48 protein-coding genes and 1 pseudogene are annotated in these 42,985 nt (G+C 71.6%); 25 read left to right on the top strand and 24 right to left on the bottom strand.

Going from position 1 to position 42,985, the window contains the following annotated elements:
• The first annotated feature begins 212 nt into the window (after positions 1–212).
• Positions 213–872: a DUF3387 domain-containing protein gene (locus tag IC63_RS08350; protein WP_232222554.1), complete on the top strand. Its 660-nt coding sequence runs from the start codon at positions 213–215 to the stop codon at positions 870–872.
• On the opposite strand, the gene IC63_RS08355 is transcribed toward IC63_RS08350, so the two are convergent.
• A complete protein-coding gene (locus tag IC63_RS08355) occupies positions 864–1,373 on the bottom strand; it encodes a hypothetical protein (protein ID WP_036719025.1) in 510 nt (169 codons plus the stop codon). The genes IC63_RS08350 and IC63_RS08355 overlap by 9 nt on opposite strands.
• A 571-nt stretch (positions 1,374–1,944) precedes the next feature.
• Here IC63_RS08355 and IC63_RS08360 point away from each other — a divergent pair.
• The 5 genes from IC63_RS08360 to IC63_RS08380 all read left to right on the top strand — a co-directional run bounded on the left by IC63_RS08360 (position 1,945) and on the right by IC63_RS08380 (position 7,231).
• Positions 1,945–2,451: a 2Fe-2S iron-sulfur cluster-binding protein gene (locus IC63_RS08360; protein ID WP_084115653.1), complete on the top strand. Its 507-nt coding sequence runs from the start codon at positions 1,945–1,947 to the stop codon at positions 2,449–2,451.
• A complete protein-coding gene (locus IC63_RS08365) occupies positions 2,448–3,419 on the top strand; it encodes an FAD binding domain-containing protein (RefSeq protein WP_036719028.1) in 972 nt (323 codons plus the stop codon). Before IC63_RS08360 ends, IC63_RS08365 begins: the two co-directional genes overlap by 4 nt.
• Entirely contained in the window at positions 3,416–5,629 is a 2,214-nt protein-coding gene (locus IC63_RS08370; protein ID WP_036719032.1) for a xanthine dehydrogenase family protein molybdopterin-binding subunit, read from the top strand. Before IC63_RS08365 ends, IC63_RS08370 begins: the two co-directional genes overlap by 4 nt.
• 121 nt (positions 5,630–5,750) lie before the next feature.
• Entirely contained in the window at positions 5,751–6,677 is a 927-nt protein-coding gene (locus IC63_RS08375; protein ID WP_052042015.1) for an XdhC family protein, read from the top strand.
• Positions 6,677–7,231, top strand: a complete 555-nt coding sequence (locus IC63_RS08380) for a nucleotidyltransferase family protein (RefSeq protein ID WP_052042017.1) — start codon at positions 6,677–6,679, stop codon at positions 7,229–7,231. Before IC63_RS08375 ends, IC63_RS08380 begins: the two co-directional genes overlap by 1 nt.
• Here the strand turns inward: IC63_RS08380 and IC63_RS08385 are convergent.
• A complete protein-coding gene (locus IC63_RS08385; protein WP_036719116.1) occupies positions 7,228–7,590 on the bottom strand; it encodes a winged helix-turn-helix domain-containing protein in 363 nt (120 codons plus the stop codon). The two genes, IC63_RS08380 and IC63_RS08385, sit on opposite strands and share 4 nt — an antisense overlap.
• A gap of 291 nt (positions 7,591–7,881) precedes the next feature.
• On the opposite strand from IC63_RS08385, the gene IC63_RS08390 reads away from it, so the two are divergent.
• Positions 7,882–8,856: a 5-bromo-4-chloroindolyl phosphate hydrolysis family protein gene (locus IC63_RS08390; protein WP_084115655.1), complete on the top strand. Its 975-nt coding sequence runs from the start codon at positions 7,882–7,884 to the stop codon at positions 8,854–8,856.
• Positions 8,857–9,708, top strand: a complete 852-nt coding sequence (gene truA / locus IC63_RS08395; RefSeq protein WP_052042019.1) for a tRNA pseudouridine(38-40) synthase TruA — start codon at positions 8,857–8,859, stop codon at positions 9,706–9,708.
• On the opposite strand, the gene IC63_RS08400 is transcribed toward truA, so the two are convergent.
• Positions 9,680–10,414, bottom strand: a complete 735-nt coding sequence (locus IC63_RS08400; RefSeq protein ID WP_084115657.1) for a sugar transferase — start codon at positions 10,412–10,414, stop codon at positions 9,680–9,682. The two genes, truA and IC63_RS08400, sit on opposite strands and share 29 nt — an antisense overlap.
• Positions 10,415–10,578: 164 nt before the next feature.
• Between IC63_RS08400 and IC63_RS08405 the strand changes: the two are divergent.
• The 4 genes and pseudogenes from IC63_RS08405 to IC63_RS08420 all read left to right on the top strand — a co-directional run bounded on the left by IC63_RS08405 (position 10,579) and on the right by IC63_RS08420 (position 12,700).
• Positions 10,579–11,030: pseudogene (locus IC63_RS08405) on the top strand (universal stress protein).
• 80 nt (positions 11,031–11,110) lie between these two features.
• Positions 11,111–11,677: a NifU family protein gene (locus IC63_RS08410; protein WP_036719035.1), complete on the top strand. Its 567-nt coding sequence runs from the start codon at positions 11,111–11,113 to the stop codon at positions 11,675–11,677.
• Complete coding sequence (gene tsaB / locus IC63_RS08415; protein ID WP_036719038.1) at positions 11,670–12,272, top strand: tRNA (adenosine(37)-N6)-threonylcarbamoyltransferase complex dimerization subunit type 1 TsaB; 603 nt, start codon at positions 11,670–11,672, stop codon at positions 12,270–12,272. Before IC63_RS08410 ends, tsaB begins: the two co-directional genes overlap by 8 nt.
• A complete protein-coding gene (locus tag IC63_RS08420) occupies positions 12,269–12,700 on the top strand; it encodes a GNAT family N-acetyltransferase (protein WP_036719041.1) in 432 nt (143 codons plus the stop codon). The genes tsaB and IC63_RS08420 overlap by 4 nt, the downstream gene beginning before the upstream one ends.
• 816 nt (positions 12,701–13,516) lie before the next feature.
• On the opposite strand, the gene IC63_RS08425 is transcribed toward IC63_RS08420, so the two are convergent.
• The 9 genes from IC63_RS08425 to IC63_RS08465 are packed head-to-tail and all read right to left on the bottom strand — an operon-like array spanning position 13,517 to position 20,278.
• Positions 13,517–13,897: a hypothetical protein gene (locus IC63_RS08425; RefSeq protein WP_036719044.1), complete on the bottom strand. Its 381-nt coding sequence runs from the start codon at positions 13,895–13,897 to the stop codon at positions 13,517–13,519.
• Complete coding sequence (flhB, locus tag IC63_RS08430; RefSeq protein WP_036719046.1) at positions 13,894–14,982, bottom strand: flagellar type III secretion system protein FlhB; 1,089 nt, start codon at positions 14,980–14,982, stop codon at positions 13,894–13,896. Before flhB ends, IC63_RS08425 begins: the two co-directional genes overlap by 4 nt.
• Positions 14,979–15,734: a flagellar biosynthetic protein FliR gene (locus IC63_RS08435; RefSeq protein ID WP_036719048.1), complete on the bottom strand. Its 756-nt coding sequence runs from the start codon at positions 15,732–15,734 to the stop codon at positions 14,979–14,981. The genes flhB and IC63_RS08435 overlap by 4 nt, the downstream gene beginning before the upstream one ends.
• Complete coding sequence (locus IC63_RS08440) at positions 15,731–17,809, bottom strand: flagellar biosynthesis protein FlhA (protein ID WP_052042021.1); 2,079 nt, start codon at positions 17,807–17,809, stop codon at positions 15,731–15,733. Before IC63_RS08440 ends, IC63_RS08435 begins: the two co-directional genes overlap by 4 nt.
• The gene (locus IC63_RS08445) at positions 17,806–18,063 is read right to left on the bottom strand and encodes a hypothetical protein (RefSeq protein ID WP_156965413.1); all 258 of its coding nucleotides are present in this window, start codon (positions 18,061–18,063) and stop codon (positions 17,806–17,808) included. Before IC63_RS08445 ends, IC63_RS08440 begins: the two co-directional genes overlap by 4 nt.
• Positions 18,060–18,926 carry a flagellar motor stator protein MotA gene (motA, locus tag IC63_RS08450; RefSeq protein WP_036719053.1) on the bottom strand — a complete coding sequence of 289 codons (867 nt, stop codon included), beginning with the start codon at positions 18,924–18,926 and terminating at the stop codon, positions 18,060–18,062. Before motA ends, IC63_RS08445 begins: the two co-directional genes overlap by 4 nt.
• Before the next feature lie 2 nt (positions 18,927–18,928).
• Entirely contained in the window at positions 18,929–19,468 is a 540-nt protein-coding gene (locus IC63_RS08455) for a MotE family protein (protein ID WP_036719056.1), read from the bottom strand.
• A complete protein-coding gene (locus IC63_RS16970) occupies positions 19,461–19,799 on the bottom strand; it encodes a hypothetical protein (protein ID WP_052042023.1) in 339 nt (112 codons plus the stop codon). The genes IC63_RS08455 and IC63_RS16970 overlap by 8 nt, the downstream gene beginning before the upstream one ends.
• Entirely contained in the window at positions 19,796–20,278 is a 483-nt protein-coding gene (locus IC63_RS08465; protein WP_036719060.1) for a flagellar basal body-associated FliL family protein, read from the bottom strand. The genes IC63_RS16970 and IC63_RS08465 overlap by 4 nt, the downstream gene beginning before the upstream one ends.
• Positions 20,279–20,395: 117 nt before the next feature.
• Between IC63_RS08465 and fliF the strand changes: the two genes are divergently transcribed.
• From fliF to IC63_RS08490, 5 genes are all read left to right on the top strand, one after another.
• Positions 20,396–22,000, top strand: coding sequence for a flagellar basal-body MS-ring/collar protein FliF (gene fliF, locus IC63_RS08470; RefSeq protein WP_052042031.1), 1,605 nt, complete (start codon positions 20,396–20,398; stop codon positions 21,998–22,000).
• Entirely contained in the window at positions 21,997–22,557 is a 561-nt protein-coding gene (locus tag IC63_RS08475; protein WP_156965415.1) for a hypothetical protein, read from the top strand. The genes fliF and IC63_RS08475 overlap by 4 nt, the downstream gene beginning before the upstream one ends.
• Position 22,558: 1 nt before the next feature.
• Positions 22,559–22,810, top strand: a complete 252-nt coding sequence (locus tag IC63_RS08480; RefSeq protein ID WP_036719069.1) for a FliM/FliN family flagellar motor C-terminal domain-containing protein — start codon at positions 22,559–22,561, stop codon at positions 22,808–22,810.
• The gene (fliP, locus tag IC63_RS08485) at positions 22,807–23,595 is read left to right on the top strand and encodes a flagellar type III secretion system pore protein FliP (protein ID WP_036719072.1); all 789 of its coding nucleotides are present in this window, start codon (positions 22,807–22,809) and stop codon (positions 23,593–23,595) included. Before IC63_RS08480 ends, fliP begins: the two co-directional genes overlap by 4 nt.
• Before the next feature lie 190 nt (positions 23,596–23,785).
• Positions 23,786–24,748: an acetyl-CoA carboxylase carboxyltransferase subunit alpha gene (locus IC63_RS08490; RefSeq protein ID WP_156965416.1), complete on the top strand. Its 963-nt coding sequence runs from the start codon at positions 23,786–23,788 to the stop codon at positions 24,746–24,748.
• Positions 24,749–25,806: 1,058 nt separating this feature from the next.
• On the opposite strand, the gene IC63_RS08495 is transcribed toward IC63_RS08490, so the two are convergent.
• The 5 genes from IC63_RS08495 to IC63_RS08515 form a co-directional block, all read right to left on the bottom strand.
• Positions 25,807–26,238 (bottom strand): molybdenum cofactor biosynthesis protein MoaE, encoded by a 432-nt coding sequence (locus IC63_RS08495; protein WP_036719076.1) that lies wholly within the window; start codon positions 26,236–26,238, stop codon positions 25,807–25,809.
• Complete coding sequence (gene moaD, locus IC63_RS08500; RefSeq protein ID WP_036719078.1) at positions 26,238–26,489, bottom strand: molybdopterin converting factor subunit 1; 252 nt, start codon at positions 26,487–26,489, stop codon at positions 26,238–26,240. The genes IC63_RS08495 and moaD overlap by 1 nt, the downstream gene beginning before the upstream one ends.
• Positions 26,486–27,109, bottom strand: coding sequence for a CDP-diacylglycerol--glycerol-3-phosphate 3-phosphatidyltransferase (gene pgsA / locus IC63_RS08505; RefSeq protein ID WP_036719080.1), 624 nt, complete (start codon positions 27,107–27,109; stop codon positions 26,486–26,488). Before pgsA ends, moaD begins: the two co-directional genes overlap by 4 nt.
• 127 nt (positions 27,110–27,236) lie before the next feature.
• Positions 27,237–28,388, bottom strand: coding sequence for a YcjF family protein (locus IC63_RS08510; protein WP_036719083.1), 1,152 nt, complete (start codon positions 28,386–28,388; stop codon positions 27,237–27,239).
• Positions 28,388–29,767: a YcjX family GTP-binding protein gene (locus IC63_RS08515; protein ID WP_036719085.1), complete on the bottom strand. Its 1,380-nt coding sequence runs from the start codon at positions 29,765–29,767 to the stop codon at positions 28,388–28,390. The genes IC63_RS08510 and IC63_RS08515 overlap by 1 nt, the downstream gene beginning before the upstream one ends.
• Positions 29,768–29,931: 164 nt before the next feature.
• Here IC63_RS08515 and hrpB point away from each other — a divergent pair, with 164 nt between their 5' ends.
• Complete coding sequence (gene hrpB / locus IC63_RS08520; RefSeq protein ID WP_036719132.1) at positions 29,932–32,334, top strand: ATP-dependent helicase HrpB; 2,403 nt, start codon at positions 29,932–29,934, stop codon at positions 32,332–32,334.
• 68 nt (positions 32,335–32,402) lie between these two features.
• On the opposite strand, the gene IC63_RS18450 is transcribed toward hrpB, so the two are convergent.
• Together IC63_RS18450 and IC63_RS08530 are read right to left on the bottom strand one after the other, a co-directional pair.
• A complete protein-coding gene (locus tag IC63_RS18450; RefSeq protein ID WP_036719087.1) occupies positions 32,403–33,011 on the bottom strand; it encodes a L,D-transpeptidase family protein in 609 nt (202 codons plus the stop codon).
• On the bottom strand, positions 33,008–34,192 hold the full coding sequence (locus IC63_RS08530; RefSeq protein ID WP_036719090.1) for a MalY/PatB family protein: 1,185 nt from the start codon (positions 34,190–34,192) through the stop codon (positions 33,008–33,010). Before IC63_RS08530 ends, IC63_RS18450 begins: the two co-directional genes overlap by 4 nt.
• Before the next feature lie 73 nt (positions 34,193–34,265).
• Between IC63_RS08530 and def (IC63_RS08535) the strand changes: the two genes are divergently transcribed.
• From def (IC63_RS08535) to IC63_RS08560, 6 genes are all read left to right on the top strand, one after another.
• Complete coding sequence (def, locus tag IC63_RS08535; RefSeq protein ID WP_036719092.1) at positions 34,266–34,784, top strand: peptide deformylase; 519 nt, start codon at positions 34,266–34,268, stop codon at positions 34,782–34,784.
• The gene (locus tag IC63_RS08540) at positions 34,777–35,403 is read left to right on the top strand and encodes a peptide deformylase (RefSeq protein ID WP_232222555.1); all 627 of its coding nucleotides are present in this window, start codon (positions 34,777–34,779) and stop codon (positions 35,401–35,403) included. Before def (IC63_RS08535) ends, IC63_RS08540 begins: the two co-directional genes overlap by 8 nt.
• Positions 35,400–35,897 carry a peptide deformylase gene (def, locus tag IC63_RS08545; RefSeq protein WP_036719093.1) on the top strand — a complete coding sequence of 166 codons (498 nt, stop codon included), beginning with the start codon at positions 35,400–35,402 and terminating at the stop codon, positions 35,895–35,897. Before IC63_RS08540 ends, def (IC63_RS08545) begins: the two co-directional genes overlap by 4 nt.
• Before the next feature lie 99 nt (positions 35,898–35,996).
• Entirely contained in the window at positions 35,997–36,887 is an 891-nt protein-coding gene (fmt, locus tag IC63_RS08550; protein ID WP_036719095.1) for a methionyl-tRNA formyltransferase, read from the top strand.
• Positions 36,888–36,972: 85 nt separating this feature from the next.
• On the top strand, positions 36,973–38,337 hold the full coding sequence (locus IC63_RS08555) for an MATE family efflux transporter (protein WP_036719098.1): 1,365 nt from the start codon (positions 36,973–36,975) through the stop codon (positions 38,335–38,337).
• Positions 38,338–38,398: 61 nt separating this feature from the next.
• On the top strand, positions 38,399–38,635 hold the full coding sequence (locus IC63_RS08560) for an Lrp/AsnC ligand binding domain-containing protein (RefSeq protein WP_036719101.1): 237 nt from the start codon (positions 38,399–38,401) through the stop codon (positions 38,633–38,635).
• Positions 38,636–38,649: 14 nt separating this feature from the next.
• Here the strand turns inward: IC63_RS08560 and IC63_RS19080 are convergent, their stop codons facing one another.
• The 5 genes from IC63_RS19080 to IC63_RS08580 all read right to left on the bottom strand — a co-directional run bounded on the left by IC63_RS19080 (position 38,650) and on the right by IC63_RS08580 (position 42,083).
• The gene (locus IC63_RS19080; protein WP_332257763.1) at positions 38,650–39,048 is read right to left on the bottom strand and encodes an inorganic phosphate transporter; all 399 of its coding nucleotides are present in this window, start codon (positions 39,046–39,048) and stop codon (positions 38,650–38,652) included.
• Positions 38,952–40,067, bottom strand: a complete 1,116-nt coding sequence (locus IC63_RS19085) for an inorganic phosphate transporter (RefSeq protein WP_052042027.1) — start codon at positions 40,065–40,067, stop codon at positions 38,952–38,954. Before IC63_RS19085 ends, IC63_RS19080 begins: the two co-directional genes overlap by 97 nt.
• Positions 40,068–40,083: 16 nt before the next feature.
• Positions 40,084–40,539, bottom strand: coding sequence for an NUDIX hydrolase (locus IC63_RS08570; RefSeq protein ID WP_036719103.1), 456 nt, complete (start codon positions 40,537–40,539; stop codon positions 40,084–40,086).
• Positions 40,536–40,967 carry an alternative ribosome rescue aminoacyl-tRNA hydrolase ArfB gene (gene arfB / locus IC63_RS08575; protein ID WP_036719138.1) on the bottom strand — a complete coding sequence of 144 codons (432 nt, stop codon included), beginning with the start codon at positions 40,965–40,967 and terminating at the stop codon, positions 40,536–40,538. The genes IC63_RS08570 and arfB overlap by 4 nt, the downstream gene beginning before the upstream one ends.
• Positions 40,968–41,294: 327 nt before the next feature.
• On the bottom strand, positions 41,295–42,083 hold the full coding sequence (locus tag IC63_RS08580; RefSeq protein ID WP_052042029.1) for a double zinc ribbon domain-containing protein: 789 nt from the start codon (positions 42,081–42,083) through the stop codon (positions 41,295–41,297).
• Between IC63_RS08580 and IC63_RS08585 the strand changes: the two genes are divergently transcribed.
• Complete coding sequence (locus IC63_RS08585) at positions 42,082–42,927, top strand: methyltransferase domain-containing protein (RefSeq protein ID WP_036719106.1); 846 nt, start codon at positions 42,082–42,084, stop codon at positions 42,925–42,927. The genes IC63_RS08580 and IC63_RS08585 overlap by 2 nt on opposite strands.
• Positions 42,928–42,985 lie beyond the last annotated feature (58 nt).

Genomic DNA, 42,985 nt, shown 5'->3' on the forward strand with positions numbered 1-42,985 from the left:
CCCGGCCCGGGCGCGCGATGCCGGGATGGGGCCGGCTGGTCTGGTTCCGGCCGAGTGACACGCGCCTGACGCGGCACGGCATCCTGACGCGACCGCAGTCCGCTGCGGTCGCGTCTTTCGTTAGTCACCACAACTTGCGGCCTGAGTTGTCCCGTTGTCGCTGACGATCATTCCGGGTTTTCCCGCGGCGCTCGATCCGCGCTTCGGTCAGGGTGGCACCGTCCTGGACGTGGGGGCGCAACGCTTGGAACCGGGACATTGCGACATCCCGCTCAGCCTCAGAGAAGTCCGCGAGGCGCTTCCACGACGCAGTTGCCGCGCTGATAAAGGGCTACAAACTCGCGTCCGGCAGCCCGCAGGCGACGGCCCATGTCGAGGAGGTGGTCTTTTTCGCCGCCGTCCGCTCGTCGCTCGCCAAGCTCGACGTGGGGCAGGGGCGGAACGATGGCGGCGCCGACTTCGCCATCCAGCAGCTGATCAACAGTGCCGTCGCCTCGACCGAGGTTGTCGATATCCTCGCCGCCTGCGGCTTCGACTGCCCCGACATCAGCGTGCTGTCAGACGAGTTCATGCTGGAACTGCAAAACATCCAGCACCGCAATCTGGCCGTGGAGGCGCTGAAGAAGTTGCTCAACAGTGAGATCGCGGCCCGCACCCGGACGAATGTCGGGCAGAAGGAAGCCTTCTCGTCCCGGCTGGAGCAGGCGATCGCCCGCTATCACAACCGCAGCGTGGACGCCCTGCAGATCCTGCAGGAGCTGATCGCGCTGGCCAAGGACCTGCAGAACGAGCCCGAAGATGGCCTGAATGCGGCAGAACTGGCGTTTTACGACGCGCTCGCTCGCAATGACAGCGCCGTGCAGTTATCGTGAGAAGAACGCGGCCTGCGTCGCCAGCAGGGTCAGGCCGGGCGCTTCATCGGTGCGAGTTTCCGGCAAGCTTGCCGCAAGCCGTTCGATGGCCGGCTGCAGCGCCCACACCCAAAGTGCCAGCGTGTCCCTGAGCTTGACCTCCACCTCATCACGCTGACGCCGTCCGCGAGTTAGTAATTCGATCGGAACGAGCGGCAGCACCGTAATCGCGTATCCCGCCTCGTCGAAACACCGGCGCTGCCAAAAATCCAGGATCTCATTCTTTCCCGGTCCGGCGGGTATCACGAGCGGTATCGGACGGCCCAGGATCCGCCCCCGTATCGGCTCCGGGACTTCGCGCAGGTCAACCGAGATGCGTTTCTGATCGACGATCAGGGCGACGGGAAGCAACTCGGCATAGGAGCGTGCCTCACGGCGATCACCGGGGGTCGACCGCGCCTCGAGGTCGGTGCGGATCGTCTCGATCAGTTCGCTCAGAGCTTCGTCAAGGGTCTTTTTCATGTGAATTCCTGGCGTTCATGTGCCACCCGTCGAACTCACACCGCGCCCATTTCATCACGCAGCCTGAGTGGTATCGACACCCAGACGATGGCAGGGGACCACAACCAGAAGTCAAGTGTTGGGGGGGACCTGCTTTGAGCGTCATCTACTGCGGATCCGTGCGCCGTCAGACTGCATGGTCCACTTCGAACCGATGCCATAGGGCTGGCCCGACACGGTTTTTATTTGCTGCACATTTTGCTGCACATCCACCACAGGCTTTTGTAATAAATGTTTGATAGATAGCACTTATTCATCGTCGGTTCAGTGCAATAGAGCACATCACCCGCTCCACCCGATCTTTCCGGCCGCAGCGTCGCGGGCCGCATCGCCCGCGGGGGTGACGCGGGGGCCCGCCTGCGCCGACACCGCATCCCACCGATAGCGCGGCAGACGCCGGTAGGTCTGCGCGCGGGGGCCGAAATGTGCGGGCCGGCCCGCCCTTCCCACCGACAAGACCAACATTTCTTGCAGGAACCCCGGCGTCCCGGCAGGTGTTCCGCTAGACCCCAACAGACCAGCGAGGCAGCCGATGGACATCACCCTCACGATCAATGGCGAACGTCGGACATTGCCGCTGGAGGATCCGCGGGTGACGCTGCTGGACGCGCTGCGCCAGCATCTCGACCTGCCGGGGACCAAGAAGGGCTGCGATCACGGCCAGTGCGGGGCCTGCACGGTGATGCTGAACGGGCGGCGCATCAATGCCTGCCTGACGCTGGCGGTCATGCACCAGGGCGACGAGATCACCACGATCGAGGGGCTGGGCACGCCCGAGGCGCTGTCGCCTCTGCAAGCGGCCTTCATCCGCCATGACGGGTTCCAGTGCGGCTATTGCACGCCCGGCCAGATCGTGTCGGCCACCGCGATGCTGGCCGAGTTCCGCGAGGGCTGGCCCAGCAACGTCTCGAACGACCTGTCCGCGCCGCGCCTGGACGACGAGGAAATCCGCGAGCGCATGTCGGGCAATCTCTGCCGCTGCTCGTGCTATCCCAACATCGTGGACGCGATCCGCGAGACGGCGGAGAGCGTGGCATGAGGCCGTTTACCTACACCCGCGCCGAGGATGCGGCCGCCGCGCTGGCGGCTGGCGGGCGGTTCATCGCCGGCGGCACGAACCTGCTGGACCTGATGAAGCTGCAGGTGGAAACCCCGGACGCGCTGGTCGACATCAACCATGTCGGGCTGGACGCCATCGCGCCCGAGGGCGAGGGCCTGCTGGTCGGCGCGCTGGTCCGCAACGCCGACCTGGCCGCCGATCCGCGGGTCCGCCGCGACTGGCCGCTGCTGTCCCGCGCCATCCTGGCCGGGGCCAGCGCCCAGATCCGCAACCGCGCGACCACCGGCGGCAACCTGCTGCAGCGGACCCGCTGCCCGTATTTCTATGACCTCGACACTCCCTGCAACAAGCGCCAGCCGGGCAGCGGCTGTTCAGCGCAGGGCGGCTTCAACCGCACGCTGGCGATCCTGGGCGCGTCCGAGGCGTGCATCGCGACCTTCCCCGGCGACATGCCGGTGGCGCTGGCGGCGCTGGACGCCGAGATCCGCATCGACGGCCCGAACGGCGCCCGCACCCTGCCCGCGGCGGGCTTTCACCGCCTGCCCGGCGACACGCCCGAACGCGACACCAACCTGGAACCGGGCGAGCTGATCACCAGCGTCGCCCTGCCGGCGCCGACCGGCGGGCGGCAGATCTATCGCAAGGTCCGCGACCGGCGGTCCTTCGCCTTTGCGCTGGTGTCGGTGGCGGCGGACGTGGTCATGGACGGCGGTACCATCCGGCAGGCCCGCGTGGCGCTGGGCGGGGTCGCGGCACGGCCGTGGATGCTGCCCGAGGCGCAGGCCCTGCTGGACGGCCAGCCGCCCTCGGCGGCGCTGTTCGGCCGGTTCGCCGACCGGCTGCTCGCGGGGGCGAAAGGACACGGCGAGAATGACTTCAAGATCCCCCTCGCGCGTCGGACGGTGATCGCCGTCCTGACCGAGGCCACCGGCGGAGACGCAGCATGAGCGAGCCCATCACCTTCAAGCGCCACCTGCGGATGAACACGCCGGAGAAGGCGGATTTCTTTGACCAGACCGCGCAGGGCGTGCTGTCGCAGCCGCTGGACCGGCCGGAAGGCAAGCTCAAGGTCACCGGCACGGCCAGCTATGCCGACGACGTCCACCCGCCGGAAACCGCCTATGGCTGGTTCGTCCGCGCGCCGATCGCCAAGGGCTGGGTGACCGGGCTGAACACGGCCGAGCTGCGGGCGATGCCCGGGGTGCTGGCGGTGATCCGCGACGACCGGATGATCATGCACCCGGCGCAGGGCCAGCAGGGAAAATCCCCGCCGCAGGGCCCTTCCGAAGTCTTCTATGCCGGCCAGCCCGTCGCGCTGGTGGTGGCCGAGACCTTCGAGCAGGCCCGCGACGCCGCCCAGGCCGCGCGGCCCGAGCTGATCGACCGCAGCGACAAGGCGGCGCTGAAGCTGCCGCTGGACGACTATGAGACGCCCAAGTCCAAGCAGGCCGCGCAGGGCGATCTGGACAAGGCCATGACCGAGGCCGCCTTTGCGGTGGACCAGGTCTATGAGACGCCCTCGATGAGCCATTCGGCGATGGAGCCTCATGCCGCCGTGGCGTGGTGGGACGACGGCAAGCTGACCGTGCGCGGCAGCTATCAGATGCTCAAGACTAACGTCGCCGAACTGGCCGACGCGCTGGGGATCAGCGCCAGGAAGGTGCGCATCCTCGCCCCTTATGTCGGCGGCGGCTTCGGCGGCAAGCTGGGGATCAGCCACGAGGCCGTGGGCGCCGCCATCGCCGCGCAGCGTCTGGGCCGCCCGGTCGCCATCGCGCTGCACCGCCGCAACGTCTATGAGGCCACGCATCGGCGGTCGGAAAGCCGCCAGCGCATCCGGCTGGCCGCCGGCGCGGACGGACGGCTGGCCGGGATCGGGCACGAGGCGTGGGTGTCTTCCATGTTCGGGGACAGCTTTTCCGAACCCGTCACCCAGGCCTCGCCCTTTACCTATGCCGGCGAAAACCGGGTGATCGGGCATCACGTGGCGCGGCTGAACCTGACCGCGCCCGGCTCGATGCGGGCGCCGGGCGAGGCGATCGGCGTGCCGATTGTCGAACTCGCGATGGACGAGCTGGCCCAGGCCGCCGGGCTGGACCCGGTCGAGCTGCGGCTGCGCAACATCCCCGACGAGGACCCCTCGACCGGCAAGCCGTTCAGCTCGAACCGGCTCGAGGACTGCCTGCGGCAGGGGGCCGAGCGCTTCGGCTGGGCGGATCGTCCCGAACCCGGCGCCCGGCGCGAGGGCGAATGGCTGATCGGCATGGGCATGGCCTCGGCCGTGCGCGTCAACACGCTCGAGCCGTCCGAGGCGGCGATCATCCTGCTGCCAGACGGCACGGCGCGGGTCGAAACCGACATGACCGACATCGGCACCGGCAGCTATGCGATCCTGACCCAGATCGCGGCCGAGGCGCTGGGCTTGCCGGTCGAGCGGGTCACGACGGTACTGGGCGACAGCGACCTGCCGCCCTCGTCGGGCTCGGGCGGGTCCTTCGGGGCGGCCTCGTCGGGCAGCTCGGTCCTGCTGGCCGCGCAGGCGCTGCGGGCGCAGCTTGCGGAACGCATGGGATGCGACGCGGACGAGATGACGCTGAAGGACGGGCAGGCCATCGCCGGCAACCGCACCCGCGCGCTGCCCGACCTGCTGGCCGGGGACACGCTGCGGGGCGAGGGCGCCATCGACCCCGGCGCGACCTCGCAGACGGTGCGGCAGGCGACGTGGGGGGCCCAGTTCGCCGAGGTCGCGGTCAGCACCGTGACCGGCGAGGTGCAGTTGCGCCGGCTGGCCGCGACCTTTGCCTGCGGCCGCATCCTGAACCCCAAGACGGCGCGGTCGCAATGCATCGGCGGGATGATCTTCGGCATCGGCTCGGCGCTGACCGAGCATGTCGCGCACGACCCGCGCGACGGGCATTTCGTCAATCGCGACCTGGCCGAATACCACGTCCCGGCCAATCTGGACGTGCCGAAGATCGACATCGCGTTCCTGCCCGACCGCGATGCCCACGCCAACCCGATGCAGGCCAAGGGCATCGGAGAGCTGGCCTGCTGCGGCACCGCCGGCGCCATCGTCAACGCCATCGCCAACGCCACCGGCAAGCGCTTCCGGGAGTTTCCGGTGACGCTGGACAAGGTGCTGGCGGCGCTGGGATGATGGGCGCGAGGTCGGGCAGGATGGTGGGCCGGGACCGGATCAGCGTCGGCGGGCGGCTGCCCGCCGGCCGAGGGCCGACTGGCCCGATCCCCGGTCCCGGTCCGCGATCGGGGCGACGCCCATGACCCTGGCCCGACCGATTCACCCCCAAGGCGACGCGGTGGCGACCCACGGCGCCGCGGTGATCTGCGAATCTGACCTGCCGCTGGCGGCGATCCCGGCGGCGGGGCGCTTTGCGCTCGCGGTCATTACCGGGGTCGAGGGCGCGTCGTACAGGCCGCTGGGCGCCATGATGGTCGTGGACGCCGAGGGCGAGGTGTCGGGGTCGTTGTCCTCGGGCTGCCTTGATCGCGACGTCGCGCTGCGGGCGCAGCAGAGCCTCGCCGACCGGCGTCCCGCCGCGCTGCGCTATGGCCGCGGCTCGGCGATGCTGGACATCACGCTGCCCTGCGGGGGCGGGCTGGACATCCGCATCCTGCCCGATCCGGACCGCGCCCTGCTGGCGGCCTGCCGGGCAGAGCTTGCCGCCCGCCGTCCTGCGCGGCTGGTCGTCGGGGCCGACGGGCTGGCCGCCCCCGGCGCGGCGGGGATGGCGCTGACCATCCTGCCCGCGATCCGCTTCGTGGTGATCGGCAAGGGGATCGAGACCACGGTGTTTGCAGCGCTTGCCCGCGGCGCCGGGTATCAGGTCGACCTGTTTTCCCCCGATCCCGACCCGCTGGCCCAGCCCCTGCCGGCCCGCGGGTGGCCGCAGGCAGCGGCGACCGACGACCGCACGGCGGTCACGCTGTTCTTCCACGATCACGACCTGGAACCGCCTTTGCTGCAAGCGGCGCTGGCCGGTCCGGCCTTCTATGTCGGCGCCCAGGGCAGCCTGAGGGCGCACCAGACCCGTTGCGCGGCGCTGCGGGCGCGGGGGGTGGACGAGGCCGCCATCGCGCGGCTCGCCTCGCCCTTCGGACTGATCCCCTCGGCCCGCGACCCGCGGACGCTGGCGGTGTCGGTGCTGGCCGACGTGCTGGCGCGGGCGCAGCAGCTGGTGGGCTGATGAGGGCCGCGCTGGTGCTGGCGGCGGGGCAGTCGCGCCGCTTCGGGACGGCGGACAAGCTGCGGGCGCCGGTGGAAGGCCGGCCGATGCTGACCCACGCGCTCGAGGCCGCCCGTCCCGCGGCAGGGCTGCGGCTGGCCACGGTGTCCTCGGAGCCGGTCGCGGCGCTGGTGCGCGCGCATGGCTTTCAGCCCGTCCCCGTGCCCGCCGGCGCGCTGCAATCGGCGAGCCTGCGGGCCGGGCTGGCCGCGGCCCGCCAGCACGGCGCCACGCAGCTGCTGGTCCTGCTGGGCGACATGCCCTTCGTGCAGGCCACGGACGTCGCGGCGCTGCTGGTGCTGGCCGGGACTGAGGCCGCCTGCACCACGGGCGGCACCACCCCGCTGCCCCCCGCCGTGTTCCCCGAGGAGATGTTCGCGGCGCTGGCCGGGGCCCAGGGGGACCGCGGCGCCGGCGCCCTGCTGCGCGAGATCCCCGCGGCCCGCCGCCTGACGCTGCCGCCCGACCGACTGCGGGACATCGACCGGCCCGAGGACCTGCGCGCCGGGCCCTAGGCTCGGCTGGCGATCAGCTCGCGCAGGCTGCGGATGGCGGGGGCGGCTGCGGCGGCGGCGTCGGCCTCGACCTGCCGATACAGCGCCAGCACCTGTCGCCCGGTGTCGGTCAGCGCCGCGCCGCCACCGCCGGGGCCGCCGCGGGCGCTTTCGACCAGCGGGGCGCGGAACATCGCGTTCATCGTCTCGACCAGCATCCAGGCACGCTTGTAGCTCATCCCCATCTCGCGCCCGGCGGCGGAAATCGAGCCGGTCTCGGCGATCCGCTGCAACAGCTGCGCCTTTCCCGGCCCCAGCATCGCGTCGGGGGACAGGAACAGGCGGATGAACAGCTCGGGGTGCAGGCGGGGGTCGGACATGGCCCGGATCATCGCCGCATCGGCGGGGTTAGGCAATCGCCGCCACCCGCGGCCCGCGCCCGCGGTTTCCGCCGCGCTTCGGCCGCCACCCTTCCCCCCGGCGGCCGGTTGCCCCATATTCGCCAGGGAACGCGACGCCCGCCCCGGCGGTTCTGGACGCGTCACCGCCCCCTCTGGCCAAGCGAAAAGGTCTTGCCGATGTCCCGCCATGCGATGCAGCGCCTGTCGTTCTTCCTGCTGATGGGCGTCACGCTGTACGCCTCGCTGGGCATGGGCTGAGGAGGCCGCGGCATGGCAAAGCGTTTCGGCGGCCGGTTTTCGCCCGATGCGGGGCCGCGCGGTCTGGCGCCCGCGCCGGCCGCCCGCCCCGCGCAACAGATCCGCCATCCCTACGAATCCCGCACCTCGTGGGTCACCGCGATGGCGACGCCGTTCCTGCTGACGGCGCCGTTTCACGACCCGGTCGGCATGGCCGCCAACCTCGCGGCCTTCGGCATCACCGCCGGGGCGATGTGGCTGACCCGCGAGGGGCTGCAGGCCGAGGCCGCCTATGACGCCCGCCGCGTCGCCCGCAAGCCGGCCATCCCGCGCAAGCTGTTCGGCGGCATCCTGACCGGGCTGGGGCTGGCCGTCGGCGTGGCCGAGCCGGGGTCCTTCACCGGGGCGGGGGTGCTGGGCTTCACCGCCTCGATCCTGCACTGGCTGTCCTTTGGCCCCGACCCCATGCGTGACAAGGGGATGGAGGGCGTGGACGCCTTTCAGCAGGACCGCGCCGCCCGCATGATCGAGGATGCCGAGGCGCATCTGCGCGGCATGACCGACGCGATCCTGCGCACCGGCGACCGGCGGCTCGAGGCGCGGGTCAGCATGTTCGCCGCCACCGCCCGCAACCTGTTCGACCGGGTCGAGCAGGACCCCGGCGGGCTGGCCGCCGCGCGGCGCTATCTGGGCGTCTACCTGCAGGGGGCGCGCGACGCGACGTTCAAGTTCGCCGATCTCTACGCCCAGACCCGCGACCCGCAGGCGCGCGCCGATTACGAGGCGCTGCTGGGCGACCTGGAAGCAAGCTTCGATGCCCTGACCCGGCGGCTGCACGAGGGCGGGCGCACCGACATGGACATCGAGATCGAGGTCCTGCGCGACCGCCTCGCCCGCGAGGGCGTGCGCCCGTCCGCCACCGCGGCGCTGGAGGACCGGCGCGAGCCGACCGCGGCCGAGACCTTCGGCCAGGCGCTGCGCGAGACCTTGAAGGACCGCAGCCGCTGAATGCCGCGCTTTGCGCTCAAGATCGAATATGACGGGGGGCCGTTCGCGGGCTGGCAGGCGCAAGCCGACCAGCCCTCGGTCCAGGGCGCGATCGAGGCCGCGCTGGCCCGGCTGGACCCCGGCTTTGCCGCCGGCGCGCGGGTCGCGGCGGCCGGGCGCACCGATGCCGGCGTTCACGCGACGGCACAGGTCGCACATGCCGATCTGGCCCGCGACTGGGACCCGTTCCGGCTGTCCGAGGCGCTGAACTGGCACCTGAAGCCCGCCCCCGTCGTGGTGCTGGCCGCCGCTGCGGTGGCGGACGACTTCCACGCCCGGTTTTCGGCCACTGGCCGGCGCTATATGTTCCGGCTGCTCGCCCGCCGCGCGCCCGCGACGCATGAGCGCGGCCGGGTCTGGCAGATCAATCAGGCGCTCGACGCGCAGGCGATGCGGCAGGGGGCGGCGCATCTGGTCGGGCGGCACGACTTCACCACCTTCCGGTCCACCATGTGCCAGGCCGACAGCCCTGTGAAGACGCTGGACCGGCTCGAGATCACCGAACATCCGGCCCCGCACGGCGTCGAATACCGCTTTCACCTGTCGGCGCGGTCGTTTCTGCACAACCAGGTGCGCTCGATCGTCGGCACGCTGGAACGGGTCGGGGCCGGGTCATGGGCGCCGGATCGGGTGGCCGAGGCGCTGGCCGCCCGCGACCGCGCCGCCTGCGGGCCGGTCTGCCCGCCGCAGGGGCTGTATCTGTGCGGAGTCGATTACCCGGCCGACCCCTTTGCCGCAGCCGGGGCCGCGGACGCGCGCCGAGCGGAGGGGCTAGCGGAGGGGCCTAGCGGCGGCGCACCCAGCCGGGAATGATCACCGTCATCATCGTGTTGGCGATGATCCACATGTCCAGCGCCACCGACCGACGCTGCTGATAGATGCGGTCCAGCCGCAGCTTGGTGGGCAGGCAGCGCCGGTAATAGACCGCCTCGGTCGCCTCGGCGGTGTGGCAGTCGGCCAACAGCCGGTCCTCGTGCGCGTGATAGATCAGCGTGGCAAGGCCGGTGACGCCGGGCCGGGTGCGCAGCACCTCGGCATAGCGGCGCGGAAAGCGGTCCACGTATTCGCGCAGCGGCGGGCGCGGGCCGACGAAGCTCATGTCCCCGCGCAGGATGTTGAACAGCTGCGGCAGCTCGTCGATGCGCGTGCGGCGCAGAAAATGCCCCAGCCGGGTGATCCTCCACGCCTTGTGCGCCCCGGTCGCGCCTGCATCCTCGTCGACCTGGGTCATGGTGCGGAACTTGATCAGGCTGAAGGCTTCCCCCGGCGCCCGCATCCGTTCCGAGACATACAGGATCGGCCGCCCCTCGGACAGCAGCAGCAGCCCGGCCACGACCAGCATCACCACCGACAGCGGCACCAGCAGGACCAGCGCCAGCACCACGTCGAACACGCGCTTGCCCAGGGTCATGCCGACATGCCGTTCGTCATCGGGGTGGTCGGTCGCGACGAAACCTGGCCGGGGGAGCGCCGGCAGCCCCACCGCTTCGGTCCGGTCCCAATCGTGCTCAATCGTCACGCGCCTACCAAACGTTAAGGGCCGGATACGACTTTTCCGTTGCGGTTCCGATAACATGGCCCTGGCGGGAAGAAAACGCACGACACGGCTTTTTGTTCGGGGTCTTGAGCGGGGTTGCGCATTTGCGACGCTGCGGGCCGGAGCATGGACCGGGTGGACGGACGATGCGCAAGTTCCTGGTAGTGCTGGACGACAGCAAGGAATGCCTGAACGCGACCCGCTTTGCGGCGCTGCGGGCGGCCTCGACCGGGGGGCGGTGCGGGTGCTGTCGGTGATCCCCGCCGACGAGATCCAGCACGGCTTCGGGGTGGCCGAGGTCATACGCGCCGAGGCCCGCGACCGGATCGGGGCGCAGTTCGAGGATCCATGCCAAGCGGATGCGCGACCGCCCCGGGATCAAGCCCGAGCTGGTCGTGCGCGAGGGCGATCCAGGGGCCGAGCTGCTGGCCCAGATCGCCGAGGACCTGGCATCGCAGTGCCGGTGCTGGCGGCCTCGGGCGGCGGCGGTCCGGGGCCGCTGATCTCGCGCCCGATGCGCGACCTGTCGGCGCTGCCCTGTCCGATGACGATCGTGCCCGGCGACATCTCGCGCGAGCGGCTGGAAAAGATCAGCTGAGCCTGCCCGCGGGGGCGCCGGGGCAGGCTTGACTTTAAGGGGGGTGCGCAACCATATCGGCAGGGCATGAGGAGCCGCCGATGTTCATCCAGACCGAAACCACACCGAACCCCGCGACGCTGAAATTCCTGCCCGGCGACACGGTGCTGGCCACCGGCACGGCCGATTTCCCGCAGGCCGAGGCCGCCGCAGACAGCCCGCTGGCGCGGCGCGTCTTTGCCGTGCCGGGGGTGACCGGGGTGTTCTTGGGGTCGGACTTCGTCACAGTGACCAAGGCCGACGCCGCGCATTGGGACCAGATCAAGCCGTCGATCCTGGGTGCGATCATGGACCACTACCAGTCGGGCGAACCGGCGCTGGCCCAGGGCCAGGCGGCGGCAGCCGGCGGTCACGCCGCGACAGGCGACGGCCCCGACGCGGAAATCGTCGGCCAGATCAAGGAGCTGCTGGACACCCGCGTGCGTCCCGCCGTGGCCCAGGATGGCGGCGACATCACCTTTCACGGCTTCGACCGCGGCGTCGTTTATCTGCACATGCAGGGCGCCTGCGCGGGCTGCCCGTCCTCGACCCTGACGCTGAAGATGGGGATCGAGAACCTCCTGCGCCATTACATCCCCGAGGTGGTCGAGGTCCGGCCCGTTGCCTGACACCTTTGCGTCGGGGCCCGTCCTCGGCTTTGACACATCGGCCGCGCATTGCGCGGCCGCCGTCGTTTCGGGGGGCCGGGTGCTGGCCTGCCGGGTCGAGCCGATGGCCCGCGGCCAGGCTGAGCGGCTGTTCCCGCTGCTCGAGGCGCTGCTGTCGCAGGCCGGCGTCGCCTGGCGCGACCTGTCGGCGATCGGCGTCGGCACCGGCCCCGGCAACTTCACCGGCATCCGCATCGCCGTCGCTGCAGCGCGCGGGCTGGCGCTGTCGCTGGGAGTGCCGGCGATCGGGGTGACGGTGACCGAGGCGCTGGCCGTGGGGGTCCCGCGCCCCTGCCGCGCGGTGGCGCCGCTGCGCGGCGACGAGGTCGCCTGGCAGGATTTCCCCGGCTCCGCCGAGCCCGCGCTGGCACTGGCCGATGCGCTGCCCCCCGGTCACCCGGTGCATGGCCCGGCCTGGCCGCTGCCTGCCGCGATCGCCCTGCTGGCCGCCGAACGTCTGGCCTCGGGGTCGGACTTCCCCCGACCCGCGCCGCTCTACCTGCGCCCCGCCGACGCTGCCCCGCCGCGCGACCCGGCGCCGGTCCTGCTGCCGTGACCCCGGCGGCGCTGGCGGCGCTGCACGCCGCCTGCTTCACCACCCCGCGCCCGTGGTCCGAGGCCGAGTTCGCGAGCGTGCTGGCTGCGCCGGGCGCGCTGCTGCTGACCTCTGACCACGGACTCCTGCTGGGGCGGGTGGCGGCGGGCGAGGCCGAGTTGCTGACCCTCGCCGTCGCCCCCGCCGCCCGCCGCACCGGCGAGGGCCGCGACCTGGTCCGCCGGTTCCTGGCGGCGGCCGAAGGGCAGGGGGCGACGGTGGCCTTTCTGGAGGTGGCGTCGGACAACCCCGTCGCCCAGGCGCTGTACCGCGCCACCGGCTGGCACGAGGCCGGCCGGCGGCGAGGGTATTATGCGCCGGGGGTGGATGCACTGGTGCTGCGGCGCGATCTGACGGGGGAGGTGTCCGCGGGAATTGTCGGCAGCTAAGGGCCACGCGCGACGGGGCGGCACCGCAGGCGCCCGGTGTTGGGCCGGTCGGACCCGCCTGATGTGGTGCCCGTCTGACGGGCGCAGGGCCGCCGCCTCGCAGTCCGTGTCTCGGTGCGCGGGAGTTGTCGGCGTATTGCACTGCAGCGGATTGGTCGCAATTTCGGGAAGATGCTCGCCGAGAGGCGCCCGTTTGCGGATCGCGGTGGGTTCATATCGTTTCGGCCCCGATGGATCGGGCGAGGGGCTTGGTGGGAAATGCGCGGTCTTCGTCTGGAAAACTTGGCTTTGAAACGGAACGCGAGGCTGGAAGGGCAGAGGAGATCTGCTACGGTTCGCGTGGTCCCAGAGAGCAGGCTCGTGCTGGAAGATGGCACCATGTCGCGGCCCCGGCGGGTGCGGCTCTGGTCGTTGCCGCCTGCGCGGCGCCTCTGTACCGTGACCCGATCTATCTGGCGCTGAAGGCCAGGCCGCCCACGCAGGTCCCCGCAGACAAGCAGGCGGACTTAAGCAAGGGCCACGCCACCTGCGACGTTTTCAACGAGGACAACCGAGCAAGCAGTACATGCTGTGCGGGTGGCCGGGGGGCGGACCCAGGGTCTGGATGCGATCCTTGAGCCGCTCGGATCATGGTTCCTGGTGTCACATCATGGGGGCTGCGCCGCACGGCCGTCAGCCTCCGATGTAGCGCCGGCGGACGCGCCGGCCGGGTTGGGCCTTCCGTCGGACGCGTGCAGGTCCGAAGAGCCGACGATGGGGGGCCCATCGGGACGACGTCCGCGCGCCACCCGTCGGCCCCGGGGAAACGAACCCCCGCTAGCTGCGCCGATCGCGCGCCTCCCGATCCTTCGCCACCGTCATGCGCTGCAGCTGGACCAGCGCCTCGGCGCGCCCGAAGGCAACCGTCGCGTTCTTGCGCGCCGCAGCCAGGGCGGGCTGCATCCTGGCCAGACCGTCCTGGGCGCGGTGCAGCCGTCCGGCGCGATAGCCGACCAGAGCGGTGGTCAGTCGCCATTGATCTAGCGCATCGCCTGCGGGGGTCGTCATCGCCGCGTGCAGCTCGTCCCGGATCGTGTCCACGTGGCGTCGCATCTCGTCGGCCTGGGCGCGATAGGCGGCGTAGCGGCGCAGCTCCAGGTCGGCGCGCATCCGTGCCAGGCGGGCCAGGGCGCGCAGCTGGTCGGACCGGCGGCTCATGCGCTGCCCTCGAGCGCGCCGCCATAGCCGCGGCGGGCCTTGGCGCGCATCGCCTCGGCAAAGCGGATCGCGGCGGCGACCGGCCCGAACTGTTCGCGCGGCACCTCCTCGCCGATCTTGGTGCGGGCGTGCAGGGCACGGGCGCAGGGGGGATCGGACCAGATCGGCACCTTGTGCTCGCGCGCGCGCTCGCGCATGCGGGCCGCGACCTCGTCGACGCCCTTGGCGAGGCAGACCGGCGCCTTGCCGCTGCCCCGCTTCCATTCCAGCGCGACCGCGTAATGGGTCGGGTTGACGATCACCACATCGGCCTTTTCGACATCCGCCAGCATCGAGCCCAGCGCCAGGTCGACCGCCTTCTGCCGCCGCGCCGCCTTGAGATGGGGATCGCCCTCGCTGTCCTTGTGCTCGTCCTCCACCTCCTTGCGGGTCATCCGGTTGCGGCGGCGGAAATCGAAATGCTTCCACAGCAGGTCCACGCCGGCGAAGAGGATCGCCACGACGAGCGCGAGGGTCAGCACCTGCCGGATGAGGACCGGCAGCGCCTCGATCCACGCGGCAGCGGTCATCGCGGCGGATTGCGCGATGGTCTTGCCTAGCGAGGAAAACAGCAGCACCCCGCCGGTCCCGATGGCGGCCAGCTTGCCCAGCGAGATCGCGAAGCTGCTCAGCCCGGTGCGACCGAACTTCTGCGCCGCGTTCTTGAAGGGATCGATCCGCTTGAGGTCGGGAGCGACGCGCGAGGGGGTGAAGACGAGCCCGCGCTGCACGATCAGCCCGACCAGCACGAGCATCGCCGGGACCAGCGCCACCGCCAGGACCGCCCCGGCCGAGATCAGCGCGAGAGACCGGACCGCGGCGCCGCCGTTCTCGGGAACCGACCCCGCGTCCAGCAGATTGCGGGCGGTGGCGAGCCACGGCGGCACCAGGACCGCCAGCCCGAAGGTCAGGGACCCGAAGAACCCCAGATAGGCGAGCGCCGTGGTCGCCTCGGCCGAGCGCGGGATGTCGCCCTGTTCGCGCGCCTTGCGCAGCTTCTGCTCGCTTGGCTCGTGCTGGCGGTCGTCCTTGTCCTCGTCGCTCATCGCAGCGCCGGCAGGTGCAGGGACATGAGGTCGTTGGCCCAGATCGCGAGGATGCCGGGCAACAGCACGGTCAGCGCCACCAGGGCCAGCAGCACCGCCGCCGGTGCGGCGATGAACACCACCGGCATCGCCGGCATGACCCGGGCCACGACGCCCGACAGCATCTGGAACAGCAGCCCGCCCAGGATGAACGGCGAGGCGATCAGCAGCGCCAGCACGAAGCCGTGCCGGACCAGCGCGCCGAAGGCCGGCCAGAGCGTGCCGATCTCGGGCCAGCTGCCAGGCGCCATCATCCGGAAGCTGTCGGCGAGGAACTGGCAGATCAGCACCGGCAGCCCCAGCGCCATCAGCACCGCGAGCCCGGCGAGGTGCATGAGGTTGCCGATCGGGTGCGGCGGCATGTCCTCGGACATGCCGAGCAGGGCCGACAACGAGGCGCTTTGCGCCAGCGCGGTGGACCCGATGTCCAGCGCCATCGCCACCACCCGGACCATCAGCCCCATGACCAGCCCGGTGACGATCTCGGCCGCCATCAGCGCCGCGATGGACAGCAGGTCATCCGGCACCGCTGTCGGCGCGGCGGCGGCGAAAAGCGGCGTCAGCGCGAGGCCCAGCGCGGCCCGGACGCGGATCGGCAGCAGCCGTTCCCCCGTCGCGGGAAGCGCCAGCAGGAACGCCTGCACGCGGCCATAGATCAGCAGCCACGGCGCGGCGAGCGCGACCAGGGCGGCGAAGGCGTCGTCGGGGATCACGTCTCGACCGTGCCCACGAGGCGAACGCGAGCCTGCGGATCGACCTCCTCGATCCCCAGCACCGGCCAGCCGAGGCCCGCGGCGGCAACCATCGCGCGCACCATGCGGCGGCGGTGATCGGGGACGACCAGCGCCGGCTGGCGCTCGGGCGGCAAGGCGCCGGCCGCGAGTCGCAGCCGCTCGGTCATCCGCTGCATCAGCGGCGGGGTCAGGGCGCCGCCGCCGCGCCCGGCCTCGGCTTCGGCGCGCATGAACTCGGCCTCCCACCCCGGCTGCAGCTGGACGACGTCCAGCCCGCCATCGGGGTCGCACAGCTGTTCGGTGATCTGGCCACGTAGCCGGCGGCGGACGAATTCCGCGGCGACCTCGGGGTCGGGCGAGCGGGCCTCGTAGATCGCCTCGACGATCAGCGGCAGGTTGCGGATAGAGATCCGGTCGTCCAGCAGCAGGCGCAGCACCGACAACAGATGCTCGGGTGCGACCTTGTCGGGGATCATGTTGTCGAAGACGCGCTGATAAGCCTGGGCGCGGGTCTCGTCGCTGAGGCTGCGCAGTTCCTGCATGAGGCGCTGCATCGAGGTCAGGGTCAGCAGCGCGGGCAGCTGCGACTTGACGGTGTCCATCAGATGCGTCGACAGAACCTCCATCGGGGTCACCACGCTGGCGCCGGCGATGGCGGCGTCGTCCTGGCGGCTGGGGTCGATCCACTTGGCGGGGCTGTCATAGACCGGCTCGCGGGTGCGTTCGCCGGCGACACCGGCCAGCACCTCCTCGCCGCCAAGGGCGAGGATGCGGTGCGGGTCCAGCCGCCCGCGGGCGCGCACGACGCCGTGCACCCGGATGACGTAGTCGCCCCCGGGCAGGCCGACGGCGTCGGTGATCCGGACCTCGGGCAGGATGACGCCGAAGCTGCGGGCGATGTGGATGCGCAGGTTGTTGATCCGCCCGCCCAGGCCCTTGGTCGGGTCCAGCGCGGCGGTGATGAGGTCGGCGCCGATCTCGACGCAGATCTCGTCGGTGTCGAGCACGTCGCCGATCCGCGAGCGGGTATCGACGGGCGCCGGCGGCGACTGTTCGGGCTCGGCCGGGGGCGCCGCGCGGTGCGCGTTGCGCCATGCGAACCACCCCGACACCGCGGCGATGGCAAGAAAGACCAGGGTCGGCATGCCGGGCACGAAACCAAGCACGGTCATCCCCATGGCGACCAGCGCGGGGGCGTGCCAGCCTTGGGTGAACTGCTGCGACAACAGGTCCGCGGTCGACTCGGTCGAGCCGCCGCGCGACAGCAGCAAGGCCGCGGCCATCGAGGTGATCAGCGCCGGCACCTGGCTCACCAGCCCGTCGCCGATGGTCAGCTGCGAATAGGTCGACAGTGCCTCGCTCACCGGCAGGCCGTGAGCGACCACGCCGACCCCCAGGCCGACGAAGAAGTTCACCGCGGTGATCAGCAGGCCCGCGACCGCGTCGCCCTTGACGAATTTCGAGGCACCGTCCAGCGATCCGTAAAAGCTGATCTCGCGCTGGTCCTGGATGCGGCGGCGCTTGGCTTCGTCGTGGGTGATGGCGCCGGAGTTCAGGTCGCCGTCGATGGCCAGCTGCTTGCCGGGCAGCGAATCGAGCGCGAAGCGGGCCGAGACCTCGGCCATGCGCCCCGACCCCTTGGTGATGACCATGAAGTTCACGATCGAGATCACCGCGAACACGGTGATCCCCACCATCAGCGACCCACCGGCGACGAATTCGGAGAATCCGCTGATGACCTCGCCCGCCGCGCCGGGGCCGGTGTGGCCCTCGGTCAGGATGAGCCGGGTCGAGGACACGTTCAGAGACAGCCGGATCAGCAGCGAGATCAGCAGCATCACCGGGAAGGCCTGGAAATCGGTCGGCCGGTGCACGACGCTGGCCATGACGAGGATCAGCGTTCCGGTGGCGATGGAGATCGCGATGCCCACGTCCAGCAGCCCGGCGGGGATCGGGATCACCATCGACATCACCACCAGCACCAGCGCGCCGGTGATGGCCAGCGGCTTGCCGGACGAGCCGGCGGCCGATCCGATCCCTGCAACCGCGCTCATTTCGCGGCCCGGGGCGGGGTGGCGGGCGACATCACCCAGTCCACCGGCATGACGACATCATCCAGAAAGCCGGCGCGGCGCAGATGCACGATCACCAGCAGCCTCTGGTCGGGGGGCAGTTCCTGCAGCCGCACCGGGAAATCGGGCGCGAGGTCCTCTCCGGCGATCAGCCGGTCGGTCGCGTCGTCGACGAATTCCATCGCGGCGGGTGAGAGGGCCTGGGCGGCGGCCAGGATCGCGGCGGCCAGCATCACGCGGCCTTCTTCATTTCACGCAGCGCGTTCTCGACCTCGACGAAGCTGGGCCGCAGGTGGTCGGGTGCGGCCTGCCGCCCGACCTCGACGCACAGGTTGGTCGCGTGCTGGTGCAGCCCGGCGATCAGCACCGACTTGATCACGTCGTAGAACGCCAGGTCCTGCTTCATCACCGCGCTCAGCCGCTGGGCCAGCGGCGCGACCAGCCCATAGGCGAGAAACACGCCGAGAAACGTCCCGACCAGCGCGCCGCCGATCATGCCCCCCAGCACCTCGGGGGGCTGGTCGATCGCGGCCATCGTCTTGATCACCCCCAGGACGGCCGCGACGATCCCCAGCGCGGGCAGCGCGTCGGCCATGTTCTGCAGCGCGTGGGGCACGTGCATCGCCTCGTCCTTCATCAGGTTGATGCGCCGACTCAGCATGTCCTCGACCTGGTAAGGGTCGTCATAGTTGAGGCTGGCCGAGCGCAGCGTGTCGGTGATCAGGGTCACCGCGTTGTCGTCGTTCAGGACCGCCGGATAGGCCTGGAAGATCGTCGACTTCTGCGGGTTCTCGACATGCTCCTCGAGCTCGACCGGGTTGGCGCGCGCCAGCTTGAGCAGCTGGAACAGCAGGCACAGCACCTGGGTGTTGTCGCTTTCATGCCAGCGCGGCCCCTTGAAGGCGCGGATGATGCCCGACACGGTATGCTTCAGCACGGCGGTGTCGTTCGACAGAAGATATGATCCGACCGCGGCGCCCCCGATCATCATCATCTCGAAGGGCAGCGAGTGGGTGATGACCCCCATCTTGCCGCCGGCGAGGATATAGCCGCCGAAGACCATGGCGAAGGTGAGGACGATCCCGATGATTCCAAACATCTTCAGTCTCCGGCAAGGCGGCGGGAGCCCATGTGGGCGGTCAGGACCGCGGCCTGGCCGGGGTCGATCTGGGCGATGATCCGCGCGCCGGCCTCGGGCTGGACGCGAGCAAGGATTTCCGCGGCGAAGTCCGGCGGCAGGGCGGTCAGGATCGTCGCGGCCTCGGCGGGCTTCATCGCGTCATAGACGGCGATCAGCCGGTCGATCCCTTCGACGGTGCCGGCCTTCTGGGCGCCGCGGGCATCGCCCAGCGCCGCCTTGGCCGATTTCAGCGCCTCGAGCCGCGTCTTGATGCGCAGCTCGGCTGCCGCGAGTTCCTGCTTGCGCCGGTCCAGATCGGCCAGCGCGCGGTCGACCGCGATCCCGCGCAGCCGCAGGGTATCGGCCAGCGCGACCGCCTCGGGGACATCGGTGCAGCCCTGCAGCAGCGGCGAGGTGGCAGCCTGGGCGGTCAGCTGGGGGGCGATCCGGTCCGACTGCGCGAACGCGGCGGCGGCGGTTAGGGCCGCAAGGCCGGCGGCCCACAGATGGGTCTTACGCATCCTGCACCTCGGTCCGCTTGCGGCGCAGCGGGCGCCGCGGCTCTTGTCCATCCGGCAGGAACTGGCGCTGCAAGGCCCAGTAGGCACGCTCGGATTTCGCCTTTTCGATTTCCCGCGCCAGCCCGTCCGAGGCGCTCGTTGCCCCCGCCCGTGCTGCGGCCAGCGCCGCCTCGAGCCGGGCGATTTCCGCGGCCATGACGGCGATCGCGCCGCCAAGCCCGGTTTCGAGGTCATTCAGCTTGCGCAGCCGGCGCGATAGCAGCAGGCAGAAGCCCGCCAGGGCGAGGCCCGCGGCGACCAGTGCCGCCTGGAGGATCAGTCCGATGGTCATTGGATGCGAAACTCCGTGATGAGAAGGTCGCGGACGGCGTCGTCGCCCAGGACGAAGCGAGTGCGGGTGGCCAGCTCGGCCCTGATGATTTCCAGGATCCCCCGCCGGCTGAAGGCGCTGGAATCGATGCGTGACAGAAAGCCGTTATAACTGTCGGTAATGCGCGGCATCAGCGCCAGCGCCTGCGCCTTGGCCTCGGGCGCGACCTCGATCATCACCGTCAAAGCGAGCGTCTGGGTCCGTTCCCCTGGCACCGTCAGCACGATTCGCGGCACGTCGACAAAGGCGATCTCGGGGCCCGCGGCGTGCGCTTCGGCCGGCGCCTCCGAGGACGAAATCAGTGCCAGGGGCGACCAGAAACCCAGGTAGGTGCTGGCCGCGCCGCCGCCCATGGCGAGCACGGGCAAGAGCAGCGGCATGAGCCTGCCGATCCGGGATTTGCCGGGTTCTGCTACCGTGGCGTCGGCTGTGTCGGTCATCTGATTCTCCGTCCTGTCCGAACGGATTTAGCAGGTCGGCACTAACCGAATCTTAATCGCCGCCATGTCATGACGAACCTGTCGAAGCGGAAACGATTCGGGAACAAGGGGACGCCGATGCAGAAGCTGGCCGAATACTGGAACGAGCGCACGGGCGCGCAGAAAGGGCTCATCGCCGCGGCTTTCGCGCTGACGTTCCTGGCGGTGGTCGGCTTTTCGTGGCTGGCGAATCGGACGCCGATGGCGCTGCTGTATTCAGGGCTCGACCCGGCGCGGTCGGGCGAGGTGATGGCGGAGCTCGACAAGTCCGGCGTGGCGTCCGAAATCCGCGGCGACGCGATCTGGGTCGACGCCGCCGAGCGGGACCGGCTGCGGATGACGCTGGCCGGCATGGGCCTGCCGTCGGCAGGCGGCGCGGGCTACGAGATCCTCGACGGCATGTCGGGCTTTGGCACCACCTCGCAGATGTTTGACGCGGCCTATTGGCGGGCCAAGGAGGGCGAGCTGGCGCGGACCATCCTCGCGGTGCCGGGGGTGAGGACGGCGCGGGTGCATATCGCCGTGCCCGCGACGCGGGGCTATCGGCGCGAGGCGGGGGGCGCCGCCTCTGTGACGGTAACGATGGACAGCGGTGCGCTGGACAGCAAGCAGGCCCGGTCGCTGCAATATCTGGTGTCGTCGGGGGTGCCGGGGCTCGATCCGGAAAAGGTCAAGGTGATCGACAGCGCCCGCGGCCTCGTCTCGACCGGGGAAGAGACGGTCGCCGCCGACCGTGCCGCCGAGATGAAGCGCAATGTCGAGCGCATCCTCGAACCCCATGTCGGGCCGGGCAACGCCATCGTCGAGCTGAACCTCGACCTGGTGACCGAGACCGAGCAACTGTCGGAACAGAAATTCGACCCCAACGGCCGGGCGCTGGTGTCGCAGGAAAACGAAGAGACGACCGACCAGTCGAGCAATGCCGAACAGGGCGCGGTGACGGCCTCGTCGAACCTGCCTGAAGGAACCGGCAGCCAGGGCGAGCAGAGCAAGTCGAGCAGCTCGGAAACCCGCCAGCGGCAGAATTACGAGGTGAGCCGGGTGACGCGCGAGATCGTCCGCCAGCCCGGATCGACCCGGCGCATGACCGTGGCCGTGCTGGTCAACGGGACCGTGCAGAAAGGCGCCGACGGCACAGAAACCGTCGTGCCGCGGACCGAACCCGAGCTCGAGGCGCTGCGCGAACTGGTCGCCTCGACGGTCGGCTTCGACGAGGACCGCGGCGACGTGATCACCGTCAAGTCGCTGCCGTTCTCGGCCATCGGTCCCGAGGGGACGACGGCGGCGGCGGGCGGCCTGCTGTCGCGGCTCGCGATCAACGATCTGGCCCGGCTGGCCCTGATCGGGCTGTTCGCGTTGGCCATCGTCTTCGTCCTGCTGCGGCCGGTGCTCAAGTCGCGGGCGGCCGCGGGGCAGGCGGCACTTCCGGCGCTGGACAATTCCGGGGCGGGGACGCCCGAACTGATTGCGCCGGGGATCGGTATGGCATCGGCGTTCGAACCCGGGGGCGGGGACGGCGCGCTGGCGCTGCCCAACCTAGCGCTGAACGTGCCGGATTTCGAATTCGCCCCGGCGACGACCTTTGCCGATCCGGTGGCCCGGCTGCGCGAGCTGATGCGTGACCGGCAGGACGAAAGCATGCGGATCCTGTCGACCTGGATCAGCGAGAAGGAAAAGGCGTGATGGGGGCGGTGCTGAAACTGGAACGCTTCGACCGCGACGAGCCGGCCGCGCGGCGCGAGGTGCACTCGGCCGAGGAGCTTCAGGACGCCTATGCCCGCGGCCTGATCGAGGGGCGGTCGCAGGCAGAGGGCGAGCAGGTCACGCTGGTGCAGGCCGCGCTGCAGGCGCTGTCTGCCGAACTGGCCGCGGTAAGCGGCGCGATCAGCGCTGGCAGCCGCAATGCCGCGCGGACGCTGCAGCCGCTGATCGCCGCGCTGCTCGATGGCGCGCTGCCGCAGATCGCGCGGGCGCGGCTCGAGGCGGCGCTGCTGACCGAGCTGCTGCAGCTCTCCGAGGCGGTGTCGCCCCTGCAGGCCCGGATCCGCTGCGGCGCCGACCTGCACCCCTTCGTCCAGGCCTGCGTGGCCGAGGCCGGGATCGAGGCAATCGTCATCGACGCCGACGGCCCGCCCGGCACGGTCGACGCCGAGCTGCTGGGCGGCACCATCACCTGGGATATCGCCGATGTCAGCCGGCAACTGCGGGATCTGATGCAAGAAATCATGGAGGAACACTGAGATGGACCTGGACGCGGGCCTCATTCCCACCCAGCAGATCCAGGTGGAAATCACCGTCCGGCTGGGCCGCACGCGGCTGTCGGTCGCCGAACTCGCACAGCTGCGCTCCGACGACGTCCTGCCGCTGGACCAGGACAGCATCGACGGCGTGGAAATCTGCATCGGCGATCGGGTCGTGGCCCGGGGCGAGCTGGTCGATCAGGGCGGCGATGGCCGCCTGGCCGTGCGGATCGTCGGTCCCGCCCCGGCATGAGCCGTCCCTACCTCAATGCGCTGACCTGGGCCGCGGTTGCGGCCGGGATCAGTTCGGCGATGGCCGGCACCGCCGGGGCGCAGGAGCTGGCCGAGCTGCCGGGGCTCGGCGATCTCGCGGGCACGACGGTGAACGGCGCCAGCCGCAATGCGGTGATGCTGGTCATCGGCATGACGCTTCTGTCGCTGGCCCCGGGGCTCGCGATCATGGTCACCTGTTTCCCCTTCGTGGTGACGGTGCTGTCGATCCTGCGCCAGTCGATCGGGCTCCAGCAGGCGCCGCCGAACATGCTGATCGTGAGCCTCGCGATCTTTCTCAGCTGGTACGTGATGGACCCGGTCCTGCGCGACGCCTGGCAGGTCGCCGGCGCGCCGCTGCAGCGGGGCGAGATCACGCTGGGCACCGCCTTCGAGCGCGGGATCGAGCCCTTCCGCCGCTTCATGGCCGGCCGCATCGACCCCGGCACGATGGAGGCCCTGGCCGAGGTCGCCCCGCGCGCTAACGATGCCGCGCCCGAGCTGGATCCGGAACGCGCGCCCCTGTCGCTGATCGTGCCGTCGTTCATGCTGACCGAGATTCAGCGCGCCTTCTCGATCGGCTTCCTGGTGTCGCTGCCGTTCCTGATCATCGACCTCGTCGTCTCGGCGATCCTGATGTCGATGGGGATGATGATGGTTCCGCCGACCGTCGTCTCGCTGCCGTTCAAGCTCGCGTTCTTCGTCGCGGTGGATGGCTGGGGTCTGGTCGCGGCGGCGCTGGTTCGCGGCTATCAGGGGGGAGGGTAAGGGGCGCGAGGATGCCACGATGCGGCTCAGGCAGGCGAGATTTCGTGCAAATGTGGCTCGCTTCCGTCCGAACGCAGTTCCAACAGCGGGCTCCGCACACTCCGCTCCCCGCGCCGGCCGCCGCCGCCAGGCCGCCGTTGCAATCCACCATCCGGCCGATCATATAGGCCGCGACCTGCGGAAAGGCTCCCTGATGACCTATCTGGAATTCGAAAAGCCCCTCGCCGATCTCGAAGGCAAGGCCGAGGAACTGCGCGCGCTGGCCCGCAAGGGCGAGGGCGTGGACCTGGAAAAAGAGGCCGCCGCGCTGGACCGCAAGGCCGAGGACATGCTGCGCGACCTCTACAAGTCGCTGGATCCGTGGCGCAAGACGCTGGTCGCGCGCCATCCCGACCGGCCGCATTGCGTCGACTATATCGCCAGGCTGTTCGCCGAATGGACTCCGCTCGCCGGCGACCGGACCTTTGGGGACGATCATGCCGTGCTGGGCGGCCTGGCCCGGTTCCGGGACCAGCCGGTGGTGGTGATCGGCCACGAAAAGGGCAACGACACCAAGTCGCGCATCCACCGCAATTTCGGCATGGCGCGGCCCGAGGGCTATCGCAAGGCGATCCGGCTGATGGAGATGGCCGACCGCTTCAGCCTGCCGGTCATCACGCTGGTCGACACCCCCGGCGCCTATCCCGGAAAGGGCGCCGAAGAGCGTGGCCAGTCCGAGGCGATCGCCCGGGCGACCGAGAAATGCCTGCAGATCGGCGTGCCGCTGGTGTCGGTGATCATCGGCGAGGGCGGATCCGGCGGGGCGGTGGCCTTTGCGACCGCCGATCGGGTGGCGATGCTGGAGCACTCGATCTATTCGGTGATCTCGCCCGAGGGCTGCGCGTCGATCCTGTGGAAGGACGCCGAGAAGATGCGCGAGGCCGCCGAGGCGCTGCGCCTGACCGCGCAGGACCTGCGCAAGCTGGGCGTGATCGACGCGATCATCCCGGAGCCCGTTGGCGGCGCCCAGCGCGACCCGGACGACGTCATCGCGCAGGTCGGCGACCAGATCGCCAGCTTCCTCAAGGACCTGTCGGGCCGCAAGCCCGCCGAGCTGATCCGCAGCCGGCGGCGGAAGTTCGTCGAGATGGGCGCCCGCGGGCTGGCGGCCTGACGGGTTTCGCCGGAGGCGGCTTTGAAGACGACTGTCGGCCTAGCCGACAGATGGTCTGGCCGTCTGAGGAGACTGCCCTTTGCGAGGTGCGGACAGCTGGCGTTCGTGGGGAGTGACGGTAGCGCGAATGGCGTCACTTGCCTCGGGAAGAGACGAGAGTTCCGCCTTTGCCATCACCGCGCGACCGAAGCCACCGACAGCCGCACCATCGCCGTGGTGTCGAGCAAGGGGGCGCGCGCACCACGGAAGTGTGAAGGGAGGACCTGATGCGGACCGCGGTCGCGCATCGTCGGGGCGGACAGGTCGGGTGCCGCTCAACACGTCGTATACCTGTTGACGAGTTTACCCCTGGCTTGCGCGGTCGCTGAGCGGCTTTCAACGAACGCCGTCGTCGATTTTCGGCTGCAGATGTCGTCGAGGATCCCTCCTTCGGGGCGCGTCGGGCGCCTGTGCGGTCCGGATGCAGGCAATGATCGGCGGCGCCGAGGTATGCAGGCGGCCGCAAGAAGCGACCGGCCGGGCGCGTCATGGCGCTGCGGGGGGGGGCGGAAGGGGTGCGACACGCCGCCACCATTATCGACCTGAGGTGGATGGCGGAGGGATACCGGCACCGTGCGGCCGGGATCGCAGGCGGGCGAAGGCGCGGCGTGGACGCCTGCGGCAAAGCGGCATTCACGGGCGGTTATCTGGCCGACAAAGCGCCCCGGCCTTTGTCCCTTGGCTCGACGTATTGCCCGCAGCGGAACCAAGCGGGCGGCTGCGGACCGGGTCGGCCAGGCTGCGTCACACCACAAGGTGCAGAACGCAGCGTCTCGAGGGAGCCTCGCAACTCCGCTCGGCGAAGGCAGCGGCAGGCGCGAGCGACCGTGTCGCCCTTCGCACGGCAAGCGCGGGCGGTCACGCTGCCAGTCACGGCGCCAGAGGGGCCTGGGCTTGATTGGCCCTTCCACGCCCGCGTGGTTCCGGCCCCGCAGGCCGGCGCCAGAATCCGGGGATCTCTGAGACGGTCAGGCCCTGCCAAGCGGCTGCCAACAGGAGTGCTCACCCGCCAACGCGACCTACCACCGCGCCAGCGCGTCCTCGTCGTCGTCCCTCGCCGCAACCCAGTCGCCGGGGCCTTCCGGCCCGATCTCGCGCTTCCAGAACGGGGCGCGGGATTTCAGCCAGTCCATCAGGAAATCCGCCGCGTCGAAGGCCGCGCGGCGGTGGCGGGCGGCGGTGGCGACCATCATGATCGGCTCGCCCACGGCCAGGTGCCCGTGGCGGTGCACGACCAGCACGTCGCTCAGGCCGAACCGCGCCGCGGCGGCCTCGGCATGGGCGCGCAGCGCCTTTTCGGTCATGCCCGGGTAATGCTCGATGTCCAGCGCGACCAGCCCGTCCTCGCCCCGCACCAGCCCGGTGAAGGTCACCACCGCGCCGGCACCGGCGCCGAAGCCCTGCAGCAGCTGCGCCGCGTCGAACCGCTGGGGCTGGACCAGGACCCGCATCAGCCGCCCGTCATCGGCGGGAAGAAGGCGACCTCGCGCGCCCCGGCCAGCGGGCTGTCCAGCCCCGACAGCTCCTGATCCACGGCGACGCGGATCGCCCGCATGTCGGACAGCGCGGCGGCATGGCGGTCGTCTCGGGCGACCAGTTCGGCCACCAGGTCGGCGACGGTCGCGGCCGAGGTCTCGACGCTCTCGCGCGGGGCGCCGATGCGCTCGCGCAGCCAGGCAAAATACAGGATTTCGAGCGTCATCGCACGTCCCTCAGCCACGGCCGGGCCTTCTGGAAATAGTCCCAGCCGGTGATCGCGGTCAGGATCGCCGCGATCCAGATCAGCAACAGCCCGGCCTGGGTCGCGAGGTCCGACCAGCTGTCCGACCAGGGCAGCCGACCCTCGCCGACCAGCGGCGGGTGGCCCTTTTCGTAGAAATCGAGCCCCGTGCCCAGGAACATCATCGCGATGGCGACCATCTGGGCGGTGGTCTTCCACTTGGCGATCCGGGTCACCTTCAGCTTGCCCGCGTCGGCGCCCAGGAATTCGCGCAGGCCGGACACGAAGACCTCGCGGAACAGGATCACCGTGGCAGGCAGGATCAGCCACGGGTTCATCCCGGAATAGCCGGTGATGACGACCAGCGCGATCACCACCATCGCCTTGTCGGCGATCGGGTCCATCGCGGCGCCAAAGCGGCTTTCCTGATGCCAGCTTCGGGCCAGATGGCCGTCGAACCAGTCGGTCACGGCGGCGACGACGAACAGCCCCAGCGCCGCGAAATCGGCGAAGGGGCGGCTGAAATACAGAAACATCAGCGGCACGCCGGGGGCTGCGACCAGGCGCAGCAGGGTCAGCAGATTGGGCAGGTTCCATCTCATGGCGCGCAGGCTAGTCGGTTGCGCCCGCGGGGGAAAGAGGGCCGACGCAAGCGGCTCCCTGCATCTCGGTCGGTCCCGGATATCCAAGGGATGAACGCATAGGTTCAGGGGCTGGGCCGCGCGACGCTCAGCGCGGCGTGTCCTCCCCGAACAGCCCCTTGAGCCCGCGCGCCACCAGGTTGCCGACCTTGGGGCGCGGCTGGTGGATGAAGGGCAGGGGGCGGCAGACCTCCATCGCGGCGATGCCGACGCGGGCGGTCAGGGCGCCGTTGACCACGCCCTCGCCAAAGCGGCGGCTGACCTTGGCCAGCACCCCGCCCCCGGCGACGGTGTGGATCAGGTCGTCTCCCGCTGCGACGGCGCCGGTGGCGACCAGATGCGCGATGACCGTGCGGGCCAGCCGCCAGCCCCCCACGGCGCCGGCCCGGCCGCCATAGATCTCGGCCATCCGCCGGATCATCCGCAGGTTCGCGGCCAGCGCCGCCAGCACGTCGGCCAGCGCCAGCGGGATCAGCGCGGTGGCGGCGGCGACGGTGCGGGCGGCGGCCTCGATTTCACGCCGCGCCTGCTGGTCCAGCGGCGCGAGCAGCTGCGTCTCGGCCAGTGCCAGCAGGGTGGGCGCGTCGAAGGCGTCGCCGCGGCGTTCGGCAAGGCTTTGCCGCGCCCACTGCATCTCGGGCCGGCGCGCATACAGCGCATCCAGCTTGTCCACCGTGCCGCGTGCCAGCGTCAGGTCGCCCTTGGCCACCGCCGCGCCGGCCTGGCGGTGGATCTCGTCGATGCGGCCGAACCGCGCCCAGGCGGCGTATTCGCGCACCGCCATCGCCAGCGCGGCGACGGTGAACAGCGCGAACAGCACCACCCCGACCCAGCCCAGCAGCGGATAGCGCAGCATCAGGTTGTCGAAGAACCGCAGCGCCGCCATCGACAGCACGAAGGTCAGCAACGCGACCAGCGAGTTCAGGAAGAACCGCGTGACCGGAGAGGGGCCGCTGCCGACGATCCGAGTCACCAGCTCCATCGTGCGCGGCCGGGGCAGGGCGTCGGGCAGCCCGTCGTCGATCGGCGGCGCATCGGCGGGCGAGGGCGGGGCGCTGGCCCCGCGCGGCGCGCGGGCGTCGCGGCCGTCCCCCGGCGGCGGCACCGGATCGGGCGAGGAGGCCGGCCGCGCCGCGTCGGGACGCGGGACCTCGGGCTCAGCGGGCCGCGCGGGGGCCGGCGCCGCCGCGCCATATTCCACCAGCACCGGACCGCGGCGCGAAGCAGGCGTGTCGGCCATCAGATGCGGTCTCCGATCAGGAACTCGGCCGCGCGGTCCATGCGGATATGCGGCGGGCCGTCGCCAGGCCGCAGCGTGTTGGGGGCGGGGGCAAAGTTCATCGCGGCATAGTCGCCGTCCAGCCAGCGCGTCGCGCCCTCGGCCGCCGGGGCCAGCAGCACCGCCGGGTTGTCGGGCAGCTCGCCGGGATAGAAAGCCGCCTCGCGCCCGTCCATCAGCGTGCCGCGCACGGCGGGCAACTCGGCGCCATCCTGACGGATGGTTTCCTCGGTCGTGGTGCGCAGCGCGGCGATGGCCAGCGCCTCGGTCCGGGCGCCCTGGAAATCGGCGCGGTCACGGGCCTCGCGCAGCATCGCGGTCAGGATGTTGGTCAGCCGCTGGTGCTGGGTGTGGTGCAGGTGGTCGGCTTTGGTCGCCGCGAAGAGGATGCGTTCGACCCGCCGCGTCCCCAGCAGCTGCGCCAGCCAGCCCGCCCGGCCGGGGCGGAAGGCCGACAGGATATCGGCCATCGCCCGGCGCATGTCCTCGACCGCCTGCGGGCCGGAATGGATTGCGCCTAGGACGTCGACCAGCACCACCTGCCGGTCGATGCGGGCGAAATGGTGGCGGAAGAACGGCTTGACCACCCGCGACTTGTAGGCGTCGAAGCGGCGCTCGAACTCTCGGTACAGCTTCGAGGACGACTGCTCTGCCGGCAGCGGCGTGAATGTCAGCGCGGGCGAGCCCTCCATCTCTCCGGGCAGCAGGAAGCGGCCGGGGGTGGTATCGGAAAACCCCGCCTCGCGCGCCGCCGCAAGATGGTCGACATACAGGCGGTGCAGGGCCTGCGCGGCAGGTTCCTCGAACCGGGCGCGGGGGTCGAGCGCCGCCAGCGCGTCTCGGAACGGGTTGGCACCGGGGCGGGTCTGCATCCGCTCCAGCGTCTCGGCCGACCATTCGGCGAAGCTGCGTTCCATCAGCCGCAGGTCCAGCAGCCATTCGCCGGGGTAGTCCACGATGTCCAGATGCAGGTTCTGGACACCGCGCAGGCCGCTGAACAGCCCGCGGGGCTGGACCCGCAGTGACAGCCGCAATTCGCTGACATGGCGGGTGCCCTCGGGCCAGTGCGGATCGGGGCCGGTAAGCGCCGTCAGGTGGCGCTCGAAGTCAAAGCGCGGCACCGTGTCGTCGGGCTGCGGCTGCAGCCACGCCGCACGGATCGAGCCATCGGCCGCCGCCCGCAGCGCCGGCATCCGGCCCCGGTCCAGCAGATTGGCGACCATCGAGGTGATGAACACCGTCTTGCCGGCGCGCGACAGCCCCGTGACGCCAAGCCGGATCACCGGATCGGACAGCCCCAGCCCGCGCATCAGCCCGCCGGCGGTATCGGACAGACCCATTCGTCGCCCCCTGAAATCAACGGCCTGACAGATAGGCAGTCGGGTCGGTAACGACCAGAGGGCGGGAAGGGTTCAGTGGCCCGGCCGACCGGCCGGGGGCGGATGCGGGGCATCGAAGATGCGCCCACTGGTCCGCGCTGCCGTTTCCCGCCATGACCGGGGCCATGACCGACCTGCCCATCGACGCCGCGATTCCCGACCTGCACGAGGCGCTGGCCGCCCACGGCCGCGCCGTGCTGGTCGCGCCGCCGGGGGCGGGCAAGACGACGCGGGTGCCGCTGGCGCTGTTGGACCTCGTCCCCGGCCGCATCGTGATGCTGGAACCGCGGCGGCTCGCCGCCCGCGCCGCGGCCGAGCGCATGGCCGCCACGCTGGGCGAACCCGTCGGCGCCACCGTCGGCTATCGCATCCGCGGCGAGGCGGTGCCCGGCGCCCGGATCGAGGTGGTGACCGAGGGCATCCTGACCCGGATGATCCAGTCCGACCCCGAGCTTGCCGGCATCGGCTGCGTCATCTTCGACGAGTTCCACGAACGCAGCCTGAACGCCGATCTGGGCCTCGCGCTGGTGTGGGAGGCGCGGGCGGCGCTGCGCCCCGACCTTGCCGTGCTGGTCATGTCGGCGACGCTGGACGCGGAACCCGTCGCCGCGCTGCTGGACGACGCGCCGGTGGTCCGCTCGCTGGGCCGGGCGTTCCCGGTCGAGACGCGCTGGCTCGACCGGCCCTTGCCCGCCGGGGCGCGGCTGGTCCCCGAGGCGGCGCGCCTCATCGCCCAGGCGGCGCGCGAGACGGAAGCCGGCACGATCCTCGCCTTCCTGCCCGGCGAGGGCGAGATCCGGCGCGTCGCCGCGATGCTGGAGGTGGATGCCGAGCTGCTGCCGCTGTTCGGCGCGATGGACTTCGCGGCGCAGCGGGCGGCGCTGGCGCCGCCGGGCGCGCGGCGGCGGATCGTGCTGGCGACCGCGATCGCGGAGACCTCGTTGACCATTCCGGGCGTGACGGTGGTGGTGGATGCCGGCCGGGCGCGGCGGGCGCGGTTCGACCCCGGCTCGGGCATGTCTCGGCTGGTGACGGAACGGGTCAGCCGCGCCGAGGCCGAACAGCGCCGCGGCCGCGCCGGGCGGGTGGCGCCGGGCGTCTGCTACCGGCTGTGGGCGCGGGCCGAGGAGGGCGCGCTGCCCGCCTTCGCGCCGCCCGAGATGCTGACCGCCGACCTCGCCGGGCTGGCGCTGGAACTGGCGGTCTGGGGCGGGGCCGAGGGTCTCGCCTTCCTGACCCCGCCGCCCGAGGCCGCGCTGGCCGAGGCGCGGGCGCTGCTTGCCGGGCTTGGCGCACTGGACGGCGTCGGGCGGATCACCGCGCATGGCCGGGCGATGGCGGCGCTGCCGCTGCATCCGCGGCTGGCGCATATGCTGCTGACCGCGGGCCGGGGCGCGGCGACGCTGGCGGCGGCCCTGGCCGAGCGCGACCCGATCCGCGGCGCCCCCGCCGATCTGGGGCTGCGGCTGGCGGCGATCCGCGACCCGCGCGGCTATGCCGACCGCCACCCCTGGCCCGCCAACCGGGCGGTTCTGGAGCGCATCCGGGCCGAGGCGAAGCGCCTTGCCCGGCTGGTCCCCGTCGGCCCGCCGATGTCGCCGGCAGCAATGGCGGCGCTGGCCTACCCTGACCGCATCGGCCTGCGCCGCAAGGGCGAGGCGCCGCGCTTCGTGCTGTCCGGCGGCAAGGGCGCGGTGCTGGCCGAGGGCGACCCGCTGGGCGCCGAGCGGCTGATCGTCGCCACCGACCTGGACGGCGATGGGCGCGAGGCGCGGGTGCGGATCGGCGTGGCGCTTCACGAGGACGAACTGCGCGACCTCTACGGCGACCGCATCGAGACGGTCGAGGCGGTCGCCTGGTCCCGCCGCGAGGGCCGGGTGCTGGCCCGCCGGCAGGAGCGGTTGGGCGCGCTGGTGCTGTCCGACCGCGCGCTGGACGCGCCCGACGCGGACGCCGTGGCCCGCGCCGCCTGGGACGGGCTGGTCGAGCTGGGCCTGCCCTGGACCCCTGCCGCGCGGCGGCTGCGGGCCCGGATCGCGCTGGTGCCGGGGATGCCCGACGTCTCGGACGCCGCGCTGCTGGCGGGGTCCGACTGGCTGCTGCCGTATCTGGGCCGCGCCCGATCCGCCGCCGACCTGCGCGCGCTGGACCTGACCGAGCCGCTGAAGGCGCTGATCGGCTGGGACGGCCAGCGCCGGCTGGACGAGGCCGCGCCCGCGGCCTTTACCTCCCCGCTGGGCCGGCGCATCCCCATCGACTACGACGCCGAGACGCCGACCATCGAGGCGCGGCTGCAGGAGCTGTTCGGGGTCACCCGCCACCCCACCGCCGGCGGGCGTCCCCTGCGCATCACCCTGCTGTCGCCGGGGCACAAGCCGATCGCGGTGACCACCGACCTGCCGGGCTTCTGGGCCGGCGGCTATGCGGAGGTGAGGAAGGACATGCGCGGCCGCTATCCGCGCCACCCCTGGCCCGAGGACCCGACCGAGGCCGACCCCACCCTGCGCGCCAAGCCGCGCGGGACGTGACGGGGGCGCTGCCCCCGCCGCCCGTGCGAGCGGCTCCCCCGGGATATTTCGCAAAGAAGACGCCGGGGTCAGGGCCTGATCTCGACCTCGGTGCCGATCTTCGCATGGGCGAAGATTTCGGCGACCTCGGCGTTCGTCACCGCGATGCAGCCGGCAGTCCAGTCGCCCTTGACGCGATACCCCTCGGGGACCTGGTTCGGCTGGCCGTGGATCATGATGTCGCCGCCGGGATCGACGCCGGCGGCCTTTGCCCGTTTGCGGTCCTGCGGGCGGGGATAGTTCAGCCCCAGCGACAGGTGGAACTTGCTCTGGTCGTTCAGGCGGTCGACCTTGAAGATGCCCTCGGGCGTCTTGCCGTCGCCTTGCCGGACCTTGTCGCCGGCGGGCGCGAAGCCCAGCGCGATCGTCATCACCCGCGGGTTGCCGTCGCGCTGGAAGATCGTCATGCGGCGCGCGGCCTTTTCGATCAGGATGCGCTCGACCGGGCTGGTGATCTGCGGCGCGGGCTTCGGCAAGGTGATCCGGGGCGGCTTTGGCAGCGGCACCGGTACGGTCGGCGGCGGGACGGGCACGGGCAGCGTCGGCGGGGCGGGGACCGGCAGGCGCAGGCCGGGCCCCCACGAGGTCCAGGCGATCCAGCCCGCCGCCAGAAAGGCGAGGATCGCGATCAGCCTCATTGCAGGTCGGTGAAGGCCTGCTGCAGCCGCGCCACCGCCTCGACCACCCGCGCCCGCGGGGTGGCGATGTTGAAGCGCATGTGGGCTGCGCCCCCGGTGCCGAAGCTTTCGCCGTGGTTGGCGGCGATGCGGGCGTCCTGCTCGATCCGCTTGTGGATTTCGGCAGGCGCCATGCCGGTGCCCGAGAAATCGACCCAGGACAGGTAGGTCGCCTGCAGCTTCATCGACCGCGCCCCGGGAATCGCGGCGATGCCCTCGTCGAAGATCCGTGCGTTTTCCGCGAGATAGGCGACCAGCGCATCGATCCAGTCGGCGCCCTCGGGGGAATAGGCCGCGGTCACCATCGGCAGCCCGAACAGCCCCGGAGAGATCCCCAGCGCCCCCATTCGCGCCTTGTAGCGGTCGCGCAGCCCGGCATCGGCGATGATCGCGTTGCCCAGATGCGCCCCGGCGAGGTTGAAGCTTTTCGTGGCCGCGGTCAGCGTCACCAGCCGGTCGGCGATCTCGGGCGCGGCCAGCGCCGTCACCGTGTGGCGGGGCCCGCCGGGCAGAACGAGGTCGTGGTGGATTTCGTCGGACACGAGGATCAGGTCGCGTTCGCGGCAGAAGCCGGCGATCTCGCGCAGTTCCTCGGCCGACCAGACCCGGCCGCCGGGGTTGTGCGGCGAACACAGGATCAGCATCCGTTCCTTGCCAGTCAGGCGACTGGCCCAGCCGTCCCAGTCCAGCGCGTATTGCCCGTCCCGCTCGGCCAGCGGCAGCTCTGTCACCGTGCGCCCGGCGGCTTTCACGACGCGGGCGAAGGCGTGATAGACCGGGGTCATCAGCGCCACCGCATCGCCTGCTTCGGTATAGGCATCGACCGCCAGCGCGGTGCCGTTGACGAGGCCGTGGACGGACAGGATCGCCTCGGGCGCGACGTCCCAGCCGTGGCGGGTCGCCATCCACCAGCGGATCGCCTCGAGATAGGGCCGGTTCTCGCCGGGATAGCCATAGATGCCCTGCGCGACCGTATCCTCCAGCGCGCGGCGCACGCCGAGCGGGGCGCGGAAATCCATGTCCGCCACCCACATCGCCAGCGCGTCGGGGGCCTGCATCCCGAAGACGCTGCCGAGATCGTCCCACTTGTTGCACAGCGTGCCGCGGCGGTCGATCGGTTCGTCGAAATCGGGGCGGGTCATGGCGGTCCTCTCTGTTCGGGCCGGGCCACAATAGCGAGTTGCCGCGCCGGGAAAACCCCAGTATTCCCGCGACATGACGCGCGCGATCCTGCTGTTCCCCGACCCGAGGCTGAAAAAGACCTGCGCCCCCATCGGCCGCATCACGCCCGATATCGAGGCGCTGGCCGACGACATGCTGGCCGCGATGTATGCCGCGCCGGGCGTCGGGCTCGCCGCGCCGCAGGTGGGGGTTCTGTCGCGGCTGTTCGTCATGGACTGCACCAAGGACCCCGAGGCGCCGCGCGCGCCGGTGGTCATGGTCGATCCGGACATCGTTTCCACGTCTGACACGCTGAACGTCTATGAGGAAGGCTGCCTGTCCTTCCCCGACCAGTATGCCGACGTGACCCGCCCGGCCGAGGTGCGGATGCGCTGGACCGGGTTGGACGGGCGGGTGCACGAGCGCGACTTTGACGGGCTGTGGGCGACCTGCGCCCAGCACGAGCTGGACCACCTGAACGGCAAGCTGTTCATCGACCATATCGGCCCGATGAAGCGCCAGCTGATCGCCCGCCGGATGACCAAGATCAAGCGGGAACTCGCCCGTGCCTGACGGCCCCCGCCCTCCGCTGGTCCCGCGGCCCGAGGACCTGCCCGGCGGGGCGGGGACGGTCCGCCCGATCCGCCTGCATCCCGATCCGGTGCTGCGCGCGATCTGCGCCGCGGCGGGCGAGCTGAAATATCCCGAACTCCGGGCGCTGGTCGCCGACCTGTGCGCCACGCTCTATGCCGCCGGCGGGCGCGGGCTGGCGGCGCCGCAGATCGGCATCGAGCGGCGGGTCTTCGTCATGGATGCGGGCTGGAAGGACGGCATCCCGGCGCCGCTCGCGGTGATCGAGCCGCAGATCGTGTCCCGCTCGCGCAGGACCACCATCGCCCCGGAACAGTGCCTGTCGATCCCCGACCACCCCGTCCGCGTCCGCCGCCCGGCCGAGATCCGGCTGGCGTTCTTTGACCTCGCCGGGAACGCCTGCGAACTGGCGCTGGAGGGTGCCGCCGCCCGCATCGCCCAGCACGAGCTGGATCATCTGGACGGCATCCTGATCCTCGACGCCGATCCCGCCTTGCGCCCAGACCCGCTGCCCGGCAAGGCCCCGGTCGTCGCCGGCAAGACCGCGCGGCTGGTCGCCCGCGCCCGCGCCGGCCGCCCGCCGCCCCGGCTGCGCGCATGACCGTGCGGCCGTTCCTGCCCTATCGGGACCGGCGGCTGCACATGCCGGCCGAGCCTGTCGCGGCGATCACCGAGACGGTGCGGATGATCTGGGACGACATGATCGACACGATGGAGCGGATGCCCGGCGTCGGGTTGGCCGCGCCGCAGATCGGCATCATGATGCGGCTGGCGGTGGTCGATGCGTCGACCCGTCGCGGCGAGGCGGTGCGGATGGCCAACCCCGAGGTCCTGCACGAATCGGTGCAACTGCGCAGCCACGAGGAAGCCTCGCCGAACCTGCCCGGCGTGTCGGCCATGATCGAGCGTCCGCGCGCCGTCACGGTGCGCTTCCTGAACGACGCCGGCGAGATCGAGGAGCGCGACTTCGTCGGCCTGTGGGCGACCAGCGTGCAGCACCAGATCGACCATCTGGACGGGCGGCTTTACGTGGACCGCCTGTCGTCGCTGCGCCGCAAGATGCTGGTGGCGCGGTCGGCCAAGCTGGCGCGCTGAAACGGGGCTGGGCGGCGTGCGCCCGCCGGGAGAGGCAGACCGCCATGAACGTCTGCGTTCATCCGTTGGATATTTGGGCAAAGAAGAAGGACCTGGCCGATGCGCGTGATCTTCATGGGAACGCCCGAGTTCTCGGTGCCCGCGCTGCGCGCCATCGCCGCGCGGCACGAGGTGGTGGCGGTCTATTCGCAGCCGCCGCGCGCGGCCGGGCGGGGGCAGAAGCCGCGGCCCTCGCCGGTGCAGGCGGCGGCCGAGGCGCTGGGGCTGGCGGTGCGGACTCCGGCGCGGCTGAAATCGCCCGAGGATCAGGCGGATTTCGCCGCTCTGGGCGCTGATGTGGCGGTGGTGGTCGCCTATGGGCTGATCCTGCCGCAGCCGGTGCTGGACGCACCGCGGCTGGGGTGCCTGAACATCCACGCCTCGATCCTGCCGCGCTGGCGGGGGGCGGCGCCGATCCACCGGGCGGTGATGGTGGGGGACGCGGAAACCGGCGTCGCCATCATGCAGATGGAGGCCGGGCTGGACACCGGCCCGGTGCTGGCCGAGGCGCGCACCCCGATCGGCGCGGGCGACACCACCGCCGATCTGCACGACCGGCTGGCCGAGATGGGGGCGGGGCTGATCGTCGACGTGCTGGATCGGCTGCCGCTGCCGGCCGTCCCGCAACCCGCCGAGGGCGTCACCTACGCCGCCAAGATCGACAAGGCCGAGGCGCGGATCGACTGGAGCCGCCCGGCGGCCGAGGTGGACCGACTGATCCGCGGCCTGTCTCCCTTTCCCGGGGCCTGGTGCCTCGCGGGTGACGAGCGGCTCAAGCTGCTGCGGTCCCGCGTGGTGCCGGGCGAGGGCGCGCCGGGGGCGGTGCTGGACGGCTTCACCATCGCCTGCGGGCAGGGCGCCGTCGAGATCATCGAGGCGCAGCGCGAGGGCAAGCGGCCGATGCCGGCCGCCGAGGTGCTGCGCGGACTGACGCTGACGCGGCTTTCCTGAGCAGCGGTGCCGGTCGGCGACCGGCGCCCGACCTCGTTTCCCCCGGCCTTCCCGCCGCGGGCGATTGCGGCTAGTCGTCGCGGGCATGAGCCTCAAGCCGCATCTGTCCGCGACCCTCGCCCTGGGCCTGCCCCTGGTGGCCACGCATGTCGCGCGGATGATGATCGGCGTCATCGACACGGTCATGGTCGGCCGCTACGGCGTCGATCCGCTGGCCGCGCTGGTGCTGGCGACGTCGTATTTCTTCATCCTGATGATCCTCGGTTCGGGCTATGCGCTGGGGCTGATGGGCCTGATCGCCACCGCCCGCGCGCGCCGCGACGAGGTGCAGGTGCGCCGGTCCACCCGCATGGCGATGTGGCTGTCGGTGATCCACGCCGCGCTGGTCGCCCCGATCTTGTGGTGGTCGGGGCAGATCCTGATCGCGCTGGGGCAAGAGCCGGCCATCGCCGCGCTGGCGCAGGAATGGCTGCGGGTGATGCTGTTCGCCATGCCGGCCGTGCTGTGCGCGATGGCGCTGAACAGCTTCCTGGCCGCCCTGGGCCGGCCCAACGCGGTGCTGATCGTGACGCTGGCGGGTCTGCCGGTGAACGCGGCGCTGAACTGGGTGCTGATCTGGGGCAACCTGGGCGCGCCGGAACTGGGCGTCACCGGCGCCGCGCTGGCGAGCGCCGCCGTCAACTGGCTGCAACTGGCAGCCCTGCTGCTACTGGCCGTCTCGCTGCCCGAGGCGCGGCCCTATCACCTGCTGCAGCGCCTGTGGCGCGCAGACTGGCCGGCGGCGCGGCAGGTCTTTGCGCTGGGCCTGCCGATCGGGCTGACGCTGGTAGCGGAATCCGGGATGTTCACCAGCACCTACATCATGATGGGCTGGCTGGGGACGGTGCCGCTGGCCGCGCACGGGATCGCGCTGCAGATCGCCTCGCTGACCTTCATGGTGCATCTGGGGATCTCGAACGCCGCGACGATCCGGGTGGGAACCGCGCACGGCAATGGCGACGCCGCGGGGCTGAGGCGGGCCGCCCTTGCGGCGATCATCCTGTCGGTGGGATTTGCGCTGCTGGCGATGACCGCCTTCCTTGCCATCCCGCGGGCGCTGACGGGGCTCTATCTGAACGCTGGCGACCCGCAGGCGCCGGCCATCGTCGCGCTGGCGGCGGTGCTGATGGTCTATGCCGGGCTGTTCCAGCTGGTCGACGCGATGCAGGCGATCGCGCTGGGACTGCTGCGCGGGGTCCACGACACCCGCGTGCCGATGGTGCTCGCGGTGGTCAGCTATTGGCTCTTTGGCCTGCCCGCCGCCTGGCTGCTGGCGTTTCCGCTGGGGTTCGGGCCGCCGGGGCTGTGGCTCGGGCTGCTGGTCGGGCTCAGCTTTGCCGCGGCGCTGCTGATGGCGCGGTTCTGGGGCCGGTCGTGGCAGGCGGCGCCCCTGGCTCCGGCGGCCGGCTAGCTCTGGCCCCCTGGCCCGGGCGGCGCTAGGATCGCCCCGTTCCGCCGTCCGGAGAGGTCAGATGCGCCCCGTTTTCGTCCAGTTCCGCTGCAATCCCGGCAAGACCTATGCCGTCGCCGACGCGATCTATGACCGCGAGGTGGTTAGCGAGCTTTACTCGACCTCGGGCGATTTCGACCTGATCGCCAAGGTCTATGTCCCCGAGGGCGAGGATGTCGGGCATTTCCTGTCCGAGCGCCTGTTCGACATTCCCGACATCAACCGGACCCTGACGACGATGACCTTCAAGGCGTTCTAGATCGCCCGTTGGGGTCAGCCCATCGCCCAGGCGATGGCCGCGGCGAGGCTGCCGGAGATGGGCACCGTGACCGCCCAGGCGGCGAGGGTCCGCAGCACGGCCGTCCGGCGGACCAGCCGGCGGCGGTGCAGTTCCTCGGGCGGCAGCGCCTCGCGCTGGCTGCGCTGGGTGCGGCGCTCGTCCCATTCGCGATAGAAGCCGACGCCGAAGACTCCGCCGACCGCGACATGGGTGGTGGACACCGGCAGCCCCAGCCAGGTCGCGCCCAGCAGCACCAGCGCGGTGGCCAGCGAGACGCACAGCGCGCGGGCCGGGTTCAGCCGGGTGATGCGGCTGCCGACCATCCGCACCAGCCGCCGCCCGTACAGCGCCGCCCCCAGCGCAAAGCCCAGTGCCCCTGTGGCGAGCCACACGGCGCGGCGGGCAGGGCGGCGCCCACATCCCCCGCCCGGGCGATGGCCGCCAGCGGGGCCACCACGTTGCCCACGTCATTAGCGCCGTGGCCAAAACCGATCAGCAGCGCGGCGGCGATCAGCGAGGGGCCGAACAGACGCTCGGTCGCCTCGCGCGGGCGCAGGCCGGCCATGCGCTGGCTGCGCATGCGGGCGCGGGTCGCCCACCAGGCGGCGACGCTGGTCAGGGCGACCAGCGCCAGCGCCAGCGCCGGCCGTCCCGGCGCGCCCCACAGCGTCAGCGCATACGCCGCCAGCACCGCCGCGCCGGTACCCACGACGCGGGGCAGCCAGCGCATGGCGGCGGCGATGCGGTCGGGGGCGTGGTGGATGCGGGCGCGCAGAAAGGCCAGCAGCGCGGCGCCGATCACCGCGGCGATCAGCGGCGAGGCGACCCAGCCCATCGCGATCCGCGCCACCCCCGCCCAGTGCGGCGCGTCCAGGCCCAAGCGGGCGACGCCCGCCCCGGCGATGCCGCCGACGATGGCGTGGGTGGTCGAGACCGGCGCCCCGGCCCAGGTGGCTAGCGAGATCCACAGCGCCGCGGCCAGCATCGCCGCCAGCATCACCGCCGGCATCACGGGCGCCGTCCCGCCGCCCGCGACCAGCTCGGGGCGCAGGATGCCGGTGGACAGCGTCTCGCTGACCCGGGCGCCGGCGGTCAGCGCGCCCGCGATCTCGGCCAGGGCGACGGACACCAATCCGGCGCGCATCGACACGGCGCCCGCACCGAAGGCCGGGCCCAGTGCGTTGGCCACGTCGTTGGCCCCGATCGACAGGGCAAGGAACGCCCCGACCATCAGCCCCGCGGCCAGCATCCACGACCCGCCCGCGCCGGTCGCGACCGCCCCGGCCACGGTGACGGCGGCGGCAAAGGTCAGCGCGAGGCCCAGCCGCAGCAGCGGGCGGGTGGAATAGACGCCGGCGCTTTCGGCGTTGGCGACCTTGTCCAGGTCCTTGTCGAGAAACCGGAAATCCATGCCCGGTGTCGCCAGCCTAGCGGGCCGCGGCAGGGCGGCCGAGGCCGCGCAGGATCGCCGCAAGCTCGGGCTCGGCCACCATCGTCGCGGCCCTGGCCGGATCGACCCATTGCCGCTCGCGGCTGCCCTGTTCGGGAAAATCGTCGGCCAGGGCATCGACGACGGTCAGGAAGACATGCACGACGACCGGAATCCCGAAGCCGCGGTCCTGCATCTTGTCATAGTGATACTGCCCGATCTCGGTGCCGGGGCGGGCGCGGACGCCGGCTTCCTCCCACGCTTCCTCCAGCGCGGCCTCGGCCAGCGAGCGGCCGGGCATCGGCCAGCCCTTGGGGATGATCCAGCGTCCGGTGCCGCGGCTGGTGATCAGCAGCACCCGGCCGGTCGTGGCATCGAGGCACAGCGCCGCCACCTGCAGCGCGGGTTGGCGCGCGCCGATCAGCCGGCCCAGATTGCGGCGGATCTGCCTCACCCCTCGTCGCCCCCGTCCGCGACGCGGCCGCGCAGCGACTTGACGGTGCCGCGGGCGGTCTTGGCGGCCAGCCTGCGGCGCTGGCTGTTCAGGGTGGGCCGGGTGGCAATGCGCTTGCGCGGGGTGCGCAGCGCGCTAGCGATCAGGTCGGCCAGACGGGCGCGGGCGATCTCGCGGTTGCGGGCCTGGCTGCGGGTGTCCTGGACCGAGATCACGATCGCGCCATCATTGGTCCAGCGCCGCCCCGCCAGCCGCTGCAGGCGCGCCTTGACGGCGGGGGGCAGATGCGGCGAGCGCGCGGCCTCGAATCGCAATTCCACGGCGGTCGAGACCTTGTTCACGTTCTGCCCGCCCGGCCCCTGGGCGCGGGTGAACTGTTCCGACATTTCCCAGTCGGCGATCGTGATGGCGTCGTTGATGCGCAGCATGGCCGCAAGATGCGGGTCCGGGGGCATGATGGAAAGGGGCGGCACGCCGTTTTTTCGCGGCGCGGCAAGTTCGGGTGCGCCAGAAATCGCCGCGCGGGTGCGGTGGCGGCGCTGATCGGCGGCGCTGATCGCCGGCGCGTCCGCTGCCGGCCGGGTCTGTGGCGGGGCGGCGCGGGGGGCGCCTGCCGCTCGGCCGGCCGGCTGTGGGCATGGCCGGTGCAGGTGGACTCCCGCACCCAGCGCGACCTGTCGCGCGGCAAGCGCCGCCCGAAGGAGCCGATCGGGGGGACGGCCGCATCCGCCGCCCTGTCACCCGAACCCGGGCGCTCACTCCTCGGGCTCATCCGCCGCCCTCCCGGGCGTCTTCACCGCCCGCGCCAGCACCGCGACGGCGACCGGGCCGCTGCCGGCCTCGCGCAGCGCCGCGGTCGCAGCCGCCAGCGTCGCGCCCGAGGCCATCACGTCGTCGACCAGCAGGATCGCCCGCCCCTCGATGCAGGCGCGGGAACGGGCCGGGACCGCCAGCGCGCCCGCCACGTTGCCCACGCGGTCGCCGACCGAGCCGTGATCCTGCATCGGCGTGTGCCGTGTGCGGATCAGCGCGCCCGGCATGTGCCGCAGCCCGTGCATCCGCGCCACCTGCGCCGACAGCAGCGCGGCCTGGTTGTACTTGCGCGCCATGAGCCGTCGCGGATGGACCGGCACGGGCACGACCAGCATTCCCGGGCGGACCAGCGGCGCCGCGGCGCGGCCCACCCACTGGCCCAGCACCGGCGCCAGATCGACGCGGTCCCCGTGCTTCAGCGCCAGCGCCAGCCGCCGCCCGGTCCCCGCATAGACCACCGCCGCCCGCCCGCGCCGCCAGGGCCGGTCGATCACCAGGCAGTCGTCGCAGAGCAGCGCGGCCTCGTCCCGCACCGGGGCGCCGTCGCCCGGCACCGGCGCGCCGCAGCGCCCGCAGGCGCAGGGGCCGATGAATTCGGTGTCGCGCCAGCATTCGGCGCACAGCCCCCCGTCCTCGGCCACGACCGCGCCGCAACCGGGGCACTGGGGCGGGAACACCACCCCCATCGTGGCTTTCATCGCCGCGCGAAGCCCCGTAAAGCTGATCCCCATGTCCGCCCGTCCGATCCCCGATCCTGCCGCTGCCGCGCCGCCCCGCCTGACCGACCGCGCCGCCCTGACCCGGCAGCGCGCGCGCGCCGGGCGTCAGGGACGCGAGGACTGGCTGCACGAACTGGCGCAGGACGAGATCAAGGATAGGCTCTCGGCCATTAACAGAAGGTTTACGGCCCCCGCCGTGGTGACCGGCGCGCCGGATTTCTGGGCCGCGGCGATGCCCGGGGCCCGGATCGTGCCCGACGATCCGCTGCTGGCGCTGGAGCCTGCCGCGCATGACCTGGTGATCCACGCGCTGGCGCTGCACTGGGCCGACGACCCGGTGGGGCAGATCGTGCAATGCGCCCGCGCGCTGCGCCCCGACGGGCTGTTCCTGGCGGTCCTGCCCGGCGGGCGCACCCTGGCCCCCTTGCGCGACGCGCTGGCGCAGGCCGAGATCGAGCTGACCGGCGGGCTGTCCCCCCGCGTCGCCCCGATGGGCGAGATTCGCGACCTCGGCGCGCTGATGCAGCGGGCCGGACTGGCGCTGCCGGTGGCCGACCAGGTCACCCAGATGGTCAGCTATCGCGGCCTGGTCCCGCTCGCCCGCGATTTGCGGGCGATGGGCGAGGGCAATGCGCTGGCCCTGCGCCTGCGCCGCCCGACCCGGCGCGCGATGATCCTGCGCGCGGCCGAGATCCTGGAGGGGCTCGCCCCCGATCCGCAGGAACCGGGCCGCATCCGGGTGGGTTTCGATCTCGTGTTCCTGACCGGCTGGGCGCCCGATGCGTCGCAGCCGCAACCCCTGCGCCCCGGCTCGGCCACCGCGCGCCTTGCCGACGCTTTGAGACCCCAGCCCTGACCCCCAAGCCCTGACCCGAGAGACCAATGAGCCAGCCCCAGCGCCCGGCTTGTTCCCC

Origin of the sequence: Paracoccus sphaerophysae (assembly GCF_000763805.1) — a bacterium.
GTDB classification, from domain to species: Bacteria; Pseudomonadota; Alphaproteobacteria; order Rhodobacterales; family Rhodobacteraceae; genus Paracoccus; species Paracoccus sphaerophysae.

Coding starts and splice junctions, on each gene's coding strand:
- fliP (WP_036719072.1), top strand. CDS start 22,807: ATGAGCCGTCCCTACCTCAATGCGCTGACCTGGGCCGCGGTTGCGGCC.
- IC63_RS16970 (WP_052042023.1), bottom strand. CDS start 19,799: ATGACCATCGGACTGATCCTCCAGGCGGCACTGGTCGCCGCGGGCCTC.
- IC63_RS19085 (WP_052042027.1), bottom strand. CDS start 40,067: ATGGATTTCCGGTTTCTCGACAAGGACCTGGACAAGGTCGCCAACGCC.
- arfB (WP_036719138.1), bottom strand. CDS start 40,967: ATGCTGCGCATCAACGACGCCATCACGATCGCCGACTGGGAAATGTCG.
- fliF (WP_052042031.1), top strand. CDS start 20,396: ATGCAGAAGCTGGCCGAATACTGGAACGAGCGCACGGGCGCGCAGAAA.
- fmt (WP_036719095.1), top strand. CDS start 35,997: ATGCGCGTGATCTTCATGGGAACGCCCGAGTTCTCGGTGCCCGCGCTG.
- IC63_RS08380 (WP_052042017.1), top strand. CDS start 6,677: ATGAGGGCCGCGCTGGTGCTGGCGGCGGGGCAGTCGCGCCGCTTCGGG.
- IC63_RS08390 (WP_084115655.1), top strand. CDS start 7,882: ATGGCAAAGCGTTTCGGCGGCCGGTTTTCGCCCGATGCGGGGCCGCGC.
- pgsA (WP_036719080.1), bottom strand. CDS start 27,109: ATGAGATGGAACCTGCCCAATCTGCTGACCCTGCTGCGCCTGGTCGCA.
- IC63_RS08355 (WP_036719025.1), bottom strand. CDS start 1,373: ATGAAAAAGACCCTTGACGAAGCTCTGAGCGAACTGATCGAGACGATC.
- IC63_RS08530 (WP_036719090.1), bottom strand. CDS start 34,192: ATGACCCGCCCCGATTTCGACGAACCGATCGACCGCCGCGGCACGCTG.
- moaD (WP_036719078.1), bottom strand. CDS start 26,489: ATGACGCTCGAAATCCTGTATTTTGCCTGGCTGCGCGAGCGCATCGGC.
- IC63_RS08580 (WP_052042029.1), bottom strand. CDS start 42,083: ATGGGGATCAGCTTTACGGGGCTTCGCGCGGCGATGAAAGCCACGATG.
- truA (WP_052042019.1), top strand. CDS start 8,857: ATGCCGCGCTTTGCGCTCAAGATCGAATATGACGGGGGGCCGTTCGCG.
- IC63_RS08465 (WP_036719060.1), bottom strand. CDS start 20,278: ATGACCGACACAGCCGACGCCACGGTAGCAGAACCCGGCAAATCCCGG.
- IC63_RS08555 (WP_036719098.1), top strand. CDS start 36,973: ATGAGCCTCAAGCCGCATCTGTCCGCGACCCTCGCCCTGGGCCTGCCC.
- IC63_RS08370 (WP_036719032.1), top strand. CDS start 3,416: ATGAGCGAGCCCATCACCTTCAAGCGCCACCTGCGGATGAACACGCCG.
- IC63_RS08585 (WP_036719106.1), top strand. CDS start 42,082: ATGTCCGCCCGTCCGATCCCCGATCCTGCCGCTGCCGCGCCGCCCCGC.
- IC63_RS08410 (WP_036719035.1), top strand. CDS start 11,111: ATGTTCATCCAGACCGAAACCACACCGAACCCCGCGACGCTGAAATTC.
- IC63_RS08495 (WP_036719076.1), bottom strand. CDS start 26,238: ATGCGGGTCCTGGTCCAGCCCCAGCGGTTCGACGCGGCGCAGCTGCTG.
- motA (WP_036719053.1), bottom strand. CDS start 18,926: ATGTTTGGAATCATCGGGATCGTCCTCACCTTCGCCATGGTCTTCGGC.
- hrpB (WP_036719132.1), top strand. CDS start 29,932: ATGACCGACCTGCCCATCGACGCCGCGATTCCCGACCTGCACGAGGCG.
- IC63_RS08375 (WP_052042015.1), top strand. CDS start 5,751: ATGACCCTGGCCCGACCGATTCACCCCCAAGGCGACGCGGTGGCGACC.
- IC63_RS08365 (WP_036719028.1), top strand. CDS start 2,448: ATGAGGCCGTTTACCTACACCCGCGCCGAGGATGCGGCCGCCGCGCTG.
- IC63_RS08480 (WP_036719069.1), top strand. CDS start 22,559: ATGGACCTGGACGCGGGCCTCATTCCCACCCAGCAGATCCAGGTGGAA.
- IC63_RS08455 (WP_036719056.1), bottom strand. CDS start 19,468: ATGCGTAAGACCCATCTGTGGGCCGCCGGCCTTGCGGCCCTAACCGCC.
- flhB (WP_036719046.1), bottom strand. CDS start 14,982: ATGAGCGACGAGGACAAGGACGACCGCCAGCACGAGCCAAGCGAGCAG.
- IC63_RS08560 (WP_036719101.1), top strand. CDS start 38,399: ATGCGCCCCGTTTTCGTCCAGTTCCGCTGCAATCCCGGCAAGACCTAT.
- IC63_RS08515 (WP_036719085.1), bottom strand. CDS start 29,767: ATGGGTCTGTCCGATACCGCCGGCGGGCTGATGCGCGGGCTGGGGCTG.
- IC63_RS08440 (WP_052042021.1), bottom strand. CDS start 17,809: ATGAGCGCGGTTGCAGGGATCGGATCGGCCGCCGGCTCGTCCGGCAAG.
- IC63_RS08510 (WP_036719083.1), bottom strand. CDS start 28,388: ATGGCCGACACGCCTGCTTCGCGCCGCGGTCCGGTGCTGGTGGAATAT.
- IC63_RS18450 (WP_036719087.1), bottom strand. CDS start 33,011: ATGAGGCTGATCGCGATCCTCGCCTTTCTGGCGGCGGGCTGGATCGCC.
- IC63_RS08425 (WP_036719044.1), bottom strand. CDS start 13,897: ATGAGCCGCCGGTCCGACCAGCTGCGCGCCCTGGCCCGCCTGGCACGG.
- IC63_RS08385 (WP_036719116.1), bottom strand. CDS start 7,590: ATGTCCGACCCCCGCCTGCACCCCGAGCTGTTCATCCGCCTGTTCCTG.
- def (WP_036719092.1), top strand. CDS start 34,266: ATGACGCGCGCGATCCTGCTGTTCCCCGACCCGAGGCTGAAAAAGACC.
- def (WP_036719093.1), top strand. CDS start 35,400: ATGACCGTGCGGCCGTTCCTGCCCTATCGGGACCGGCGGCTGCACATG.
- IC63_RS08360 (WP_084115653.1), top strand. CDS start 1,945: ATGGACATCACCCTCACGATCAATGGCGAACGTCGGACATTGCCGCTG.